The sequence below is a fragment of the Streptomyces sp. NPDC031466 genome, assembly GCF_055581265.1.
Genome location: NZ_JBVIJT010000003.1, coordinates 465,938 through 523,478, shown reverse-complemented (window position 1 = coordinate 523,478; position 57,541 = coordinate 465,938). Strand labels below are relative to the sequence as shown.

General features: G+C 71.9%; 47 protein-coding genes (2 of these 47 cut by a window edge). 12 read left to right on the top strand and 35 right to left on the bottom strand.

Features of this window, described 5'->3' with window-relative positions; all coding sequences use genetic code 11:
* Window positions 1–66, top strand: the end of a protein-coding gene (locus tag ACZ5GP_RS08285) for a transketolase family protein (RefSeq protein ID WP_468750023.1). The gene continues 858 nt to the left of window position 1, outside the view; only the last 66 of its 924 coding nucleotides appear in the window; its start codon lies beyond the left edge, outside the window; the stop codon is at window positions 64–66.
* Window positions 67–101: 35 nt separating this feature from the next.
* Here the strand turns inward: ACZ5GP_RS08285 and ACZ5GP_RS08280 are convergent, their stop codons facing one another.
* From ACZ5GP_RS08280 to ACZ5GP_RS08265, 4 genes are all read right to left on the bottom strand, one after another.
* Complete coding sequence (locus ACZ5GP_RS08280) at window positions 102–497, bottom strand: MmcQ/YjbR family DNA-binding protein (protein WP_468750022.1); 396 nt, start codon at window positions 495–497, stop codon at window positions 102–104.
* Between the two features lie 77 nt (window positions 498–574).
* The gene (locus tag ACZ5GP_RS08275; protein WP_468750021.1) at window positions 575–1,117 is read right to left on the bottom strand and encodes a GNAT family N-acetyltransferase; all 543 of its coding nucleotides are present in this window, start codon (window positions 1,115–1,117) and stop codon (window positions 575–577) included.
* Complete coding sequence (locus tag ACZ5GP_RS08270) at window positions 1,114–1,677, bottom strand: helix-turn-helix domain-containing protein (protein ID WP_468750020.1); 564 nt, start codon at window positions 1,675–1,677, stop codon at window positions 1,114–1,116. The genes ACZ5GP_RS08275 and ACZ5GP_RS08270 overlap by 4 nt, the downstream gene beginning before the upstream one ends.
* 72 nt (window positions 1,678–1,749) lie before the next feature.
* Window positions 1,750–2,649 (bottom strand): LysR family transcriptional regulator, encoded by a 900-nt coding sequence (locus tag ACZ5GP_RS08265; protein ID WP_468750019.1) that lies wholly within the window; start codon window positions 2,647–2,649, stop codon window positions 1,750–1,752.
* 276 nt (window positions 2,650–2,925) lie between these two features.
* Between ACZ5GP_RS08265 and ACZ5GP_RS08260 the strand changes: the two genes are divergently transcribed.
* Window positions 2,926–3,807, top strand: coding sequence for an aminoglycoside phosphotransferase family protein (locus ACZ5GP_RS08260; RefSeq protein WP_468750018.1), 882 nt, complete (start codon window positions 2,926–2,928; stop codon window positions 3,805–3,807).
* Between the two features lie 82 nt (window positions 3,808–3,889).
* On the opposite strand, the gene ACZ5GP_RS08255 is transcribed toward ACZ5GP_RS08260, so the two are convergent.
* Together ACZ5GP_RS08255 and tdh are read right to left on the bottom strand one after the other, a co-directional pair.
* Window positions 3,890–5,086 (bottom strand): glycine C-acetyltransferase, encoded by a 1,197-nt coding sequence (locus ACZ5GP_RS08255; protein WP_468750017.1) that lies wholly within the window; start codon window positions 5,084–5,086, stop codon window positions 3,890–3,892.
* 32 nt (window positions 5,087–5,118) lie between these two features.
* A complete protein-coding gene (gene tdh, locus ACZ5GP_RS08250) occupies window positions 5,119–6,147 on the bottom strand; it encodes an L-threonine 3-dehydrogenase (RefSeq protein ID WP_361082630.1) in 1,029 nt (342 codons plus the stop codon).
* 441 nt (window positions 6,148–6,588) lie between these two features.
* On the opposite strand from tdh, the gene ACZ5GP_RS08245 reads away from it, so the two are divergent.
* Both ACZ5GP_RS08245 and ACZ5GP_RS08240 read left to right on the top strand, forming a co-directional pair.
* Window positions 6,589–9,072, top strand: a complete 2,484-nt coding sequence (locus ACZ5GP_RS08245; protein ID WP_468750016.1) for a polysaccharide lyase 8 family protein — start codon at window positions 6,589–6,591, stop codon at window positions 9,070–9,072.
* Window positions 9,073–10,953 (top strand): DUF2264 domain-containing protein, encoded by a 1,881-nt coding sequence (locus ACZ5GP_RS08240; RefSeq protein ID WP_468750015.1) that lies wholly within the window; start codon window positions 9,073–9,075, stop codon window positions 10,951–10,953.
* Window positions 10,954–10,960: 7 nt separating this feature from the next.
* On the opposite strand, the gene ACZ5GP_RS08235 is transcribed toward ACZ5GP_RS08240, so the two are convergent.
* From ACZ5GP_RS08235 to ACZ5GP_RS08215, 5 genes are all read right to left on the bottom strand, one after another.
* Entirely contained in the window at window positions 10,961–11,488 is a 528-nt protein-coding gene (locus ACZ5GP_RS08235; protein ID WP_468750014.1) for a GAF domain-containing protein, read from the bottom strand.
* Window positions 11,485–12,096 (bottom strand): GTP-binding protein, encoded by a 612-nt coding sequence (locus tag ACZ5GP_RS08230; RefSeq protein ID WP_468750013.1) that lies wholly within the window; start codon window positions 12,094–12,096, stop codon window positions 11,485–11,487. The genes ACZ5GP_RS08235 and ACZ5GP_RS08230 overlap by 4 nt, the downstream gene beginning before the upstream one ends.
* The gene (locus ACZ5GP_RS08225; RefSeq protein ID WP_468750012.1) at window positions 12,074–12,445 is read right to left on the bottom strand and encodes a DUF742 domain-containing protein; all 372 of its coding nucleotides are present in this window, start codon (window positions 12,443–12,445) and stop codon (window positions 12,074–12,076) included. The genes ACZ5GP_RS08230 and ACZ5GP_RS08225 overlap by 23 nt, the downstream gene beginning before the upstream one ends.
* A 2-nt stretch (window positions 12,446–12,447) precedes the next feature.
* Window positions 12,448–12,882 carry a roadblock/LC7 domain-containing protein gene (locus tag ACZ5GP_RS08220; RefSeq protein WP_358577531.1) on the bottom strand — a complete coding sequence of 145 codons (435 nt, stop codon included), beginning with the start codon at window positions 12,880–12,882 and terminating at the stop codon, window positions 12,448–12,450.
* A gap of 71 nt (window positions 12,883–12,953) precedes the next feature.
* A complete protein-coding gene (locus ACZ5GP_RS08215; RefSeq protein ID WP_468750011.1) occupies window positions 12,954–14,870 on the bottom strand; it encodes a sensor histidine kinase in 1,917 nt (638 codons plus the stop codon).
* A 651-nt stretch (window positions 14,871–15,521) separates the two neighbouring features.
* Between ACZ5GP_RS08215 and ACZ5GP_RS08210 the strand changes: the two genes are divergently transcribed.
* Window positions 15,522–23,201 (top strand): SDR family NAD(P)-dependent oxidoreductase, encoded by a 7,680-nt coding sequence (locus ACZ5GP_RS08210; RefSeq protein WP_468750010.1) that lies wholly within the window; start codon window positions 15,522–15,524, stop codon window positions 23,199–23,201.
* Between the two features lie 94 nt (window positions 23,202–23,295).
* Here ACZ5GP_RS08210 and ACZ5GP_RS08205 read toward each other — a convergent pair whose 3' ends face one another.
* Entirely contained in the window at window positions 23,296–25,515 is a 2,220-nt protein-coding gene (locus ACZ5GP_RS08205) for an MMPL family transporter (RefSeq protein ID WP_468750009.1), read from the bottom strand.
* 329 nt (window positions 25,516–25,844) lie between these two features.
* On the opposite strand from ACZ5GP_RS08205, the gene ACZ5GP_RS08200 reads away from it, so the two are divergent.
* Window positions 25,845–26,441 (top strand): hypothetical protein, encoded by a 597-nt coding sequence (locus ACZ5GP_RS08200; RefSeq protein ID WP_468750008.1) that lies wholly within the window; start codon window positions 25,845–25,847, stop codon window positions 26,439–26,441.
* A gap of 56 nt (window positions 26,442–26,497) precedes the next feature.
* On the opposite strand, the gene ACZ5GP_RS08195 is transcribed toward ACZ5GP_RS08200, so the two are convergent.
* The 4 genes from ACZ5GP_RS08195 to ACZ5GP_RS08180 form a co-directional block, all read right to left on the bottom strand.
* Window positions 26,498–26,947, bottom strand: a complete 450-nt coding sequence (locus ACZ5GP_RS08195) for a cupin domain-containing protein (RefSeq protein ID WP_468750007.1) — start codon at window positions 26,945–26,947, stop codon at window positions 26,498–26,500.
* A gap of 73 nt (window positions 26,948–27,020) precedes the next feature.
* Window positions 27,021–28,784 (bottom strand): biosynthetic-type acetolactate synthase large subunit, encoded by a 1,764-nt coding sequence (gene ilvB / locus ACZ5GP_RS08190; protein WP_468750006.1) that lies wholly within the window; start codon window positions 28,782–28,784, stop codon window positions 27,021–27,023.
* A gap of 398 nt (window positions 28,785–29,182) precedes the next feature.
* Complete coding sequence (locus ACZ5GP_RS08185) at window positions 29,183–29,566, bottom strand: hypothetical protein (RefSeq protein ID WP_468750005.1); 384 nt, start codon at window positions 29,564–29,566, stop codon at window positions 29,183–29,185.
* A gap of 252 nt (window positions 29,567–29,818) precedes the next feature.
* A complete protein-coding gene (locus tag ACZ5GP_RS08180) occupies window positions 29,819–31,009 on the bottom strand; it encodes an MBL fold metallo-hydrolase (protein WP_468750004.1) in 1,191 nt (396 codons plus the stop codon).
* Between the two features lie 204 nt (window positions 31,010–31,213).
* Between ACZ5GP_RS08180 and ACZ5GP_RS08175 the strand changes: the two genes are divergently transcribed.
* Complete coding sequence (locus ACZ5GP_RS08175) at window positions 31,214–31,792, top strand: carboxymuconolactone decarboxylase family protein (protein ID WP_468750003.1); 579 nt, start codon at window positions 31,214–31,216, stop codon at window positions 31,790–31,792.
* A gap of 106 nt (window positions 31,793–31,898) precedes the next feature.
* Window positions 31,899–32,492 (top strand): TetR/AcrR family transcriptional regulator, encoded by a 594-nt coding sequence (locus ACZ5GP_RS08170; protein WP_468750170.1) that lies wholly within the window; start codon window positions 31,899–31,901, stop codon window positions 32,490–32,492.
* Between the two features lie 337 nt (window positions 32,493–32,829).
* On the opposite strand, the gene ACZ5GP_RS08165 is transcribed toward ACZ5GP_RS08170, so the two are convergent.
* Window positions 32,830–33,636, bottom strand: a complete 807-nt coding sequence (locus ACZ5GP_RS08165) for an SGNH/GDSL hydrolase family protein (RefSeq protein WP_468750002.1) — start codon at window positions 33,634–33,636, stop codon at window positions 32,830–32,832.
* A 393-nt stretch (window positions 33,637–34,029) separates the two neighbouring features.
* On the opposite strand from ACZ5GP_RS08165, the gene ACZ5GP_RS08160 reads away from it, so the two are divergent.
* Complete coding sequence (locus ACZ5GP_RS08160) at window positions 34,030–34,851, top strand: tyrosine-protein phosphatase (RefSeq protein ID WP_468750001.1); 822 nt, start codon at window positions 34,030–34,032, stop codon at window positions 34,849–34,851.
* Window positions 34,852–34,862: 11 nt separating this feature from the next.
* Here the strand turns inward: ACZ5GP_RS08160 and ACZ5GP_RS08155 are convergent, their stop codons facing one another.
* From ACZ5GP_RS08155 to ACZ5GP_RS08070, 18 genes are all read right to left on the bottom strand, one after another.
* Window positions 34,863–34,979 carry a DUF6126 family protein gene (locus ACZ5GP_RS08155; RefSeq protein WP_358577691.1) on the bottom strand — a complete coding sequence of 39 codons (117 nt, stop codon included), beginning with the start codon at window positions 34,977–34,979 and terminating at the stop codon, window positions 34,863–34,865.
* A gap of 53 nt (window positions 34,980–35,032) precedes the next feature.
* Window positions 35,033–35,677 carry a helix-turn-helix domain-containing protein gene (locus tag ACZ5GP_RS08150; protein ID WP_468750000.1) on the bottom strand — a complete coding sequence of 215 codons (645 nt, stop codon included), beginning with the start codon at window positions 35,675–35,677 and terminating at the stop codon, window positions 35,033–35,035.
* A 73-nt stretch (window positions 35,678–35,750) separates the two neighbouring features.
* A complete protein-coding gene (locus ACZ5GP_RS08145; RefSeq protein WP_468749999.1) occupies window positions 35,751–37,172 on the bottom strand; it encodes an aspartate aminotransferase family protein in 1,422 nt (473 codons plus the stop codon).
* Window positions 37,169–39,079, bottom strand: a complete 1,911-nt coding sequence (gene dxs, locus ACZ5GP_RS08140) for a 1-deoxy-D-xylulose-5-phosphate synthase (RefSeq protein ID WP_468749998.1) — start codon at window positions 39,077–39,079, stop codon at window positions 37,169–37,171. The genes ACZ5GP_RS08145 and dxs overlap by 4 nt, the downstream gene beginning before the upstream one ends.
* A 26-nt stretch (window positions 39,080–39,105) precedes the next feature.
* The gene (gene hpnH, locus ACZ5GP_RS08135; protein WP_468749997.1) at window positions 39,106–40,128 is read right to left on the bottom strand and encodes an adenosyl-hopene transferase HpnH; all 1,023 of its coding nucleotides are present in this window, start codon (window positions 40,126–40,128) and stop codon (window positions 39,106–39,108) included.
* Window positions 40,129–40,133: 5 nt separating this feature from the next.
* Entirely contained in the window at window positions 40,134–40,787 is a 654-nt protein-coding gene (locus ACZ5GP_RS08130) for a phosphorylase family protein (RefSeq protein ID WP_468749996.1), read from the bottom strand.
* Window positions 40,787–42,790 carry a squalene--hopene cyclase gene (gene shc, locus ACZ5GP_RS08125; RefSeq protein WP_468749995.1) on the bottom strand — a complete coding sequence of 668 codons (2,004 nt, stop codon included), beginning with the start codon at window positions 42,788–42,790 and terminating at the stop codon, window positions 40,787–40,789. Before shc ends, ACZ5GP_RS08130 begins: the two co-directional genes overlap by 1 nt.
* Window positions 42,791–42,889: 99 nt before the next feature.
* Complete coding sequence (locus ACZ5GP_RS08120) at window positions 42,890–44,020, bottom strand: polyprenyl synthetase family protein (RefSeq protein ID WP_468749994.1); 1,131 nt, start codon at window positions 44,018–44,020, stop codon at window positions 42,890–42,892.
* Window positions 44,017–45,426, bottom strand: a complete 1,410-nt coding sequence (gene hpnE / locus ACZ5GP_RS08115) for a hydroxysqualene dehydroxylase HpnE (protein ID WP_468750169.1) — start codon at window positions 45,424–45,426, stop codon at window positions 44,017–44,019. Before hpnE ends, ACZ5GP_RS08120 begins: the two co-directional genes overlap by 4 nt.
* Window positions 45,427–45,550: 124 nt before the next feature.
* On the bottom strand, window positions 45,551–46,501 hold the full coding sequence (gene hpnD / locus ACZ5GP_RS08110) for a presqualene diphosphate synthase HpnD (protein ID WP_468749993.1): 951 nt from the start codon (window positions 46,499–46,501) through the stop codon (window positions 45,551–45,553).
* Window positions 46,498–47,394 (bottom strand): squalene synthase HpnC, encoded by an 897-nt coding sequence (gene hpnC / locus ACZ5GP_RS08105; RefSeq protein ID WP_468749992.1) that lies wholly within the window; start codon window positions 47,392–47,394, stop codon window positions 46,498–46,500. Before hpnC ends, hpnD begins: the two co-directional genes overlap by 4 nt.
* A gap of 346 nt (window positions 47,395–47,740) precedes the next feature.
* Entirely contained in the window at window positions 47,741–48,550 is an 810-nt protein-coding gene (locus ACZ5GP_RS08100) for an ABC transporter ATP-binding protein (protein WP_468749991.1), read from the bottom strand.
* Complete coding sequence (locus ACZ5GP_RS08095) at window positions 48,543–49,481, bottom strand: ABC transporter permease (RefSeq protein ID WP_468749990.1); 939 nt, start codon at window positions 49,479–49,481, stop codon at window positions 48,543–48,545. Before ACZ5GP_RS08095 ends, ACZ5GP_RS08100 begins: the two co-directional genes overlap by 8 nt.
* Before the next feature lie 95 nt (window positions 49,482–49,576).
* Window positions 49,577–50,449 carry a glycosyltransferase family 2 protein gene (locus ACZ5GP_RS08090; protein WP_468750168.1) on the bottom strand — a complete coding sequence of 291 codons (873 nt, stop codon included), beginning with the start codon at window positions 50,447–50,449 and terminating at the stop codon, window positions 49,577–49,579.
* A gap of 17 nt (window positions 50,450–50,466) precedes the next feature.
* Complete coding sequence (locus tag ACZ5GP_RS08085; protein WP_223778111.1) at window positions 50,467–51,246, bottom strand: CDP-alcohol phosphatidyltransferase family protein; 780 nt, start codon at window positions 51,244–51,246, stop codon at window positions 50,467–50,469.
* On the bottom strand, window positions 51,224–52,288 hold the full coding sequence (locus ACZ5GP_RS08080; RefSeq protein ID WP_358577480.1) for an iron-containing alcohol dehydrogenase family protein: 1,065 nt from the start codon (window positions 52,286–52,288) through the stop codon (window positions 51,224–51,226). The genes ACZ5GP_RS08085 and ACZ5GP_RS08080 overlap by 23 nt, the downstream gene beginning before the upstream one ends.
* On the bottom strand, window positions 52,276–53,013 hold the full coding sequence (locus ACZ5GP_RS08075) for a phosphocholine cytidylyltransferase family protein (RefSeq protein ID WP_358577478.1): 738 nt from the start codon (window positions 53,011–53,013) through the stop codon (window positions 52,276–52,278). Before ACZ5GP_RS08075 ends, ACZ5GP_RS08080 begins: the two co-directional genes overlap by 13 nt.
* Window positions 53,010–54,809, bottom strand: coding sequence for a DUF5941 domain-containing protein (locus tag ACZ5GP_RS08070; RefSeq protein ID WP_468750167.1), 1,800 nt, complete (start codon window positions 54,807–54,809; stop codon window positions 53,010–53,012). The genes ACZ5GP_RS08075 and ACZ5GP_RS08070 overlap by 4 nt, the downstream gene beginning before the upstream one ends.
* Before the next feature lie 290 nt (window positions 54,810–55,099).
* Between ACZ5GP_RS08070 and galE the strand changes: the two genes are divergently transcribed.
* The 3 genes from galE to ACZ5GP_RS08055 all read left to right on the top strand — a co-directional run.
* Window positions 55,100–56,083 carry a UDP-glucose 4-epimerase GalE gene (gene galE / locus ACZ5GP_RS08065; RefSeq protein ID WP_468749989.1) on the top strand — a complete coding sequence of 328 codons (984 nt, stop codon included), beginning with the start codon at window positions 55,100–55,102 and terminating at the stop codon, window positions 56,081–56,083.
* Window positions 56,084–56,261: 178 nt separating this feature from the next.
* On the top strand, window positions 56,262–57,200 hold the full coding sequence (locus ACZ5GP_RS08060; RefSeq protein WP_468749988.1) for a cation diffusion facilitator family transporter: 939 nt from the start codon (window positions 56,262–56,264) through the stop codon (window positions 57,198–57,200).
* Window positions 57,201–57,384: 184 nt separating this feature from the next.
* On the top strand, window positions 57,385–57,541 hold the beginning of the coding sequence (locus tag ACZ5GP_RS08055; RefSeq protein ID WP_468749987.1) for a bifunctional class I SAM-dependent methyltransferase/N-acetyltransferase. Its footprint extends 1,100 nt past the window's final position; only the first 157 of its 1,257 coding nucleotides appear in the window; it begins with the start codon at window positions 57,385–57,387; its stop codon lies off the right edge, out of view.

Sequence of the window (57,541 nt, the reverse complement as noted above, 5' to 3'; positions counted from 1 at the left end):
GCGGGGTCGCTGCGCGAGCGGATCGGCGGCTTCCTGGGCGAGCGTGCCCGCGTACGTACGTCGTAGGGCCCGCGCCCCTCGGCTGCTGCGGGGTGATGCCCCTATGCCCTGGGTATGTCCTCGGGGGTGAGGACCCCCAACTCGGGGTGTTCCTCCAGGAGTCGGGGCGGCGCGGCCTGGCGCCAGGAGTCCGCCAGGATGTCGGTCAGCTCCTGGGCGTCCAGCGCCGCCAGGCGGACCCGCACCCACGCCGAGGACGCCTCGTGCGCGGCGACCCAGAACTTGTCCGGCTCGGCGAGGACCAGCTCGTCCCGCTCGATTTTCGGGCACCGCACCGCGATGGACGTCTCGTCGTCCGGGACCGTCAGGAACATCTTTCCGGAGACACGGAACGTGGGCATGCTCCAGGCGATCTTCTCCACCGTCTCCGGCAGGGCGAGGGCGATGCGGCGCACGTCGTCGGAGGTGACGCGGGCCCGGGATCTGGACTTCGACATGCCGGAACCGTAACCAACGCCACTGACACTCGCCGGGCCCGCCCCGGCATGGCCGGGCCTCATGCGGGGCCGTTCGTTCAGGTGGCCGGGTTCTCGCCGAGGCGCTTGTAGAACAGGGTCGTCGCCCGGAGGGTGCCGGCCGGGTCCGTCGCGTAGTCGGGGATGGTCCCGGCCGGTGTCCAACCGGCCTTCGCGTAGAGGGTCTCGGCGGGGCTGCCGGTCTCGGTGTCCAGGACCATGAGGGTCACCCCCTCCCGCGCCGCCGCGTCCTCGGCGGCGGTCAGCAGGGCGCGGGCGAGTCCTTGACCGCGCGCGGACGGGTGAACCATCAGTTTGGCGATCTCGGCGCGGTGACGGCCGTTGGGCTTGTCGGTGAACGCGACGGAGACCGTCCCGACGACCCGCTCGGCGTCGTGCGCGGCCCAGACGGCGAGGCGCCCCTCCTCGATCGCGGGAGCCAGCCCGCGCCACCACGCGGCCGCGCTCGCGCGGTCCAGGTCCGCGAGGAAACCGAGCGAGGCACCGCCCCGCACGGTGTCGGCCAGGAGGCGGCCCAGATCGTCCGCGCACTCCAGGAGCCGGGCGGCGTCGAGGCGCGCCAGGGACGTGGCGACGGTCATGACTTCACCACCACGAGGGCGTACCGCACCGCCTGCTCCCCCAGGCAGCGGAAGCGCGACGCGCCCCACAAGCGGTAGCGCAGGCAGTCACCGGTGCGCAGGGTGTGCGGTTCCCCCTGGACCGTCACTTCCAGGGACCCTTCGAGGACCCAGATGTGCTGCTCTAGGCCGGGCACGGGCGGCCGGTCGTACGCGATGTCGGCGCCCGGCTGCAATCGGCCCTCGACCAGTTCGCCGCGCATCCCGATGTACGGCGGCGAGACCTGCCAGCGCATGAACCCCGCGTCGTCGTCGGCCCAGACGGCCTGGTCGACGGCGCGCACCAGTTGTGCGGGCTCCGCCTCCACCTCGCTCAGGAGCTGGGACATGGTCCGTTCGTAGACGGCGCAGAGGCGGTTCAGGAGGGCCGCGGTGGGGCTGATCTCCGCGCGCTCGGCCCGGGAGAGGGTGGAGCGGCTGATGCCGCTCAGTTCCGCCAGCTCGCCCAGGGACCAGCCGCGTTCGGCGCGCAGCTCGGACAGTCGGGCGGCCAGGCGCGCGTCGACTCCTTCGTGTTCCATATTCGGCACGTTATCCCGCATGTGGGACCCGGACAAGGGTCATCTCGCCCTCCGGACGGCCTCCGTCCGCTCTCAGCCCGCCGCCTCCCCGAGCGCCGTCAGGATCGGGCGGATGAGCGGATGTCCCTCCGCCCCGCACCGCACCGCCGCGAACACCCTGCGGGTGGGCGCCGCGCCCTCCACCGGGCACACCACGACACCCGAGACGTCCATGCCCCGCAGCGCCGAACGCGGTACGAGGGCCACGCCGGCGCCGGCCGAGGCGAGCGCCACCACCGCGCGGAAGTCGTCCGACCAGTGCTCCGGCGTCGGCTGGAAACCGGCCTGCTCGCAGGCGAGGACGACCACGTCGTGGCACGGGTTGCCCGCGAAGGGGCCTATCCAGGCGTCCTTGGCCAGTTCGGCCAGCGGTACCCGTTCGGCGCCGGCCAGCCGGTGGCCGAGCGGGAGCACCGCGTCGAAGGGCTCCGCGTAGAGCGGGACCCGGGTCAGCCGGGGGTCGTCCGCGCCCGGCGCGCCCCGGTACTCGACGGCCACCGCGACATCGACCTGCCGGTCCAGGACCATCGGCAGGCTCGCGTCGCCCTCCGCGTCCTGGACCCGGACCCTGATTCCGGGCGCGGAGACGGCGAGGCGGGCCAGGGCGGGGGCGACGACCAGGCCGATGCCGGTGGCGAAGGAGGCGACGGTGACGGTACCCGCCTCGCCGGAGCTGTACGCGGCCAGCTCGGCCTCGGCCCGCTCCAGCTGGGCCAGCACCGCGTTGGTGTGCGCCAGCAGGATCTCGCCGGCGGCGGTCAGCCGTACGCCGCGCGCCGAGCGGTCGACCAGGCGGTGCCCCGTCTCCTGCTCCAGGGCGGTGAGCTGCTGGGAGACGGCGGACGGGGTGAGGTACAGGGCGGCCGCGGCGGCCGTGACCGTGCGGTGGTCGGCCACCGCACGCAGGATGTGCAGCCGCCGTGCTTCGATCATGCGGCGATTCTCCCAAATCGGGAGCCTCCACCGCACCACCGGCCTCGCCGGACGCCCACAGGACACCGCACCGGAGCGCGCGCTGTCCCGCCGTACGCGCCCCGATGGTCCGGGATCTTCGGAAAACCGTTCGACAGGCGAGGCCTCGACGCACTGTGATGGGCGACGGACCACCGCCCGCCGCGCGGAGCGGACCGACCGGGCTGACCGGGACCGGCCCAGGTCCGACCGGGCCGATCTCAAGGAGCCACTCCTCTTGGCCGCAAGGACCTTTGCATGGTGACCGCCCGCCCGCCGATCGACGTGGCACTGGCCAGACGGCTGGTCGACGCCCGGTTCCCGCAGTGGGCCGCGTTGCCGCTCGACCTGGTCGACCCGGCCGGCTCCGACCATGTGATCTACCGGCTCGGCGAGGGGCTGTCCGTCCGTCTGCCCCGCCATGACGGGGCCGTCGAGCAGGCGGGAAAGGAGTACGAGTGGCTGCCGCGGCTCGCCCCGCACCTGCCGCTGGCCGTGCCCGAGCCGGTGGCGGTGGGCGAGCCGGGGTTCGGTTATCCCTGGCCGTGGGCGGTGTCCCGCTGGCTGGACGGAGAGGTGGCGACCGCCGAAGAACTGGGCGACTCGGTCGGGGCCGCGGTGGAGCTGGCGGAGTTCCTCACCGCGTTGCAGGCGATCGCGCCGGGGGACTTTCCGGCCGGACAGGCCTTCGACCACGCACCCGATTCCTTGTCCGCCCGGGACCGCGACACGCGGGCAGCGATCGCCGAGGTCGCCGGGGTGTTCGACGCGGAGGCGATGACCGCGCTGTGGGACGCCGCCCTGGGCGCGCCCGGCTGGGACCGCCCCGCGGTCTGGTTCCACGGCGACTTCCACACCGGCAATCTGCTGACCGTCGGGGGCCGCCTCAGCGCGGTCATCGACTTCGGCGAACTGGGCGTCGGCGACCCGGCGTGCGACCTGACCATCGCCTTCACCCTGCTGTCCGCCGAGAGCCGGGCCGCGTTCCGGGCCGCGCTCGGCGTGGACGACGCCACCTGGACCCGGGGCCGCGGCTGGGCGCTGGCCACCGGGCTGAACGCCTACACCTCGTACGCCGCGGTCGACGCGCGGGTCGCCGCGCAGACGACACGCCAGATCAACGAGGCGCTGGTCGGCTGAGCCGGGGGCGGCCCCTGTCGGCTGCCCGCGGCGAGGGGCGCCGCCCGCACAGGGTGGCGCCCCTCGCCGCGCGTGGGATCCGTCAGGCCCCGCCCCGCTCCCCCAGCTCCGCGCGCGCCGCCACGAACGCGTCCACCGCCCGGTTCACGTCCTGCGTGGAGTGCGCCGCCGAGAGCTGGACGCGGATGCGGGCCGCGCCCTGCGGGACCACGGGGTACGAGAAGCCGATCACGTACACGCCGCGCTCCAGGAGCAGCTCGGCCATGCGTCCCGCGACGGCCGCGTCACCGATCATGACCGGGGCGATGGCGTGGTCGCCGGGCAGGATGTCGAAGCCCTCCTCGGTCATCCGCGAGCGGAACAGGGCGGTGTTGGCGGCGAGGCGTTCGCGCAGGTCGCCCGCCGTCTCCAGCAGGTCAAGGACCTTCAGGGAGGCCGCCGCGATCACCGGCGCCAGCGTGTTGGAGAAGAGGTACGGGCGCGAGCGCTGGCGCAACAGCGCGACGATCTCGGCACGGGCGGCGACGTAACCGCCGGAGGCGCCGCCGAGGGCCTTGCCCAACGTGCCGGTGATGATGTCGACGCGGTCCATGACGCCGTGCAGCTCGGGGGTGCCGCGGCCGCCGGGGCCGACGAAGCCGACGGCGTGCGAGTCGTCCACCATGACCATCGCGTCGTACCGGTCGGCGAGGTCGCAGATCTCCGCGAGCGGCGCGACGTAGCCGTCCATGGAGAAGACGCCGTCGGTGACGATCAGCCGGCGGCGCGCCCCGGACGCCTCCTTGAGCTGCTGCTCCAGGTCGGCGAGGTCACGGTTCGCGTACCGGAAGCGGCGCGCCTTGGACAGGCGGATGCCGTCGATGATCGAGGCGTGGTTGAGCGCGTCGGAGATGACGGCGTCCTCCGGGCCGAGCAGGGTCTCGAAGACACCGCCGTTGGCGTCGAAGCAGGAGGAGTACAGGATCGTGTCCTCCTGGCCGAGGAAGGCCGACAGCCGCGCCTCCAGCTCCTTGTGGACCTCCTGCGTGCCGCAGATGAAACGGACGGAGGCCATGCCGTAGCCCCAGCGTTCGAGGGCCGCGTGGGCGGCGGCCACGACCTCGGGGTGGTCGGCGAGGCCGAGGTAGTTGTTGGCGCAGAAGTTGAGGACCTCGCCCCCCGAGCTGACGGCGACCGTCGCGGACTGCGGGGTGCTGATGACCCGCTCGGGCTTGTGCAGCCCGGCGGCCTGGATCTCGTCGAGCGTGGCCTGGAGGTCTTCGCGTACGGAGTCGAACATGCGTGTATTCCTTCGGGGTGGGCCGGGGAGGGTCAGGAGGTCCAGTCGAGGATGACCTTGCCGCCGCGGCCGCTCGCCGCGTCGTCGAAGGCGGCCTCGAAGTCGCGGTGGCCGTAGCGGCCCGTGATGACGGGGGCCAGGTCGAGGCCGCCTTCGAGCAGCACGGACATCGCGTACCAGGTCTCGAACATCTCGCGGCCGTAGATGCCCTTGATGGTGATCATCGAGGTGACGATCCGCGCCCAGTCGACGGCGAACTCCTCCGACGGCAGGCCGAGCATCGCGATCTTGCCGCCGTGGGTCATGTTGGCGACCATGTCGCGCATCGCGCGCGGGTTGCCGGACATCTCCAGGCCGACGTCGAAGCCCTCGCGCAGCCCGAGCGCGCGCTGGCCGTCGGTGATCGTGGACTCCGCCACGTTCAGGGCGAGGCTGACGCCGACCTTGCGGGCCAGTTCCAGGCGCTCCTCGCTGACGTCGGTGATCACGACGTTGCGGGCGCCGGCGTGGCGGGCGACGGCGGCCGCCATGAGGCCGATCGGCCCGGCCCCGGTGATCAGCACGTCCTCGCCGACCAGCGGGAAGGACAGGGCGGTGTGCACGGCGTTGCCGAAGGGGTCGAAGATCGCGGCCACGTCGAGGTCGACGGGCACGCGGTGCACCCAGACGTTGCCGGCGGGCAGCGCGACGTACTCCGCGAAGGCGCCGTCCCGGCCGACGCCGAGACCGACGGTGGCGCGGCACAGGTGACGCCGCCCGGCCAGGCAGTTGCGGCACTTGCCGCAGACCAGGTGGCCCTCGCCGCTGACGAGGTCGCCGACCTCGACGTCGGCGACATCGCGGCCGGTCTCCACGACCTCGCCGACGAACTCGTGCCCGACGACCAGGGGTGCGGTGATCGTCTGCCGCGCCCAGCCGTCCCAGGCCCGGATGTGCAGATCGGTGCCGCAGATCCCGGTGCGGAGCACCTTGATGAGGACGTCGCCGTGGCCGATGACCGGCTCCGGCACGTCCATCAGCCGGAGACCCGGCTCCGCTTTCTCCTTGACCAGCGCCTTCAACGCCACGGCTCCTGTCCTACGTCGATGTTTCCCCCGACGGCACAGGAATCTTCCGTACCGGGGCGCTCGGGTCCATCGAGGATTTCTTAAGCGGCGCCGCAGGTTTCCTTCAGACCTGGGGGTCAGCGGGTCTGACCACGCTCGAAACAGGCGGTCGGCTCGGCGTACAGGGCGGACGCCTGTCAACCGCGCCGCGACGGACTCATTCCTCACCTTGGGGCGGCACCGCAGTAATCGCTTACAGGCTGACCCGGACCGCTCCTTACTCCCAACGCCCCCGCGTGCCCAAGACATCTGGACAGAAAGGAAAACAGAAAGAGCCGAGCCTCTTGCGTCCTGTAGCAACCGCTTACATGCTGTCGCGCAATCGCCGTCACCCCCTGTGCCCCCTGCGCCCTTGACGCCCCTCCGCCCCGACACCTCCGGCCTCCGGGAGTTCGCATGCCCCTGCCCCTCTCCGGCCCCACCGGGCCCAGCCGTCGCACCCTGCTCGCGGCCGGGGCGGCATCCGGCGTCATACCGTCGGCCGGGGGCGCCGCGGCGTGGGCCGCCGACCGCGAAAGCGCCTATGACACCCTCCTCGAACGCGCCGCGGTCCAGCTCACCGGCGGCGCGTTCGACGCCGGTGATCCCGACTTCGCCGCGGCGCTCACGACTCTGGACGCCCAAGCGGCCACCTGGTGGCGGCAGTTGGACCGCTCGGCGGGCAGGACCGCGCTGTGGCCGGATCTCTCCCCCGCGTCGGAGCCCGGCAACTTCGGCCAGAGCTACACCCGTCTGCGCACCCTCGCCACGGCCTGGGCCACCCCCGGCACGTCCCTCAGCGACCCGCCCGGCACCGCGTCCGGAGGCGGTACGAGCGCGGACGTCGCCGAGACGCTCCTCGACGCACTGCGTTTCCTGCACGCCACCGCCTACCACCCGGGTCGCCCGGAGTCCGGCAACTGGTGGTTCTGGGAGATCGGGGCACCAGGCGCCCTGATGGACACCTGCGTCCTGCTGCGCGAGCGGATGCCGGTGCAGGACGTGGCCGCCTACACGGCGACGGTCGCGCGGTTCTGCCCGGACCCCGACCGCCGCGCCAACGCGCCCTCGCTCCCGGAGACCGGCGCCAACCGCGCCGACAAGGCCGTGATCGTGGCCCTGCGCGGCCTGCTCGCCCGGGACCCGGCCACGGTGGCGCTCGCGCGTGACGGCCTGTCCGATGTCCGGGACGGCGGCCGGAACAGCCTCTTCAGGTACGTCACTTCGGGCGACGGCTTCTATGCGGACGGCTCGTTCGTCCAGCACGGCTCCGTCGCGTACACCGGCACGTACGGCAGTGTCCTGCTCGGCGCCGCCGGCCGGCTGATCGCGCTGCTCGCGGGCTCCGCGTGGGCGGTCGAGGACCCGAGTACGTCCGTGCTGTACGACGCGGTGGACCGGACGTTCGCCCCGGTGATCTTCGACGGGCTGATGACGGACGCCCTGCGCGGCCGTGCGGTGTCGCGGGAGAGGGCGCGGGACCACCACGACGGCGCGGCGGCCGTCTCCCACATCCTCCACCTGGGCACGGGCGCCCCCGACACCTGTGCGCGGCGCTGGCGCTCGCTGGCCAAGGGGTGGATCCGCCGCAACACCACCACCCCCTACGGGGGCCTGGTCGGCATCCCCGCGCTGGCACGCGCCAAGGCCGTCCTCGACGACCCGTCGATCCCCGCCGCCGAACGGCGCACCGGCCACCATGTGTTCGCCGACATGGACCGGGTGGTGCACCGGCGGCCCGGCTGGGCCCTGACGCTGTCGCTCTCCTCCCGGCGGATCGCTGCGTACGAGGCGGGCAACGGCGAGAACCTGCACGGCTGGTACACCGGTGACGGCATGACCTACCTGTACCACGGCGACGATCCCGGGCAGTTCGGTGACGGCTTCTGGGCGACCGTGGACCCGTACCGCCTGCCGGGCACGACCGTGGACACCCGCGCCCGCGCCGACATCGGCTCCGGAGCGGGCACCGGCACCTACCGTCCGAAGAACGCCGTGGCGGGCGGCGCGGCCCTGGACGGCCGCTACGGCGCCGCTGCCATGGAGCTGCTCGCCGACGGCAGCACCCTGCGCGCCCGCAAGGCGTGGTTCTGCCTGGACAACGTCGTCCTCGCGCTCGGCGCGGGCATCAGCGCGCGCGACGGCCGCACGATCGAGACGGTCGTCGAGAACCGCCGCCTCCACGTACAAAGCCGCGAACTCCCCGCCCCCGGGGCCACCGGGACCCTGACCGTGGACGGCCGCCCGCAGCCCGGCCACCAGGGCTGGTCCGCGCGGCTGGACGACGCGCGGTGGGCGCACCTGGAAGGCACCGGCGGCTACGTCTTCCCAGACTTCCCCGGCCGGGCCGACGCCCTCGGCCTGCGCGCGCTGCGCGAAGAACGCACCGGCAGATGGCGCGACATCAACACGGGGGCGGACACGGCGGGCGGCACGACGCCGCTCAGGCGGCGCTATCTCACGCTCTGGCTCGACCATGGCACCTCCCCCTCCGACGCGTCGTACGCCTACGTCCTGCTGCCGGGCGCGAGCCCCGCCGCGACCGAGGCCTGGGCGCGGGCCCGTTCGGTGCGGATCGTCGCCAACGACACCACCGCCCAGGCCGTCGAGGCACGCCGCGCCGGCCTGCTCGCCGCGCACTTCTGGCGGCCGGGTCGCGCCGCCGGGCTCGCCTCGTCCGGGCCGGGCACGGTCCTCGTCCGGCGCGGTGCGCAGGGCGCGTCGGTGGCCGTCGCCGATCCCGGCCGCACAGAGACGATCTTCAGCGTGGAACTCCCCTTTCCCGTACGGAAGGTGCTCCGCGCGGACGACACCGTGACACTCGTCCCGGGGCGGCGCCCTGTCGTCACCGTCCGGGTCGGCGGCTCCCGAGGCCGTACACACACCGCGGAGGTCGTCTGAATGCCCGCGCCGCACAGCCGGCTGCCGCCCGCCGACCGCGCCCTGTCCCCGCTGACCGGCTGGACGAGGGCGCACTGGGAGGCGCTCGCCGACCGGCAGTTGGAGGCGCTGGTGCCCTACGCGACGCCGGGCTTCGCGCAGTACCGCCTGCCGGGGCGCCAGAGCTGCTCGGGGGTGGTGTCGGACGGTCTGGAAGGCTACGCGCGCTCATTCCTGCTGGCCTCCTTCCGGATCGCCGGGGCGGGCGGCGAGGTGGACCCCCGCCTGACGGAACGCTACGCGCGGGGTCTGACAACGGGCACCGACCCTGCCGGTGCCGAGGCGTGGCCGCAACTCACCGACTGCTCCCAGCAGATGGTGGAGGCCGCCTCCATCGCGATCGGGCTGCACGAGACCCGCCCCTGGATCTGGGACACGCTCGACACCCGGGTCCAGGAGCGGGTCGTCGACTGGTTCTCGGGGTTCATCGGGGCCAGGACCTGGGAAAACAACTGGCGTCTCTTCCAGGTGGTGACCGAACAGTTCCTCGCCTCGGTCGGCGCGCCCCACAGCCGGTCGGACATCGAGGGCGGGCTGGACCGCATCGAGGACTGGTACCGCGGCGACGGCTGGTACAGCGACGGTGACGGGCGCAACTTCGACCACTACATCGGCTGGGCCATGCACCTGTATCCGCTGCTGTGGGCCCGGGTGGCCGGTGAGGAGGACGGTGGCCGCGGCGCGCTCTACCGCGAGCGCCTGGCCCGGTTCCTCACCGTCCACCCGCACTTCTTCGGCGCCGACGGCGCCCCCGTCCACCAGGGGCGCTCCCTGACCTACCGCTTCGCGGCCGCCGTGCCCGTCTGGATGGGCGCGCTCGCGCGCTGCACGCCCCTGGCGCCCGGCCTGACCCGGCGGCTCGCCTCCGGCGCGGTGCGGCACTTCGTGGAACGCGGCGTCCCCGACGAGCGGGGGCTGCTGCCGCTCGGCTGGTACGGCACGTTCCCGCCCGCCACCCAGCCCTACTCGGGCCCGGCGTCACCGTACTGGTCGAGCAAGGCCTTCCTCGGTCTGCTGCTGCCCGCCGACCACCCGGTGTGGACGGAGCGCGAACTGCCGCTCCCCGTCGAGGAGTGCGACCAGTACACGGCGCTCCCCCGGCCGGGCTGGCTCCTGCACGGCACCCGGCACGACGGCATCGTGCGGCTGATCAACCACGGCAGCGACCACAACCCCCTTGCCGGCCCCGCCCAGGACGACCCGCACTACGCCAAGTTCGGCTACTCCACGGCGAACGCCCCCGAGACCGCCCCGCGCGCGTGGGAGCGCCGCGTCGACGGTCACCTCGCCCTGCTCGCCCCGGACGGCACGCCCTCGCGGCGCCTGCGCATCCACCCCCTGCGCTGCGGGGGACGGCTCGCCGCCTCCCACCACGACGCCCGGCTCCCGGGCCACGACGGCACGTTCCCCGTCGTGACGACGAGCGCCCTGCACGGCCCCTGGGAGATCCGCGCGCACCGGCTGCGGGCCCCGGCGGGCGCGACGGTGCGCGAGGGCGGCTACGCGGTCGCGGACGCGGCACGGCCGCACGTCGAACGCGGCCCCAGCTGGGCCCTCACCCGCACGGCGACGGGCCTCACCAGCGCCCTGGTGGCCCTGCACGGCTGGCAGGACGAGACGGGCGTCGCCCGCGAGGTCGCGGCCAACGCCTACGGGCCGCACTCCGCGACGCCCTTCCTCACCTCCCCGGACCACCCGGGCGGGCACAGCGTCCATGTCACGCTGGTCGCCCTGGCACGGGACACGATCGACGCGCGGGCACTGCGCGAGGCCATCACTTGTGCCGTGGACGAGGACGGCGTACGGGTCCGGTTCCCCGACGGGACGGAGCTGGAGCTGTGAACGGGGGTCAGATGAGGCCGTCCTCCCGCCGGTGGATCTGCTCCACCAGTTCCGCCGCCATCGCCTTGATCGTGTCGAGGCCCGGCCGCCCCCAGCGGCGCGGCTCGACGTCGACCACACAGACCGTGCCGAGCACGATGCCCGTACGGTCGACGAGGGGGGCGCCCAGGTAGGAGCGGATGCCGGTCTCGTCCACCACGGGGTTGCCCGCGAACCGCGGGAAGTCGCGGACGTCCTCCAGGACGAGGGCCTTGCGGCGCACCACCACGTGCGGGCAGTACCCGTGGTCGCGGGCCATGTAGCGGCCCACGGAGCTGCCCGGAGGGTGCAGGCCGGCGAAGAACTGGCGGTTCTCGTCGATGAAGTTGACCATCGCGTACGGTGCGCCGGTCAGCTCCGCGAGACGGCTCGCGAAGTGGTCGAAGGCCGGCTCGACGCGGTCCCCGATACCCAGTCCGCGCAGCCGCCGCACCCGCGCGGGGGCCTCCTTGTCGACGGGGGTGAGCAGCAGGTGACCGGCCGGGTCGTACCTCACGTGTGGGCTCCGTAACTGGGCTCCGGCGCGTGGTTCAGGAGATGTTTGACGAGGATGAGGAGCGTCTGGATGCCCGAGCTGGAGATCCGCGCGTCGCAGCGGACCACGGGCACCCGCGGGTCGAGGTCGAGGGCGGACCGCACCTCCTCGGGCTCGTAGCGGTGGGCGCCGTCGAATTCGTTGATCGCGACGATGAAGCCCATGCCGCGCTGCTCGAAGAAGTCCACGGCCGCGAAGCAGTCCTCCAGGCGGCGGGTGTCGACGAGCACCACCGCGCCGAGGGCGCCCTCGGACAGCTCGTCCCACATGAACCAGAACCGCTCCTGGCCGGGCGTGCCGAACAGGTACAGCACGTGTTCGGGGTCGAGCGTGATGCGTCCGAAGTCCATGGCGACGGTCGTCGTGGTCTTGTTCTCCACGCCCGACAGGTCGTCGGTGGCCTCGCTGACCGTGGTGAGCAGTTCCTCCGTGCTCAGCGGAGCGATCTCGCTGACCGCGCCCACGAAGGTCGTCTTGCCCACCCCGAAACCGCCGGCCACCAGGATTTTCAGCGCGGTGGGAAAGGGGTCGGAGGTGAGGAAGGGGTCAGAGCTGTCGTCGTAATCCATCGAGCACTGCCTCCAACAGGGACCGGTCGGTCGGGTTGTGGTAGAAGTCCGGGGCCTTCGTGGTGAGGGCCCCGGAGTCGAGGAGATCGCAGAGGATCACTTTGGCCACGACGGCGGGCAGCTTCAGCTGCGCCGCGATCTCGGCGACGGACGTCGGGGCGCCGCACAGGCCGAGGGCCGCGGAGTGCTCGGGCCCGAGGTAGCCGAGGGGGGTCGCCCCGGTGGCCATCACCTGGGAGAGCAGGTCGAGTTGGGTGGTCGGTCTGGTCCGTCCGTTGCTGACGGTGTAGGGACGGACGAGCCGTCCGGCGGCGTCGTCGAGCCAGGGCCCGTCGTGCGGGGCCGCCACGCTCAGCGCCTCATCGACGCGGGTTCCCCGGCGGGCTGCCGGGGCGCGGTGATCAGGTACGGGCGCACGCTCTTGACCAGCATCGCCATCTCGTAGCCGAGGATGGCCGCGTCCGCCTCGCGGCCCGCGAGGACGGCGAGACAGGTGCCGGAGCCCGCGGTGGAGACGAACAGGAGGGTGGAGTCCAGCTCCACGACGACCTGCCGGACGTCCCCGCCGTCGCCGAAGCGGATGCCGGCGCTGCGTCCCAGCGAGTAGAGGCCCGAGGCGAGGGCCGCCATGTGGTCGGCGCTGTCCGGGTCGAGGCCGTGCACCGACTTCACGAGCCCGTCGGAGGAGAGCAGGACGGCACTGCGGGTGTGCGGCACGCGCTGCACGAGGCCGCTCATCAGCCAGTCGAGATCGGATACATGGCCGGTCGGCGCATCGCTCGCCATGGTGGATCGACTCCTTGGGGTACGACGTACGAGGGTCAGCGGGTGCGGGGACGGTGGGCGGTGGCGGGGCGTCATGGTGTCGGCCGGCCGCCTTGCTCGCGCCCGTCCCCGGGGAGGCCGCCGCCTCGTGGGGTGGGGTCGCGCGCGTCCTGTGCCTGGGCCAGGCCGATGCCGCGCTGGAACGCGGCCATGAGTCCGGGGTCGTGGCCGACGAGGTGCTCGCTGTCGGGGCGCGGCGCCGGGGCGTCCCGCAGTTGGGGGGCGAGGTGTTCCTGCGCCCGGCGTTTGGGGAGCTGGGGCCGGTCGACGCGGTCCGCCGCCGCGCCGCCCAGCGGCGTGAGCGGTGCCGCGGCGTGCTCGGCGGCGGCCTGCCGGTCCTCGGGCCGGATGCCGGGGACGGCGTCGGCGGGCGTCGGCCGGTCCTGGCGGGCGCCGCGCACGGGCAGGGGCGCGGGCCCGGTGCCCCTCGCGTGAGCGGCGCCCCCTGCGCCCCCGCCCTGGCCTGGCCGCACGTCTCCGGCGGGCGGCACGTCCTGTACCGGCGATACAGCTTGTACAGACGGCACGTCTTGTACGCCTGACACACCTGACACACCTGACACACCTGACGCGCCTGGTACGCCCGGTACGACCGACGCAGTCGACGACACGGCCGACCCCATCGGCGCGGTCGGCACATCTTCTGGTGCGGGCGATACGTTCCGCCCGTCGCCCGAGGCGCCCCGCGCCGCCGCCTCGGCTGCCGGACGGCGGCGCACGCCGGCGGCGGGCTCCGCCTGCGGCTCGGCGCCCAACAGGACCTGCGGCAGGATCAGCACGGCCTGCACACCGCCGTAGATGTTGCTCTGGAGGCGGACCGCGACGCCGTGCCTGCGGGCGAGGGCGGAGACGACGAAGAGGCCGATCCGCCCGTCCTGGAGCAGGCTCGCGACATTCACCTGGTCGGGGTCGGCGAGCAGGCGGTTCATCTTGTCCTGCTCGGCGAGGGGCATACCGAGGCCCCGGTCCTCGACCTCGACGGCGAGCCCGGCGGTCACGAGGTGGGCGCGCAGCAGGACTTGGGTGTGCGGGGCGGAGAACACGGTGGCGTTCTCGACGAGTTCCGCGAGCAGGTGGATGACGTCGGCGACGGCGTGCCCGCGCAGGGTGCCGTCGATGGGCGGCACCAGTTTGACGCGGGAGTACTGCTCGACCTCGGCGATGGCGGAGCGCATCACCTCCGTCATCGAGACGGGGTTGCTCCACTGGCGGCGCGACACGGCGCCGCCGAGCACGGCGAGGTTCTCCGCGTGCCTGCGGATGCGGGTCGCCAGGTGGTCCACGTGGAAGAGGCCCTTGAGCAGTTCGGGGTCCTCCACCTCGTTCTCCAGCTCGTCGAGCAGCGAGATCTCGCGGTGTACCAGTGACTGCAGGCGCCGGGCGAGGTTGACGAAGACCTCGACCTTCTGTTCGCTGCCCGCGTGCCCGGAGAGCTGCGCGGCCTGTACGACGGCGTCGACGGCGACGCCCTGGGCCCGGGTCAGTTCGTCGGCGAGCTGGTCGAACTCGTCCCCGCCGGGTCTGGGTCCGGGCGGTGTGCCGCGCGCGGGCGGCTGATCGCCGCGGCGCAGCTGTTCCACGACGCCGCGCAGCTCGGACTGGCCGCGCACGGCGGTGCGCCGCAGGGCGCCGAGCCGGTCGTGCACGGACCTGGCGGCGCGGTCGGCGGCCACGGCGGCGATCACGATGCCGGTGAGACCGACGAGGACCGCGGCGGTGAGGACGGCGAACAGCGCGGGTCCGGGCCGGGCGCCGGTGGACCTCAGGGTGAACAGCACGGCCGCGCAGGCGCTCAGAGCGACGGCGACGGCGGGCAGCACGGCGATCCGCAGGAGCTGGGGTCGTATGTGCGTCTCGGGCAGGGCCAGGGCGGCCCGGCTGCCGGGCCTGCCGTGCCGTCCGCCCTCACGGCGGTCTGCGCGGGCGGCCGGTGCGCGTAGGTGCGACATCTGCGTCCTCGGTACGTTGCGAGAGGGCTTCGGCGGGTGGCCCGACTCCTGTGGGTGCGGCATGTTTTCGGCAGCGCCGTGCCGGCCGGCAGGTCGCGATGGCATGCCTGCTCTCGTGATCGCTGCGTCGCCCGACGGCCACTCACGGTAGTCGGCGCGGCATCGTGTGCGGTGGGCAGTTGACAAAGTCCGCGGGGGTGCGTCCCGCTCTGGTATGACGCCTCGTACGGGCGTCCGATTCACGCCGTATGCGCGTTCGTGGAGAACGCACCGCGAGCGGAAGGGCTGCGGGTTGCCGGGGATCAGGCGACGGGTGCCGCTTCCGTATCGCCGACCGCTCCGGGGAGCCCTGGGGGCACCCGCCCTCCGTCGAGACGTCCCCGCCGCGCACCCGCGGTGCGGCGGGGACGGCCCGCGCGGCGCGCCGCGGGCGAACGCGCCCTCACGGATCACCGGATCGCCCGTGCCCGTATGCCCCTTGACCCGGCCCTTGATGTCGTGGAGCTCCCGTGCCACACCCCGCCATGGGGAGCACAAGAGATTCCCCTACGGCCTAATGACGGTTTGTCATCGCGCAGTCACTACCCGTTAGATGACGTCTCCTGCTTGTTGATCGACGGGCCATCCAACTCCGAAGAAAGCTGGCTGTGCATGTGGGACGAGGCGAAATCAACGGATCGGGCCATCGCGGTAGTGGGGGCGGCATGCCGCCTTCCCGGCGGCATCGGTGACCTGGACCAGTTCTGGGCCGCGCTTCGGCAGGGCCGTGACCTCGTCGGCGAGGTGCCCGACGACCGGTTCGAGGCATCCCGGTTCGTCGACACCTCGATGCCGCGCCCCGGCAAGAGTTACACCGCCGCGGGCGGCTTCCTCGACGACATCACCGCCTTCGACGCCGCCTACTTCGGCATCTCGCCGAAGGAAGCGTCCCGGATGGATCCTCAGCACCGGTTGCTGCTGGAACTCGCCGTCGAGGCGCTGGACGACGCCGGGATCCCTTCGGAGCGCCTGTCGGGCACCGACACGGCCGTGTACGTCGGGGTGTCGGACACCTCGTACGGCGGACTGCAGATGATGCTGCCGCAGACGGTCAACGCCTACACCATGTCGGGTGCCGCTTCTTCGATCACCGCCAATCGCCTGTCCCACTTCTTCGACCTGCGCGGGCCGAGCATGGCGGTGGACACCGCCTGCTCCTCGTCCCTGGTGGCGCTGGACCGCGCCTGTCGCACCCTGCTCGACGGCAGCAGCCGCGTGGTGCTCTCCGCGGGAGTGAACGTGCTGCTCAGCCCGTACCACTACGTGGGGTTCTCCCAGGCGGCCATGCTGTCACCCAGTGGCAGATGCGCTTCGTTCTCCTCGGCTGCCGACGGGTTCGTACGCGCCGAGGGAGGCGGTCTGGTCGTCCTGAAGAAACTGACGGACGCCATGGCGGACGGTGACCGGATCCACGGGGTCATCCTCGCCAGCGCATCCAACAGCGACGGCAGGACGATGGGACTGGCACTGCCGAGCGCCGAGGCGCAGGAGGACCTGCTGCGTTCGGTGTACGAGCAGGCCGACGTCTCGCCGGACGAACTGGTCTACCTCGAAGCACACGGTACGGGAACCCTGGTCGGTGACCCGCTGGAGTGCCGGGCCATCGGCCGGGCCCTGGGCCGCCGTCGCACCGCCGGGGTACTGCCGATCGGTTCCGTCAAGACCAACATCGGGCATCTGGAGCCGGCTTCCGGAATGGCCGGGCTGCTCAAGGCGCTGCTCGTACTGCGGCACCGGGTGATCCCGCCCTCGTTGCACGCTTCCCCGCCCAATCCGGACATCGATTTCGCGGGGCTGAACCTGGCGACCGCCGACAGCACGTTGTCGCTGGACACGGCCGGGCGTCCCGTCGTCGGGGTGAACTCCTTCGGCTTCGGCGGCTCCAACGCCCACGTCGTCCTCACCTCCCCGCCCACCGCGCCACCCGCCCCGCGCCAGGAACCCGGCAGCCGCGCGGGCACGGGCGGCGAGCGAGCGCTTCCCGTGCTGGTCTCGGCGCGTACCCCCAAGGCGCTGGCCGAGGCAGCGGCGCGAATGGCGGACCGGCTCGCCGGGGCCACCACGCGGGAGTTCTACGACATCGCCCACACCTCCTGCCTGCGCCGGGGAAGGCATCCGCACCGTGCGGTGGTGCTGGCCGGACCGCAGGCCGCCGCGCAGCAGCTGCGGGCGGTCGCAGGCACGCCGGCGTCCGTCGAGGCGCCCGCGGCCGAGGAGCCGGCGCCGAGTTCCGGTGGCGCGGTGACGCAGGGGGCGCCGGGTACCCGTGGGCCGGGGCAGTCACCGTTCGTCCCCTCCTCCCGTGACGGGCAGGAGGCCCGCTCCGCCACCACCGCCTTCCGGGCCGTGTCCCGGGGGCGCGTCACGTTCGTCTTTTCCGGCAACGGCTCGCAGTGGCAGGGCATGGCCGCCGACCTGCTGGAGCACAGCGCGGTCTTTCGCGCCGCCGTCACGCAGGTGGACGCTGCCGTGGCTCCTCTGCTCGGCTGGTCGCCGGCCGAGGAGCTGGCAGCGCCGGCGGATCGGTCGCGTCTCGCGCTGACGGAAGTGGCACAGCCGCTCCTGTTCGCCGTGCAGGTCGGTCTGGTGCGGATGCTGGGGGCACAGGGCATCACGCCGCACAGCGTGCTCGGCCACAGTGTCGGCGAGGTCGCCGCCGCCCATGTCGCGGGTGCGTTGGACCTGGAGCAGGCCGCACAGGTCATCGTCGGCCGGAGCCGAACCCAGGCGGCCACCGCCGGGACGGGCCGGATGGCGGCCGTGGCGCTCCCCGTGGACGAGGCGGTCAAGGAACTGGCCGCCTGGCCCGGAGTGGAAGTGGCAGCGGTCAACAGTGCGCGGGATGTGACCGTGGCGGGCCCGGCAGCCGTTGTGCGGGCGCTCCTGGCCGAGTTGACGCACAAGGGAATCGCCTGCACGGAGCTGGACCTGGACTACGCCTTCCACAGCGCGGCGATGGACCCGATCAACGGGCCCCTGAGCCAGGAGCTGGACGGACTGCGGCCCGGGGCGTCCGGGGTGACGATGTTCTCCTCCGTGACCGGTGAGCGGATCGAGGGCGAATGCCTGGACGGTGCCTACTGGTGGCGCAACGTGCGCGAGCCAGTACTGTTCGCCGCCGCTGCGGAGAAGGCCTTGGAAGACGGCACCGACATCTTCCTGGAGATCGGCCCGCATCCGGTGCTCCGCTCCTACCTGCACCGCGTCGCCCGCTCCCGCACCCGTGACACGGTCGCGGTGACAGCGACCCTGCGACGCGGCGCCGACGGCCCCGGGGCGCTGCACGAGGCGGTGACCGCGCTCATGGCGCAGGGCGCCGAGCTCGACTGGAGCGCGCACTTCCCGCGCCGGGGGCGGGTGGTGGACCTCCCCGCGTACCCCTGGCAGCGCGAGCACCACTGGAACGGGACCCCGCAGACCTGGTTGCGCACCAGCGGCTCCGGACAACTGGACCATCCACTGCTCGGTGAGCGGCTGCCCTCGCCCGTGCCGACCTGGGAAGGGGCGGTCGAGCCGGCGTTGGCGCCGTGGCTGGCCGACCACCGGCTGGCGGGTTCGGTGGTGGTGCCGGCGACGGCCTACGTGGAGATGGCGATGGCCGCGGGACGCCTCATCCTGGACGGTCCGGCGGAGGTCGACTGCCTGGAGATCGCCCGCCCCTTGGTCGTACCGTGGGCGGACGCCGGCAGTGTCCGGGTCCAGCTGGCCGTCACACCGGACGACGGGCTGGTCAGCATCACCAGCACCGAGGCACGGACCGCACTGCCGCGTGCGCACGTACGGGCGAGGGTGCGGGCCCTGCTCGGGCACGCACCCGCCGACGTGGACCTCGACGCCGCCAAGGGGCGCTGCGGGCGCGTGGTGAACGCCAGGGAGCACTACGACGCGGTCGGGCGCGCCGGTCTGCAGTACGGTCCCGCCTTCCAGGTGCTGCGCGAACTACGCGTGGGGGACGGGGAGGTGGTGGCGGCCTACCGGCACGAGGCGCCCAGCGAGGAGTACCAGGCCCACCCGGCCCTGCTGGACGGCGCCCTGCAGGCGGGTGCGCCGCTGATCGGCTCAGCCGTGGAGGACGGCACGGTCTACCTTCCCGCCGCGATCGGGTCCGCCCGGGTGTGGCGCGCACCCGCCTCCTCGGGGTGGATCCACGTGCGCCGGCGGTCCTCCTTGGAGGCCGAGGAGTGCTGGGACATCGTCGTGACCGACGAGGACGGACGCGTCACTGTCGAGCTGCTCCGCTGCCGCCTCCGGCGCCTGACGGGCGCCCACCGGAGCGCCCTGACGGTGTATCACACCACGATGCGGGCTGCGTCCGACCCGCTGCCATGGGCCGGCGACGGACCGACGGTCACGCCCCACCAGATCGCCGCGGGCGCCGCCGACCACATCGCCGCCTGCCGCGCCGACTGGCACGACGCCGACTACGAGCGCTTCGAAACCCTCCTCAAGAGCGCTGCCGCACACCGGTACGCCGAGGCCCTCGCCGCTCTCCTGCCCGACCGCGGCGCGCCCTTCGTCATCGAGGACCTCGTCACCGCCGGAATGGACCCGCGGTGCGTGCCGTTCGTCGAGGCGGTGCTCCCCGAACTGGTCCGCCACGGCCTGGTGCGGGAGGAGGACAGCAATGGTCTGCGGCTGACCCGCCCGACGTTCGAGGGCGAGGAACTCCTGCGCGCGCTGGTCCTGGACCTCCCCCGGTACTCCACCGAGAACCGGCTGGCCATCAGCCGGACCCGGGACGTCCTGGGCCGCGACGACGACGCCCGCGCGGAACTCACGGCGGGCGGCGGCAGTCTCACGGATGTCGAACAGCTCTACGACACCGCCCTCACGTCCCGCTTCCACAACCGCCTCGCGCAGGCACTCCTTCGCGAGACGGTACGGACATGGCCGCAGGACCGGCCCCTGCGGGTCCTGGAGGTGGGGGCCGGTACCGGCGGCACGGCGGCGGCCCTGCTGCCCCTCCTGCCCGCCGAGCGCACCCACTACGTCTACAGCGACGTCTCCGCCGCGTTCCTCGCCCGCGCCCAACGGCGCTTCGCCGCCTATGACTTCCTCACCTACCGCACCTTCGACCTGAACGAGGACCCGGGCGGCCAGGGGCTGCCCGAGGCGGGCTTCGACCTCGTGATCGCCGCCAACGCGCTGCACACTGCCACCGACCTCGAAGCCGCGGTGCGGCGCGTGGCCACCCTTCTCGCCCCCGGCGGCCTCCTGCTCGCCGTCGAGAGCCACGACACACACGTACTGACCCCCTTCTTCGGGTCCCTGGAGACGTTCTGGACCCGTAGCGACCACGCACTGCGACCCAGCTCCCCCCTGCTGCCCGGGGACCGCTGGCCGGAGCTGCTCACCAGGTGCGGCTTCACCGACGTCGTGCGCACCGGCGACGACGCCACGGTCTGCCGCGACGACTTCTCCGTACTGCTGACCGCGGCCCCCCGGGATGCCGTGGCGGCGCCTGCCCTGCCGGCGCCCGCGACAGCACGTCACAGGATCGTCGCCGCCGAGACGGCCGAGGAACTCCCCCTGGCCGAAGCCATCGCCGAACACCTGCCCCCGGACGCGGACGGAGCCCCTGCCTCGGTGCGGGTGGCGGACGAGGATGCCGCCGGCTGGGCCCGCCTCCTCGGGGAGGAAGGCACCCAGGTGTGCGTGCTTCTCGGCGAAGCATCCGGTGACGACCCGGCCGAGGCCGTGGCACTCACCACCCGGCGCGCGGCGCTCATGCGTTCCATCGCCCGGGCCGCCGCGGCCGCCACCGGCGGCGCACAGACCTCGCTCACCGTGGTGACGCGGCCCAGCGGCGCACTTCCCCTGCCGGAGCGGGCAGTGGCGACCCTCGACGCGGCGGTGTGGGGAATCGCCCGGTCCCTCGCCAACGAGGAGCCCCGGCTGTCGCTGCGTACCGTCTCACTGGACCGTTCGGGTACCGCCGCGACCGACGCCTACCGGGTGGCCCACGAACTACTGACGGACGACACCGAGCCCGAGGTGGTGGTCACCGCCTGCGGTGGGCGATTCGTTCCACGGGAACGGGCGCTGCCCGCCGACCACACCGAGGTGACGGCTGTGGCGGCGGAGCCCTTCACGCTGGAGGTGTGCTCCCCCGGCCTGTCCTACCGGCTTGCGTGGGTCGCGAACACGCCTCTCCGCCCGGGGCCCGGGCAGGTCGCCGTCGCCGTACGAGCCGCCGCCCTGAACTACCGCGACATGATGCAGGCGGTCGGTCTCCTGCCGGCCGAGGCGATCGAAGGAACCTACACCGAGGTCGGCCTCGGCTTGGAATGCGCCGGGGTCGTGACAGCCGTCGGACCCGACGTGACCGGTTTCCGGCCGGGCGACCGGGTCTACGGCCTGGCGCCGGCGTCCCTGGCCTCCCACACCCTGACCGCCGCCCAGGCGCTCGGCCACATCCCCGACGCCATGGGCTTCGCGGAAGCCGCCACCCTGCCCGTCGTCTTCTCCACCGTGCATTACAGCCTCGACCACCTGGCGCGCCTGCGGGCCGGGGAGACGGTCCTGGTCCACGGCGGCGCCGGCGGCATCGGGCTCGGCGTGCTCCAGTACGCCCGCCTGTGCGGTGCCCGGGTGATCGCCACCGCGGGCACACCCGCCAAGCGGGAACTCCTGCACACCCTCGGAGTCGACCACGTCCTGGACTCCCGCAACCTGGACTTCGCCGTCCAGGTCATGGAGGTCACCGAGGGGCGCGGCGTCGATGTCGTGGTCAACTCCCTGGCCGGAGAAGCGATCACCCGCAGTCTGGAACTGCTGCGCCCGGGCGGCAGGTTCATCGAGCTGGGCAAGCGGGACATCTACGAGAACAAGCCGCTGCTGCTGCGGCCCTTCCGCAACAACATCAGCTTCTTCGGGGTGGATCTCACCACCCTGGCCTTCGACCCCGACCGAGGAGCGGCACTCTTCGCCGATGTCGCCGAGCGCGTGAGCAACGGTTCGTACCGTCCGTTGCCGCACAGCGTGTATCCCGCGGCCCGGGTGGCCGAGGCGTTCCAGCTCATGCAGCATTCCCGCCATGTCGGCAAAGTCGTCGTCACGCTGGACCCCCTGGACGAACCGGTGCGCGTGGAGCGGCGGACGCAGGCGCCCGCCCTGGACTCGCAGGCCACCTATCTGGTGACGGGGGGTCTGGGCGGATTCGGCGCCGCGACCGCCGCGTGGCTGGCGGACCGGGGCGCACGCCACCTGGCTCTGGTGAGCCGACGCGGCGACGCGTCCCCGGAGGCCGAAGAGGTGCTGGCCGGCCTCACCGAACGGGGCGTGCGGGCCATCGCCTACGCCGCCGACGTCACCGACGCGTCCGCCATGCGAGAGGTCCTCGCCCGTATCGACGCGGGCGGGCACCCGCTCCGCGGGGTCGTCCACTGTGCGATGCAGTTGGAGGACGACCTGCTGGTCGCACTCTCCGACGAACGGTTCGCCGCCGCCCTGGCCCCGAAAATGGCCGGCGCGATGGTGCTCGACCGTCTGCTGGGCGACCGCGAGCTGGACCTGTTCCTGCTGTACTCCTCCGGTACCACCTTCCTGGGCAACATCCGCCAGACCAACTACGTGGCGGCCAACCTCTGGCTGGAGGCACTGGCGCGGCGCCGGCGGCGGTCGGGGGCCGCCGGCCAGGCAGTCGCCTGGGGTGCCATCGGGGAGACCGGATACGTCGCCCGCAACGAGCTGACCGAGACGCTCGCCTCGATGGGCATGGAGCCCGTGCCGTTGCGTGAGGCGTTCACCGCCCTGGAGTCACCGGCCGTACAGCGTGCGGAGGTGGCGGGCGTGGGGCGCTACAACTGGGCACGGTTGCGCGGCCTCCTGCCGACCCTGGCCACGCCGCGCTGTTCCACGCTGCTCCCCGAGCGCATGGACGAGGCCGACCACACGCGCGAGGAGATCGTGGCGGCACTGGCGGCCATGTCGCCGGCGGACGCCGCCCGTGCCGTCGCCGGGACTCTCGCGCATCTGCTGGCCGGCGTGCTGCACATGAACGAGCAGGAACTCGACCACGACCGCCGACTCGACGAGTACGGGCTCGATTCGTTGATGCTCGCCGAGATGCTGGTGTCCCTGCGCAACCGGTTCGACATCGAGATCCCGCCGCTGGAGCTGCTGCGAAGCGGCGGGACCGTCACCGACATCTCACATCTGGTGCTGCTGCGCCTGGGCCTGTCGAGCAGCCCGCAGACACCGGCCGAGAGCGAAGGGCCGTCCGGAAAGGGTGCGCCCCTGGACAACGGTCCGGCCCCGGCCGACGAGGTGGCCGCGCCCTCCAGGGTGTGACTCCCTCTTCGCCCCGGTCCGGAACCGCCCGGACCGGGGCGTCCCCGTGCGGGGCGACAGGCGTCGGGTACGGGTGTGACGCGCCGAGGCGGAATCAGCAGACCGGATCCGAGGTCTGTTCGGCGCGGGCGCCCGGCACGTTCCCCGTGGTGCGGGGCAGCGACTCGCCGCACCAGCGGTCCAGGCCGAGTCGGCGGTGGACGGCGGCGAGCGGGCGGGGCGCCCACCAGTTGGCGTGCCCGGTCAGCCTCATGAACGCGGGGACGAGCACGCCGCGTACGACCGTGGCGTCGAGCAGGACGGCCAGTGCGAGACCGCAGCCGATGAGCTTGAGGAGGGTGATGTCCGAGGTCACCAGCGGGAACAGCGCCGCCGCGAAGATGGCGGCCGCGATGGTGATCATGCGTCCGGTGCGGGCGAGACCGCCGTACACCGCCGCGCGGTGGTCACCTGTGGCCCGGTACTCCTCCTGGATGCGGGAGATGAGGAAGAGCTCGTAGTCGACCGAGAGCGCGAAGGCTGCTCCGAACACCAGGACCGGCATGGAGGTCTCCAGCTCTCCGGTCACCGTGAAGTCGCCCAACAGGTGCCGCAGATGCCCGTCCTGGAACACGTACACCATGGCGCCGAAACTGGCGCTCAGGCTCAACGCGCCCATGACGACGGCCTTGACGGGGATCAGTACGGAGCCGGTGAACAGGAACAGCAGCAGCAGGGTGCTGCCGACGACGATGCCCGCCGCCCACGGCAGGGTCCGCAGCACGGCGGCTTTGGTGTCGAGCACGCGCGCGGGGCGGCCCGAGACGTCGTGGCGGCCCGGGGACGGCAGGGCGCGCAGTTCTCGTACCAGATCCTCGTCCCGCTGCGGCGGCCCGTCGGCGGCCACGGAGAGCCAGGTGGCGCCTTGGGCGATGTACATGAGCGAGTCCGTCGAAGGGCCGGAGTCGAGGCGGCCGTCCTTGTAGGTGCCCAGGGCCGTGCCGGTCTCACCCACGCCCGGCAGGGCGGAAACCTCGCGGGCGTAGCGGTCCAACTCCTCTCCCTGGTCGATCACGTCCGTGTCGGGCAGCAGTACGGTCAGGGTTCGCGTCCAGGGCAGGGCGAACTCCTGCTCGATCCGGGTGGCGGTGGCGTGGGACTCGGCCTCTGCAGGCAGGACACGTTGGTCGGCGACACCGAAGCGTACGTGGGCGAAAGGAGCGGCGAGCGTGAGCAGAACGAGCACGGCGCTGCCCCCCGCCAGCACCGGCCGGGTGGTGGCCTGGCGCGCCACTCGCAACCACAGGGGCGTCCGTCGCGCGGTGATCCCGCGCAGGGGGGCGAAAAGGTCTCCACGGTCGATACGGGTCCCGATGACGACGAGCAGAGCGGGCAGCACCAGATGGGTGGTCGCCGCGGCGAGCACCACCACGCTGATGCCCGCGAGGGCGAGGGACCGCAGGAAGCCCAACGGGAACAGGAGGAGTGCGCCGAGGCAGACGACGACCGTGGCCGCCGAGTACAGCACGGTGCGCCCGACCGTGCGCATGGTGGTCTCGACCGCCTCGGAAGGTGGCGCTCCGGCCGCCAGTTCCTCGCGATAGCGGGTGACGAGGAAGAGGCCGTAGTCGACGGCCAGGCCGAGACCGAGGGCGGTGGTGATGTTGGCTGCGAACGCCGACAGCGGCATGACGTTCATGAGGATCCGCAGCACGGCGAAGGTGCCGGCCACCGCGAGGCCACCGACCACGGCGGGCAGGAGCGCGGCGGTCAGTGACCCGAACGCGAAGAGCAGGATCAGCATCGCCGCCGGTACACCGATGAGTTCGGACTGCCACAGCTCCTGGCGACTGAGCTGGGTGGCCTGGGCCATCACCCAGGCGGGCCCGGTCGCCGACACCCGAAGACTTCCGTGCCCGGCCTGTCCGCTGTACTCCGTGGTCAGTTGCGGGACCAGGGTGGCGGCCAGCCGCGCGGCCTCGTCCTCGTTCCCGCGCAGGTCGACCGTGACCAGGGCGGCCCGCCCGTCCTTGCTGCGGAGCCGGTTGTCCCCCACCGTCCAATACGAGAGGGCCTCGCCCACTCCGGGACGCCGCCCGACCTCCCGCGTGAAAGCGCGCCCCGCGCGGGCGACCGCGGGGTCATCGACGGGCGCGTCCGCCGTCACATGGAGCACCAGGTCGGGAATGCCCGCACCGAAGCGCTGATGGAGCTGAGTCTCGGCACGCGCGGCCTCGGTTCCCTCCGCGATGTAACCACCGTTGGAGAGCCGTACGGGGGCCACGATCGCGGCAAGCGCCAGCGTCAGGCCGATCGCCAGCGCTGCCGAAAGCACCCACCAGGGATGACGCACGCCCCACCGCATTCGAGCCGGCGGCGATGCCCCGCTCGCAGGACCTGCGGGGAACCGCCGGGCGTGAGGCCATCGCATGTCAGGTCCTTTCTCTCAACCAGGGCAACCCTGGCGACACGGACATGAAATGGTCAAACACTTCTTGATCCATACGAGTGATGAAATACCAGTACCCGTACGGAACGAGCTACCTTGCCGTGCGTATCCACATCGCCGGAGCACCGCACGACCACCCTGCACCGCCCGGCGTGGATGCACCTACGGCACGAGAACTCCGTCCGGCACGAAACATCAGCAAGGAGAACGCCCCCATGCGCAGGACTTCTCTCTTCCGCACCGCCACGGTCGCCGCGGCGACCCTCCTCACGCTGCTCACCTCCAGCACCGGGAGCGAAGCCGAATCGCGGGCGCACGCCGCCGCAACCGGCACGCGGCCGCACAACACCCTCTCCTGCACGCTCAAAACGGGCCCGGGCGAACGCATTTCCTTCTCACCCGCGGTCTCCAGCACTCCCCGCTCCATCTCGGCCCACGGCAGCGCGCAGTTGAACAACTGCTCCTCGCCGAACGGGCGTCAGAGCCGTATCCGGTCCGGCAAACTGACCCTGCGCGGTACCGGCCGGGCGAGCTGCGCCCGGGCCACCCGGATCCACGGCAGCGGCACCATCACCTGGTATTCCGCTCCCGGCCGCAGTGGGCGGGTCGTGGGTAGCTCCACGCTGAAGCCCGCCGGCCACGGCTCGCGCGGGTACACGCCGGTGGACTCCTTCCTTTCAGGCACCATCGTCTCGGGCCTGATGAAGGGCCACCCGTTTACGGGCGTCGCGGTGCCGACCAATGACGTGCGGCGGTGCTTCGGCAGCGGCGTCCACTACGTGCAGGGCCGCGGCCGCCTCTCCGTCGGCTGACCCAATCGGCCCTGCCCTCCCCTCAGCGGCAGGCAGGGCCGTCTCCCTGGTGGGGGTCATGGTGCGCGCCGCTGCGGCTCGACCGGTGGCGGTACCTGTACGGCCAGGGGACTTTCCGGTCCGGGCTGGAAGTAGACCGCGTGCATGACGAGCGGAGTGTCACCGAGGTTGGTGCCGATGTGGGCGTGCTCAGGGCCGCGCGCCTCGACGACGCAGCTGCCGGCGGTGATGGTCTCCACGTCGAGGTCGGCGTAGGTACGGGTGAGTACTCCCTGGTCGACGACGATGAGCAGGCGCCCGGGGTGGTAGTGCCACTCCGTGGTGCCGCCGGGTGGCAGGACGATCTTACGCACCGTGACGTACGTGACATCCTTGCCCAGGTCGGGCAGTACGTCACGGAGTAGTCCGCGGGCCAGGGGTACCTGGTGGGCAGCCGGAGCCTGGTCGGGCGGGAAGGCCGCGCGGAGCGCGTCCTCGCTGGGGCGCGGGTCGTGTGCTTCGGCCATGGTTCCGTTCCATTCCATGAGTGCCGTGGGCCGGGGGCTCGGTGTCCCCGAAAACCGGTGGTCAGTGTCGCGTTCAGAAGTGAGGGCGCAGACCGCGTGCGATCTCGATCCTGTCGTTGGGGACGCCAGGGGGGACCATGGGCCACACCATCGCGCTCTTCGACACCACGAATTCGACGACCGCTGGACGATCACGGATCGCGGAGGCAGCCAGCACGGCACGATCCACCTCTTCGGGGCGGTCGCAGCGATGAACAGCGCAACCGTAGGCCCGCGCCAGTGCGGTGATGTCCGGACTGGTCGGCATGGCCGGCGAATCGAGGTCCGTCTCCACGAAGTCCTGCTCGTGAAAAAGGTCCTGCCACTGGCGCACCATTCCCAGTGAGGCGTTGTTGAGCACGGCGACCTTCACCGGCAGATCGGCGTGGACACAGGTGGCCAATTCCTGGCAGGTCATCGCGAAGGACCCGTCCCCGTCGATGGCCCACACCTCGGCGTCGGGAAGAGCCGCCTGGACACCCAGCGCCGCCGGCAAGGCGTACCCCATGGTGCCGGCTCCCCCCGAATTGACAAAGGCACGCGGGTAGTTGTGCCGGATGAACTGCGAGGCCCACATCTGATGCTGGCCGACACCGGTGGTGTAGACGGTGCCAGGGCCCGCGGTCAGGACTCCCAGGCGCTCGATGACGTACTGAGGCATGAGTCCGTCATTCTGGTTCTGGTAGCCCTGTGGATAGCGTGAGCGCCAACTGTCCAGCCGCTCCCACCAGTCCTCCAGTCCTCGGCGGGTTCTCTGGGCGCGCATCGACCGGTGTACCTGGTCGGTGAGGGCGGTCAAGGCCGCGTGACAGCCGGCGTGCAGAGCCACGTCGGCGCGCCGTTTGCGGTTCAGTTCGCCGCTGTCGATGTCGATGTGGACGACGGCCGCGTGCGGGGCGAAGGAATCGAGCTTTCCGGTGACGCGGTCGTCGAAGCGCGCACCTGCGGCGATGATGAGGTCGGCCGCTTGGAGAGCGGCGACCGCCGCCACCGTTCCGTGCATGCCCGGCATGCCCAGGTGTTGGCGGTGGGTGTCCGGGAAGGCGCCGCGTGCCATCAGCGTCGTGACGACGGGCAGGTCCAGCGTCTCGGCGAGCTCGCGCAGGGGCGCTGCGGCATCGGCCTTGATCACGCCGCCACCGACGTACAGAACCGGACGTTCGGCGGCCAGCAGGAGTTCGGCGGCCCGCTCGATCAGCGCCGGGGCCGGCTGGGGCGGCTCGGCGGGATACGGATCGGGCCAGGAAGCCGGAACGAACTGGCCCGTGCCCGCCAGCGCGTCCTTGGTGATGGACACCAGGACCGGGCCGGGGCGGCCGCTGAGGGCGCACCGGATGGCTTCACCGACGGCATCGGCGACATCGGTGGCCCTGGTGACCTCGACGGCGTACTTGGTGACAGGTGCCACGATGGAGCAGATGTCGGCCTCCTGGAAGGCCGCCGTGCCCAGTTGTGAGCTATCGACCTGGCCGGTAATAGCGAGCACGGGGACCGAGTCCATGTGGGCGTCCATCAGCGCAGTCACCAGATTGGTCGCACCGGGCCCGGACGTGGCCAGGCACACGCCGAGGGTGCCGGTGGCCTGAGCTTGGCCGGATGCCGCGTGTCCTGCTCCCTGTTCGTGCCGGGTCAGTATGTGCCGCAGTCCGGGGAATTCACTGAGTGTCTGGTAAAGCGGAAGATTTGCCCCACCCGGTATCCCGAACAACAATTTCACCCCGGCTCGCTGCAGCATCGATAGCGTGGCTGCCGCACCGGACATCCGGCGGGGTGAGCGACTTTCGGCCAATACATCCATGAAGCATCCTTTCCACCGTTCCCGTCCCTCTCCCAGTAAGACAGCTGGCCCTTGACAACGCCAGAATGGTACGCGGGGATTCTGCGCGCTTTTCTCGCGGCCCCGATAGACGGATAGCCTGGTTCTGTAAAAGGTACGTCGGGACCTGTGGCGTTATACGGGCAAGATGATCCCTCCGGCGCCCCGACTCTCGACTGTCTGTACCATGCACTCCGCGAGGACAGGGAATGATGAAGCCTCTGCGGGGACCTCAAATGTAGCTTTTCAGTCATCTCTCTCACGCATGCAAGCTTGTCTCTCCTGCATTTAGAGATTCCCCTGGAAGAAGCTGAATTGTGAGGAGTACCGCTTGAGCCCCATGGAGCCGTACCGCATCAAGGCGGTCGAAGCGCTGCCTTTCACGGACCGGGAGCATCGAGAGCTGAGCTCGCGGGAGGCCGGCTACAACCTTTTCCGGGTCTCCGCTGGTCGTTCAGACCGACGCGCAGGGCGGGGGCGACCCACCGGCCGAGCGCGAAGGACAACCCGAGGTGCAGGGCACCGAGGACAGGGGTGACCTCGGCGGCCGTGAACGTGGTTCCGCTCAGCCGACGGATCTCCATCACGTGCGTCATGACGTAGACGTCGGCCTGGCCCACGTCGGAGAAGACGGTCTTGTGGTCGGGGCGGATGTTCGGCGGCGTGATCTTCCATCCGTCCACCTCGTGCACGCTGCGCCCGGCGGGCGCCAGTAGCGGTACTCCGTCGCGGCACGGGCTGCCAGGTGTGCGCTGCCGTGCCATCGGGGCAGGTTGCACCAGTGGAAGACGACACGGTCGAGCGGAGCGGTGGGGTCTCCGTACGGAGTGCCGTTGGACCAGCCGCTCACAGCGCCCCTGGATACCGGCAGTTCGATGCCGAGATCAGGCAGACTCAGCTCGGTCTTGTCCGTAGAGGAGAGGTCATGGCCCGGATGGTCCGGCCATCGAGCCGTCGTAGAGGGTGAGATCGACTCCCCTGGCGGACCATCTCGCGAAGCTCGTTCCCGACCGACGTCACCGCTCATCCGCGAGGTCGAGATCACCCCGGCTCGTCGCGGCCACACCCTCAGCACCTAGGGAACGGCGCCACGGACGGGCGACCGGGCCGGACACCGCCCGCCACCACGCCTCCACCGGCAGCTTCCCCGTCGGCTCGAACGGCTCGCCCGGCCGCGGGAACGCCACCGCCTGGCCGGCCTCCTCGGCTGCGTCCTTCGTCCACTCCCCCGGCTCCCCCCACGCGTGCAGCGCCAGGTTGAACGTCCCCCAGTGGATCGGCAGCATCACGCCGCGCGCCTGGCCGCCCTGGAGGTCCAGGTGGGCCCGCATCCCCTCTTCCGGGGTCATGTGGATGTCCGGCCAGAAATCGGAGTAGGCGCCGATCTGGATCATCGTGACGTCGAACGGTCCGTGCTCGGCGCCGATCTCGCGGAAGCCCGGGAAGTAACCCGTGTCCCCGCTGTGGAAGACACGGTGCTCGGGCCCGGCGACCACCCAGGACGCCCACAGCGTGTGCTGCTGGTTGCGCAGGCCCCTGCCGCAGAAGTGCCGCGCGGGCGTCGCCGTCAGGGTCAGGCCCGCGACCTGCGTCGACTCCTGCCAGTCCAGCTCGCGGAGCCGGTCGGCGGGTACGCCCCAGTGTTCCAGGTGGGCGCCGACGCCGAGCGGCACCACGAACACGGTGCCGGTACCGGCCAGCGCCTTGATGGTGGGCATGTCCAGATGGTCGTAGTGGTCGTGCGAGATGACCACGGCGTCGACCGGCCCGAGGGCCGCGAGCGGCACCGGCACGGGGTGCAGCCGCTTGGGCCCGGCGAAGGAGAACGGCGAGCACCGCTGGCCCCACACCGGGTCGAAGAGCACGCGCCGCCCGTCGAGCTCGGCGAGGACACTGGAATGCCCCATCCAGGTGATGCGCAGTCCGTCGGCCGGCGGCTTCGCGAGGTCCGCGAGGGTCGTGGCGTGCACGGGGACCGTCCCGGCGGGGCCCCGGCGCGCGCGCTCCTCCTTGCGGAAGTAGACCTTCGCGAATTCCTTCCTGGAACCCGACGGCCTGATGCGCGCCCCCACGGGGTTGCGGAAGGAGCCGTCGGCCACGGAGAAGTTCGGCGACCTGCGGATCCGCGCCAGCCGCGCGCCCGCCGGATCCGCGCCGAAGGCGGGGGTCCGCAGGGTGCGGAGCCCGGGAATCAGGGACCGGGACACGGAACCTCCTGAAAGGGGTGGACAGGCCTCCCATTATGTCCACCGCCCGTGATGCCACATTCCCGCGGGGCCCGATGTCGGGCACCCGGCGGCCGCGATGTCACGTTCCGGGGGCCGTGCTCCGTCGTGTCAGTGCTCCGGTGACCGGCACCGGAGGACGACGTCCGGCGAGCACCGCCGGAGGACGACATCGGAGGTGGCCCCATGGCCCGCATTTCGCTCACCCCGCGCCGCACCTTCTTCTTCCGCCTCATGGAGTGGTACTCCGAGCGCACCTACGGCAAGGTCCTCGACCCCGGCAGGGCCCTGGCCCACCACCCGCGCGCGCTGTGGTCCTACCTCCGCTTCGAGCAGGGCGTGGCCAAGTGGAACAAGCTGGACGCCGACCTCAAGGAGCTTGCCGTGCTGGCGTCGGCCGCCTCGATCGGCTGCGCGTGGTGCATGGACTTCGGCTACTGGGAATCGCACCGGCGGGGCATGGACCCCCGGAAGCTGCGGGACATCCCGGCCTGGCGGGACAGTGAGGGGTACACCCCGCTGGAGCGCGACGTCATGGCGTACGCGGAGGCGATGACCGCGAACCCGCCGACCGTCGGGGACGAACTCGCCGAGCGACTGCGCACCCGCCTCGGTGAGCCCGCCTTCGTCGAGCTGACCGCGATGATCGCCGTGGAGAACTACCGCTCCCGCTTCAACTCCGCCCTCGGCCTGACCAGTCAGGGCTTCAAGGACTCCTGTGACCTGCGGGACCTGCGGGACCTGCCGGATACGGCGGCCCGGTGAGGTTGCGAGCGGGCGCCGCGCGCGCCGCTCGGTGTCGGCCGGCTCGTTCGGGGGGCGTACGCGGGGCGTGGGTAGGGTGCACGGCGTGAAAGGCGTGCGGTTGAAGGTGTCGGAGCGGCGGGCGGAGATGCTGGCCGCCACCGTCGAGCAGATCGAGGCGCGGGGCGTCGCCGCCGTGCGGATCGCCGATGTCGCGGCGGCCCTCGGGGTGAGCAACGCGCTGGTGCTCTACCACTTCTCGTCCAAGGAGAAGCTCGTCGCCGCGGCCTTCGAGCACGCCGCCCGGCGCGATCTGACCCGGCTCCGCAAGCTCCTGGGCCGCCGCACGTCGGCGGTCCGCCGGCTGCGCGCGGCCGTACGGTGGTATGCGCCGACCGGGCAGGCCAAGGGCTGGCGGCTGTGGATCGAGGGCTGGTCGGCGGCCCTGCGCGAGCCGACGCTACGCGCGGTGACCGGGGAGCTGGACCGGCAGTGGAAGGCGGCGCTGGCCGAGGTCATCGCGGAGGGCGCCGCCCGGGGTGAGTTCCGGTGCGCGGACCCCATGGGAGCGGCGCTGCGGCTCACCGCCCTCCTCGACGGGCTCGCCGTGCAGATGACGGCGTATGAGGGGGCCCTCTCCCGCGCCCGGGCCCGCGACTGGGCGGACGAGGCGCTCGCCCGCGAACTGGGCCTGGACCGCGAGGAGTTGACTGCCGCGTAGCCCGGACTCCGGCGTCCGCCGCGCGCGGCGCCGGGGCCTGGGCAGCAGAGTGCCGGGCCGGGGCGGCAGAGCATCAGGCGCCGGCAGCAGAGCATCGAGCCAGAGCACAGACGCCGACAGCGGAGCGCCGGGCAGCAGAGCGCCAGGCGGCGGCTGACCGCCGCGTAACCCGGCGCCCGTGCCCGCCGCATGAAGCACCGGGCGCCTGGACAGCAGAGCGCCGGGCCTGGACGGCAGGGCGCGCTGGAGCGGCTGAGCGCGCCGGAACGGCGAGCGGGGGCGGCAGCCCCCGGCGCCGGAACGGCGAGCGGGGGCGGCAGCCCCCGGCGCCGCAACGCTACAGCGGCAGCAGGTCCGGACGCTTGGCCAGCACACGGTCCCCCGAACTCTCGCCCCGGATGCGTCGGCCGATCCACGGCACCAGGTACTCCCGCGCCCAGTGGACGTCGTCGCGCCGCAGATCCAGCGTGCCGCGCGGCGGCAGCGGCGGCCACGCCTGGTCGGGGTCCGCGGGCACCTCAAGGCCGAGGACCTGGCCGGCGCGCAGGGCCACGCGCGTGTGCCCCTCGGCCGAGAGGTGCAGCCGGTCGCCGTCCCACGCGCGACGGTCCTGGACGGTCTTGAGGGACCACAGGTCGAGCACGGGGCAGCCGTAGCGGTCCGCGATCGCCCGGACATGCATGTTGTACGTGGCGATCTTGCCGCGCAGGTGCTTGAGGACCGCGACGCCACGCGTGTCGAACCCGGTGGTCACCATGACCGTGCCGACCGCGGGCGTCAGGTCCGCGACGGCCCGCTCGAAGCGCTCCGCCAGCTCGTCGGGGTCGGTGCCGGGGCGGATGATGTCGTTGCCGCCCGCGCAGAAGGTCACGAGGTCGGGGGCCAGCTCCTTGGCCCGCGGCACCTGGTCCGCGACGATCTGGTCGAGCAGCTTGCCGCGCACGGCGAGGTTGGCATAACGGAAGGTGTGCTCGGGTACCCGGTCCGCCAGCAGGACGGCGAGGCGGTCCGCCCACCCGACGAACGTACCGTCGGGGCCCGGGTCACCCACGCCTTCGGTGAAGCTGTCGCCGACCGCTGCGTAGGAGCTGAATACGCCGTTGTTGATGGGGTGATTGATGAAGGTTGTCGACTCTGCGCTCACGGAGTCATATCTTTCACCTCCCTAAGTGTCCTACGCCACCGTAGGGAGGGGTTGACGGAGGGTGAGATAAGCCACCGGTCAAGATTCATTCAAAGGCGGAATAAGCACCACTCCCCCTCGACGGTCCTGACCGCCGCCCCCGTCGCACTCGTAGCACCCGCCGCCCCGCCGCATCCGTCGCATCCCTCGCAGCCGGACCACACCAGCGTTCATCGGACCCCGCAGCGGCGCATCCCGACCCGCACAAGTACGCCCGCCGACGCGCATCTTCGTCGGCCGGCGGCCCCTCGGGCAACGCCCGCGCAGGGGGTGATCGGCCAGGAGGCGGTGTCGTATCGTCGAAGGCGCATCCACCGGCGAGCCGCGCCGGCAGCCGAGCCCCGAGGAGAGCCCGTGACGCAGCAGGTCCCGCCGCCAGAGCTGTCAGAGCCCGAGCTGTCGGAGCCCCAGCTCGCCGGAGTGCGCAACTTCCGCGATGTCGGCGGGCTGCCCACCGCGGACGGCCGCCGCGTCCGCCCCGGGGTGCTCTTCCGCAGCGGCCACCTGGCGCACGCCACCGAGGCGGACGCCGCGTTCCTCGGCTCGCTGGGCCTGCACACGATCTTCGACTTCCGCAACGCGGCCGACCAGCGCCTCGAGGGCCCGGACATCGCCCTGCCCGGCGTGCGCAACGTGAACCTGCCGCTGACCGACCCGGCCGACGGTGCCGAGTTCTGGAAGATGGTCCGCGACGGCGACCTCGACCAGCTGCGCTCGATCCTGTCCGACGGCAAGGGTGCCGAGCGGATGTCGGCCTCCTACCGCGCGATCATCAAGGGTCGCACGGCCGAGCACAGCCGGGTGCTGCACGCGCTCGCCGAGGACAGCGTGCCCGCGCTGATGCACTGCGCGGCGGGCAAGGACCGCGCCGGTCTGTCGATAGCGGTCACGCTGCTGGCCGTCGGCGTCGAGCGCGACGCCATCGAGGCGGACTACCTGGAGTCGAACGCGGCCCACCGCCGCTACAAGGTGCGCCGCACCAGCGACTCCCCGAACGCGATGTCGCCCGAGGTCATGGAGCTGCTCAACCCGCTCTTCGACGCCCGCGCCGAGTATCTGGCGGCGGCCTTCGAGACGATCGAGCAGACCTGGGGCGGCACCGATGCCTACCTCTCCGAGGGCCTCGGGGTGAGCGCCGGGACCCGCGAGCGGCTGCGCGAGCGCCTCCTCGACTGAGGCGGCCCGCGCTACTGGTTCTGGGCGCCCAGCTCGAACAGCAGATAGACGAAGGCCGCGAAGATGTGGCCGACCGCCACGTAGATGATCAGCCGGATCCAGAGCGCCCGCGGGAACTTCTCCTCCATCGTGTTCTCGGCGGGCCGCTCCGGTCGGGCGGGTCCCTGCGGCTCGGGTTCGGTCATGTCGGTTCTCCCTGGGTGGGGCCGCCGAGGCACAGCGCCGTGGCGGGGCTCTGCAGCAAGGTGTGGACGAAGAGGAGATCGGTGCCGCTTCTGTCGGCGGCGGCGATCCGGTGCGGGGTCAGCGAGTCGAAGTGCGCGCTGTCGCCCGGCGCGAGGGTGTGCGCGGTGTCGCCGAGGCGCAGCCGCAGCCGTCCCTCGAGAACGTACAGCCACTCCTCCCCGGGGTGGACGCGCACGATGTCGCCCTGCGCCCCGTACGGCACGTGCACGCGCAGGGCCTGCATGCCGCGGCCCGGGGCGCCCGCCGGCCAGTACGTCCAGCCGCCCGCCGCGGTGGGCTCCATGTCCGCGGCGCGGACGACGGCGTCCCGGTCGGTGACCGTCTCGCCGAGCAGCTCGGAGACCGTCGTACCGTAGACGCGTGCGAGTGCGAGCAGCATCGGCAGCGAGGGCTGGCGCTGTCCCGTCTCCAGGCGGGACAGGTGAGCGGGCGAGAGCCCCGCGGTGCGGGCCGCGGCCTCCAGCGTGAGGGAGGCCCGGCGGCGCAGCTCGCGCAGCTGGGGCGCGACGGCGGGCAGGGTGTCGGCGGTCGCCGCCTGGGGCGGCTCGGACGGCGGCTCGACGGCCTCGGCGGGGCTCATACGCCGATTCAGCCAGAGCTTTGCCCCTGAGGCAACTTTCTTGCCTCAGGGGCAAAAAGCCCCCGCCCGGGGCTCAGCGGTTGGTGACCGCCTGCTTCACCAGCGTCCTGCCGAAGTCCCACATCAGTCCGCCCCCGCTGTGCGCCTCGTCCATGACGGCGGTGAAGGCCGTGACGAAGCGCTCCACCTCGCGCTCCCCCACCGTCAGCGGCGGGATCAGCTTGATGACCTCCAGGTGGTCGCCGGAGACCTGGGTGAGGATGCGGTGCTTCTGCAGCAGCGGTACGACGACCATCTGCGCGAAGAGGCCCTTGCGGGCCGCCTGGAGCATCGACCAACGCCCGCGCAGCTTCAGCGACTTGGGCCGCCCGAACTCGATGCCGACCATCAGGCCGCGGCCGCGCACCTCGCTCAGCAGCTCGTAGCGGTCCACGAGCGCGGCGAGCCGGGACTTGAGCAGTTCCCCCGTCGCCCGGGCGTTCTCGACGATCTTCTCGTCGTCCATGACGGCGAGGACGGCGAGGCCCGCCGCCATGGCCTGCGCGTTGGAGCCGAAGCTCGCGGAGTGGACGAGGACCCGGTCCATCGACGAGTAGACCTTCTTGAAGATCCAGTCCTTGCCGAGGGTGGCGCCGACCGGCACATAGCCGCCGGACAGCGCCTTGGCGACGCAGACCAGGTCCGGCTCGACACCCGGCTCGTACTGGTAGGCGTAGAAGTCGCCGGTCCGGCCGAGCCCGGTCTGCACCTCGTCGGCGATCAGCAGCGCCTTGTGCCGGTGCAGCAGCTCCTGGGCGGCTCGCAGATAGCCGGGCGGCGTCTCGTGCACGCCCTTGCCCTGGATCGGCTCCACGATGAGCCCGGCGACGTCCCCCTTCCGCAACTCCGCGGCCAGGGCGTCCAGATCGCCGAGCGGCACGGCCGTGTCGGGCAGCAGCGGCGCGAAGCCGTCCCGGAAGCCGCTCTCGCCGTTGACGGAGAGCGACCCGGTGGTCAGCCCGTGGAAGGCGTGCGCGCAGTAGAGGATCCTGGGTCTGCCCGTCGCGTACCGGGCGAACTTCAGCGCGGTCTCCACGGCCTCCGTGCCGCTGTTGCCGAAGAACACCCGGTCCAGGTGCGGGCTGTACGCCAGCAGGCGCTCGGCGAGCAGGCCGGGCAGCGGCTGGCAGTCGAAGCGGGTGAGGTCGGCGAGGGAGGCGTCCAGGACGTCGTGCAGGGCCTTGCGGACGACGGGGTGGTGCCGGCCGAGGCCCATCACGCCGAAGCCCGCCAGCATGTCGAGGTAGTCGTCGCCCTCCGCGTCCCAGAAGTACGCGCCCTCGGCACGCTCGTAGACCTTGTCGAAGCCGATGGTGCGCAGCATGCGCGGGAGTTGGTGGTTGAGGTGCCGGGCGTGCAGTTCGTACCGCTCGGCGCCCCGCTCGGCGAGGAGCCGGCCGAGGTCGAACTCCTTGGCCCCACCGGGCCCCGCGCCGGGGCCGAGGTCCTTGGTCATACGCTGTGCTCCTTGCCCGAACCCTGTTCGCCCGCGCCCTCCTTGGCCGCGAGCGTGGCGCTGATCCGTCCCGCGATCTCGACGGGCGTCAGACCGATGTCCGCGAGGACCTCGCCGCGTTTGGCGTGTTCCAGGAACTGCTCGGGAATGCCGAACCTCCGTACTGGTACGTCCACTTCGGCGTCCCCGAGTGCGAGCGCGACGGCGGAGCCGACACCGGCGGCGCGGCTGTTGTCCTCGACGACGGCGACGACGCGGTGCCGCGCGGCGAGCCCGGGCAGTGCGGCGTCGACCGGTTTCACCCAGCGCGGGTCCACGACGGTGCAGCGCAGGCCGCGCGCCCGGAGCAGTTCCGCGGCCCGCAGGCACACGGGTGCCATCACCCCGACTGCGACGAACAGGACATCGGGGTCCGCTTCCCGGTGGAGCACGTCCATGCCGCCGATCCGGTCCAGGGCGGGGATCGCGGGGCCCACCGACTCCTTGGGGAAGCGGATGAGCGTCGGCGCGTCGTCGACCGCGACGGCCTCCCGCAGCTGCGCCCGCAGCTGATCGGCGTCGCGTGGCGCGGCGATCCGCAGACCGGGCACGACCTGGAGGATGGACAGGTCCCACATGCCGTTGTGCGAGGCGCCGTCCACGCCGGTGACCCCGGCGCGGTCGAGGACGAACGTCACTCCGCAGCGGTGCAGGGCGACGTCCATGAGGAGCTGGTCGAAGGCGCGGTTGAGGAAGGTGGCGTAGACGGCGACGACGGGGTGGAGGCCGCCGGTGGCGAGTCCGGCGGCCGAGACGACGGCGTGCTGTTCGGCGATGCCGACGTCCCAGACCCGGTCGGGGTAGGCGGCGGCGAACGCGGTCAGGCCGACCGGCCCCAGCATGGCGGCGGTGACGGCGACGACGTCCTCGCGCTCGGAGCCGATGCGGACGATCTCGTCCCCGAACACCGAGGTCCACGAGGGCCCGCCGGTGGGCGTCAGGGGCTCACAGGTGAGCGGGTCCATGACGCCGACCGTGTGGAAGCGCTCGGCGTCGTCGGCCAGCGCGGGTGCGCAGCCGCGCCCCTTCTCGGTGAGGCAGTGGACGAGGACGGGGCCGTGGAAGCGCTTCGCGCGGCGGAGCGCCGACTCGACGGCCCCCGTGTCGTGTCCGTCGATCGGCCCGACGTACTTGAGCCCAAGGTCCTCGAACATGCCCTGCGGCGCGAAGGCGTCCTTGAAGCCCTTCTTGGCGCCGTGCAGGGACTCGTAGAGCGGCTGTCCGACGACGGGGGTGCGCTGGAGCACGTCCTTGCCCCAGGCGAGGAACCGTTCGTAGCCGTCCGTGGTGCGCAGGGTCGCGAGGTGGTCGGCGAGGCCTCCGATGGTCGGTGCGTAGGAGCGTTCGTTGTCGTTGACGACGATGATCAGGGGCCGGTCCTTGGCGGCGGCGATGTTGTTCAGCGCCTCCCAGGCCATGCCCCCGGTGAGCGCGCCGTCGCCGATGACGGCGACGACATGGCCCCGCTCGCCGCGCGCCTGGCGCGCCTTGGCGAGCCCGTCGGCCCAGCCGAGCGCGGTCGAGGCGTGGCTGTTCTCGACGATGTCGTGCTCGGACTCCTCGCGGGAGGGGTAGCCGGAGAGGCCGCCCTTGGAGCGCAGTTTGGAGAAGTCCTGCCGCCCGGTGAGCAGCTTGTGGACGTAGCTCTGGTGGCCGGTGTCCCACACGATGCGGTCGACGGGCGAGTCGAAGACCCGGTGGAGGGCGACGGAGAGTTCCACCACGCCCAGGTTGGGCCCGAGGTGACCGCCTGTCCTGGCGACGGCGCGCACCAGGAACCGGCGGATCTCCTCGGACAGTTCACCGAGTTCGGACGCAGTCAGCGCCTTCAGCTCGCGCGGCCCCCGGATGGTTTCGAGAAGGGTCATGCTCGGGCCCCCTAGGTGGTTGTCCGTCAGCCGCGGCTTCCGGCGACTGTCTCGCGGGCGGCGCGCAGGGACTCCTTGAGGGAGCCCATGGTGGCGAGGACGGCGGTGGGTTCGTAACCGCAGTGGGCCATGCAGTTGGCGCAGCGCGCGTCCTTGCCCCGGCCGTACTTGCTCCAGTCGGTCTCCTCGATGAGCTGGCGGTACGTGGGGACGTAGCCGTCGCTCATCAGGTAGCAGGGGCGCTGCCAGCCGAAGAGCGAGTAGTTGGGGATCGCCCAGGCGGTGCAGGGGAAGTCCGCCTTGCCCTCCAGGAAGTCCAGGAAGAGCGGGGAGTGGTTCAGCCGCCAGCGCCGCCGGTTGCCGCCGGCGAAGGCCTTCTTGAACAGCTCGCGGGTCTGCTCGACCCCGAGGAAGTGCTCCTGGTCGGGGGCCTTCTCATAGGCGTAGGCGGGCGACAGCATCATTTCGTCGACCTTGAGGTCGTCATTGAGGAAGTTGAGGACCTCGATGATGGTCTGCGGGGTGTCCGTGTTGAAGAACGTCGAATTGGTGGTGACCCGGAAGCCGCGCTTCTTGGCCTCCTTGATGGCCGCCACCGCCTCGTCGAACACGCCCTCCTTCGCGACGGACTCGTCGTGCCGCTCCCGCATGCCGTCGATGTGCACGGCGAACGCGAAGTACGGCGAGGGCTGGAACTTGTCCAACTTCTTGCGCAGCAGCATGGCGTTGGTGCAGAGGAAGACGTACTTCTTCCTCGCCACCAACTGCCTTACGATCTCATCGATCTGTGGGTGCATCAGCGGCTCGCCGCCGGCGATGGACACCATCGGCGCACCGGATTCGAGCACGGCGCCCACGGCCTGCGCCACCGGCATGCGCTGTTTGAGCACGCCGGCCGGGTGCTGGATCTTTCCGCAGCCCTCGCAGGCGAGATTGCAGGCGTAGAGCGGTTCCAACTCGACGATCAACGGGAACTTCTCACGCTTGCGGAGCTTCTGTTCAAAGAGATACGTAGCGACCTTGATGGACTGGCGCAGCGGCATGGCCATCTGGCTCACCTCCGGGGGAGCAAAGAAGAACGGTGCCATTCGAAGAAAGCGGGGAGCACGGCACGGAGAACGCGGAACGCTGATATTCCACCGCGCACCGTGCCGATGCGGACCAGTTCGTACTGCGGGGCGTCCACGACCACCCGGACGGCGGCAACGGGCCGCCGGCCGGCGCGGACGGCGCGGCGCAGCGTCGCGGCGGACTCCATGTCCACGGCGATCGCGCCGGTGGCCAGCAGGGCGCCGCGCTCGGAGCCCCGCACGACGTGGTCGGAGCCGGTGAGCGGGCCGGTGTGGACGGTGCGGCCGGGCAGCGTCCGCACCAGCTCCTCGACCAGCAGTCCGGTGTCCGTGCACGTGGTGCTGCCGCGCTCGTCCCTGGTCTCCTCGGCGACGACGAGGTCACCGGGGTGCATGCCAGGGGCCAGACCCGCGCAGAAGCCGGTGGCCAGGACGGACGCGCCGCGCAGGGGTGCGGTGCCGAGCGCCCGGCCGACGGCGCGCTCGGCGTTGACCGGACCCATGCCGGTGCGCAGGACGGTCATGGCCGCCGGGGCGCCGTCGCGGTCGCCCGTGCGCAGGGCGAGGCGCTCGATGCCGAGCGCGCAGGCGATCAGCAGCGGTGCGGAGCCCGGCCTGGCGGCCGGGGCCTCGGTCATCAACCGGCCTTGGCGGGGCGATCGGGGCCACCCGCGAACGGCTCGCCGTTGACGTACCTGCCGAGCGCGGTGAGGGGGAACACCTGGCGGTAGAGGTGGTAGTTGATGGAGAAGTCCCAGGGGAAGCCGGTGCCGGTGAAGTACGGCTCGTCCCACGATCCGTCCTCGGTCTGCGTCCGGACGAGCCAGTCGATTCCCCGCCGCACGGACGGGGTCTCGCGCCCGCCCGCCGAGAGCAGGGCGAGCAACGCCCAGGCGGTCTGCGAGGCGCTCGAGGTGCCGTGTCCGGCAAAGCCGCGGTCGCGGTAGGAGCGCAGGTCCTCGCCCCAGCCGCCGTCGTCGTTCTGCACCGACTCCAGCCAGCGCACGGCACGGCGGATCGCGCCGTGCGAGGCGGGCAGGCCGGCCGTGATCAGCGCGGGCACCACCGACCCCGTGCCGTACACGTAGTTGACGCCCCAGCGGCCGAACCAGGCGCCGTCGGGCTCCTGTTCGGCCAGCAGCCAGGCGAGGGCGCGCCGGGTGCGCGGGTCGTGGGACATGCCCTCGACGGCGAGCATCTCCACGACGTGCCCGGTGACGTCGGCGGACGGCGGGTCGATGACCTCACCGAAGTCGCAGAACGGCAGCCGGTTGGGGAAGGGGCTGGTGTTGTCGACGTCGAAGGCGGCCCAGGCTCCGTTCTTCGACTGCATGCCGAGGGTCCAGCGCACCCCGCGCTCGATGGCGTTCTCCACGCGCTCCTTGTCGGGGTGCGCGATCCGGCGCAGCGCGAGCGCGACCTCGGCGGTGTCGTCGATGTCGGGGTAGTTGTCGTTGTGGAACTCGAACGCCCAGCCGCCGGGGGTGAGTTCGGGTCTGCGCACCGACCAGTCGCCGGGCCGTACGACCTGCTCGCCCAGCATCCAGTCGGCGGCCTTGATCAACTGGGGGTGGTCGGCGGGCAGTCCGGCGTCGGCGAGCGCGATGGCGGCGAGGCAGGTGTCCCACACGGGCGACTGACAGGCCTCGATCATCCGCGCGCCGTCCTCGCGCCACACCGCGAACCGGTCGAGCGAGTCGAGTCCGGCCTTCAGGACCGGGTGGTCGAGGTCGTAGCCGAGCAGGTGCAGGGCGATGACCGAGTAGACGGCGGGCGGCTGGATCCCGCCCCAGCAGCCGTCGTTCTCCTGGCGCTCGATGATCCAGCGTGCCGCGCTGTTCATCGCGGCCCTGCGCAGCCGGCGTGGCGCGACCTTGTGGTAGACGTGCAGCGCCTTGTCCAGGCGCTGGAAGACGCCGTCCCAACTTCTCGCCGGAGCAAGGGGTTTGGCCGGATTCGGGTCGCTCGGGTCGGTGTGCAGCTCGTCGAGCGCGAAGGGGGCCGGGCGCACGGGCCGCTTCGCGGAGACGACGGTGAGAGGCACTATGGTCTGCCGGGCCCAGCAGCCGAAGTCGTAGATGTTGAGCGGGAGCCACTTGGGGAAGTAGATGAGTTCCGGCGGGAGTTCGGGCAGGTCGTCCCACTTCCACCAGCCGAACAGCGCGAGCCAGATGCGGGTGAAGACGCGGCTCGCCGCGATGCCGCCGCGCTCGCGGATCCAGGCGGAGGCCCGCGCCATGTGCGGTTCGTCGGGCCGGTCACCGGCCAGCCGCAGCGCGACGTAGGCCTCGATGGTGGCGGACAGTTCGCCGGGACCGCCGAAGAACGTGGCCCAGGTGCCGTCGTCGCGCTGCTCGCCGCGGATGAAGAGCGCCGCGGCGCGCGTGGTGTGCTCGTCCCTGATGCCGAGGAACTGCCGCAGGAGCAGGTCCTCGGCGTCCATGGTCACATTGGTTTCCAGGTCGCCCTTCCACCAGCCCGCGGCGTCCTGCCGGGAGAGCAGGAAGTCGATCGAGCGCTGTATGGCGCGCGCGGCGGCCTCCCGTGCTCCCGCTGTCGCGTCACTCGCGTGGACGGGTGGGCCGGCCGAGGCCACGCGGGGCGTCACCGCTCCGGTGCTTCCGTCGGTCGTCGCTGTCATGGCTTCCCCTTCGTGCAGTCGTTTCCTCTGCTGTGGGTCCGCCGTCGGCCGACGCGAAGCGCCGGCCGGCGACTGCGAGTCATATACGGGCGATGGTGATCATCTCTTTCGTACGACGACGAAGTCGGCGAGCGCGACGAACTGCGCCCGTACCCGGTCGGGCATCTGGACGGTGTCCAGCGCCTCGATGGCGATGGTGTGCTGGCGCCGGGCCTCCTCGGCGGTCCAGGCGCGCCCGCCGGCCTCCTCGATCAGGGCGGCGCGCGCGGCGAACTCCTCCTCGGAGAAGCTCTCGAAGTCGTTGCTCTTGGCGTCGGCGGCGAGCAGTTCGCCGAGGCGCTCGGAGGCGGGGCCGCCCGCGGCGAGCGCGGCGACGACGGGCAGGGACTTCTTGCGCTGGCGCAGATCGCTCCACGTCTGCTTCCCGGTGGCCTCCGGGTCGCCCCAGATGCCGAGCAGGTCGTCGACGGCCTGGAAGGCGAGGCCGAGGTGGTAGCCGTACTTCTCCAGGACGTCGGCTGCGTGGTCGTCGGCGCCGCCGAGGACGGCGCCGATGGAGGCGGCGCAGGCGAGCAGGGCGCCGGTCTTGTTGCCCTCCATCTCCAGGCACTCCTCGACGGTGACCCGCTCGCGGTGCTCGTAGGAGATGTCCTGCGCCTGACCGTCGATGAGGGCGCGGGTGGCGGTGGTGAGGCGGCGCGTGGCGCGGCCCGCCTCGACGGTGCCCAGTTCCAGGAGGATCTCGTTGGCGAGCGCGAAGAGCGCGTCGCCGACGAGGATGGCCTGCGCGGGGCCGTGCACCTTCCACACGGTGTCGCGGTGGCGGCGCTGCTCGTCGCCGTCCATCAGGTCGTCGTGCAGCAACGAGAAGTTGTGCACGAGTTCGACGGCGACCGCGCCGGGGACGCCGACCTCGGGGGCGGCGCCCGCGGCCTCGGCGGAGAGCAGGGCGAGCGCGGGGCGCACCGCCTTGCCGCCGTCGCCGTCGGACGGGTTGCCCGCGGCGTCGATCCATCCGAAGTGGTAGGCGGCGACGGTGTCCATGGGCGGCGCGAGGCGGTCCACGGCGGCCCGCAGCACCGGGGTGGCCAGCGCCCTTCCGCGCTCGAGCAGTGAGGTCACGTCCACCGTGTCGGCAGCCGTTTCGGCCGAGGGCACAGTCGGCACAGTTTCTCCTCTTGTTCCGGTGCTGTTTCTCTGGGGACCTGACCCCAGAAGGTCGAGCTTCACGCCGTCGCCTCCTCGTATGCGAAGAGGTGATCACGGGGGCGGTCGAGGGTGGAGAGGGCGGCGCTCGCCGCGCCGATGCCGCTGCGCACGGCGCTCTCCATGGTCGCGGGCCAGCCGGTGGCCGTCCACGCGCCCGCGAGGTAGAGGCCGCGGGCCTTGGTGCGGGCCCCGGGCCTGAGCCTGCCGACGCCGGGGGTGGGGGCGAAGGTCGCCGTGCGCTCGCGGGTGACGAAGAAGTCCCGCACCTCGGCGCCGTGCGCGGCGGGCAGCAGCCGCTCCAGTTCGGGCAGATAGCGTTCGCGCAGCGCGGCGACGGGCGCGTCGATCTCGTCCTGCGCGGCGGACTGCGACAGCGCGAGGTACTGCCCTTCGGTGAGGCCGGACGCCTCGGTCCGGTCGAAGACCCACTGGACGGGGGTGCCGAGCGCGGCGAAGAAGGGCTGCTTCAGCACCTTCCTGTCGTACACGACGTGGACGTTGAGGATCGGCGCGTTGTCGATGTCGAGGAGCCGGTCGGGCTGGTCGAGGGCGCCGTCGGGCAGCAGGTCGTGCGCCTCGTGCTGCGGCACCGCGAGCACGACGGTGTCCGCCTCGACGGCCTCACCGGGCAGCTCCACGCGCCAACCGCCGTTGCCCGTACGGGAGACGGCGGTGACGCGGGTCCTCAGTTCGGTGCGCACCCCGGCGGCGTCGAGCGCCTTGCGGGCGAGCTTGTCGTGCAGGTCGCCGAGGGGCACCCGGGACCAGCCGATGTCGGCGGCGCCCGGGTCGGAGAGCAGGCCCGTCTTGAACACCATCGCGGCGAGACCGAGCGAGGCGTCGCCCGCGACGGCGTTGAGCGTGGCGACGCCCACGAGGTCCCACAGGGCCTCGATGGCGCGCGGCGACTGGCCGTGGGCGGCCAGCCAGCTGCCGAAGTCCTGGCCGTCCAGGGCGGGGTCGGCCGGGTCGAGCCCCTTGAGGGCGAGCGCCGCGCGCCCCACCTTGGCCCGCTCGGCGAGCGAGAGATGCGGATACGTGGCGAGGCTGGCCGCCAGATGGAGCGGCACGGGCAGCTCGGCGCGGCGCAGCCGCCCGAGCCGGTTGCGGTCGGCGTCGAGCACGGGCACGTCGAGACGTTCCTGCACGGGGGCCAGGTGCGCACCCCCGACGCGGTCGAGGAACCACCGGTAGGCCGTGCAGCAGCGCAGATAGACGTGCTGGCCGTTGTCGACGGTCAGCTCGCCGCGCCGGAAGGAGAACGCGAGGCCGCCGAGGCGCGGGCGTCCTTCGAGCAGGGTCACGCGCAGCCCGGCGTCGGCCAGCGAGAGCGCGGCGGTGATGCCGGCGAGGCCGCCGCCGATCACTACGGCGGCCGCCCCACCGGGGCGGCCTGCGCTGTCCGCGGTCGGCCGCTCGGGCCGCATGTCCTTGCTGTTCACACGCTCTCCGTTTCGGCTGTCGCAGTCTGGGACGCGACCTTGGAGCGCAGGGTTGCCCACTGATCGGCTCTGGCCGCCCCGGGCGCCCCGGGGCCACCGCGCACGCGCTTCACACGCGCCTCCTGACACTCCGGCGTGAGACGTTGCGCGCGTCGAGGCCGGACAGGCCGCGCACGGCGACGTACGCCTTCTCGTGGCCCGGCAGCGAGACGCGGCCGCGCAGGACGGCCTCGGGCTCGCGCTCGATGCGGTCCAGCAGGCGGCGGTAGATGCCGGCCATGGCCGCGACGCAGGCGCCGCTGCGCCGGTCCAGCATGGGGAGCAGCCGGTAGCCCTCGGCGAACAGGGCGCGGGCGCGGCGCACCTCGAAGTGGACGAGGCCTGCGAAGTCGGAGCCGGCGGGCGGCACGGCGCCCGAGAAGCCCGCGGCGCACCCGAACTTCGCGAGGTCCTCGGCGGGCAGGTAGGTCCGTCCGCCCTCCGCGTCCTCGCGAACGTCCCTGAGGATATTGGTCAGTTGGAGTGCGAGACCGAGCGTGTCGGCATACTCCGGCGCGCGCTCGGCATCGAGCGCCCCCTGTTCGGTGCCGAACACGCCGAGGGAGAGCCGGCCGATCGCCCCGGCGACACAGCGGCAGTAGGCCTTCAGGTCCTCCCAGGTCTCGTACGTCTCACCGCGTACGTCCATCTGGACGCCGTCGATGAGTTCGTCCAGGCCCTCCATCGGGATGGGGAAGTGCGCCGCGGCGTGGGCGAGGGCGACGGCCACCGGGTCGGTGTCGTCCTCCTGCACGCGACCCGCCCGGATGCGCTCGACGAGCTGCCGGGTCTCGTCCAGCCGGTCCGCCTTGACGTCCGGCGCCAGCGCGCCGTCGCCGATGTCGTCCACGCGCCGCGAGAGGGCGTAGAGGGCGGACATGGCGCGCCGCTTGGGGGTCGGCAGCAGCCTGATGCCGTAGGCGAAGTTGCGCGCCTGCTGTCCGGTGACGGTCTCGCAGTAGCTGTACGCGGCGAGTACCGGCGCGGACAGCTGCGGATCTGACTCCACGGCCCGGCTCACCCCTCTCCTCGCAGAACCGCCCCGGCCTCGCGCAGCAGGCGGGGCCCGGTGGGCTTGGGCGGTCCGGGAAGCACGTCGTACCCGGCGTCCGCGATCGCCCGGACCGCCGCCCTCCCCCCGGCCACGAACCCGGCCAGCAGCAGCTTCAGCCTGCCGTGGACGCTACCCACCAGGGGGGTGCCTTCATTCAGGAGGTGGCGGGCGCGTTCTGCTTCGAATGCGACCAGCGCGCGCGCCGATGCGCCTGCTGTGGGTGCGGCCAGGTCGGCCTCGCTGACGTGGAAGCGCAACATGTCCTCGATGGGCAGGTAGATGCGGTCGCGCCGCAGGTCCTCGGCGACGTCCTGGAGGTGTTCGACGATCTGCAGGCCGGTGCAGACGGCGTCCGACAGGCGCAGGCGCTCGGGGGTGGCGGTGCCGGTGATGGCGAGGACGAGGCGGCCGACGGGGTTCGCGGAGAGTGCGCAGTACGCCACGAGGTCGTCGTACGTCTCGTAGCGCGTGACGTGCTGGTCCTGGCGGTTGGCCGCGATCAGGCCGAGGAAGGGGTCGACCGTCACGGCCCCGCGTTCGGCGGCGGGCCGCAGCGCCCCCACCAGCGGGTGGCCGGCCTCGCCGCCGCCGAAGAGCGCGTGCAGGTCGGCTTCGACCGCGTCGAGCAGGCGCAGCGGGTCGGCGTCCGCCGGGTCGAGGCCCAGGTGGCGGGCGTGCGCCGCCTCGGGCGCCAGGTCGCTGTCGCCGATGTCGTCGATGAGCCGTACGACGCCGTAGACGGCCATGATGTCCTGGCGCCAGGCCCGGGGCAGGAAGAAGGGGGCCACGGGGAAGTTCTCGGCCGCGGCCTTGTCCAGGACGGCGGATGCATCGCGGAACCGGAGATCGTCCGTAGCCATTGCCGTCACATCTCCCGTTCTACACTGCCGACCCAATACATCCCATTTCGGACACGCCGCCCGGCCCTGTCCGAGATGGACCGCGCCCCCGGCCAGGGAACCGCGCGATATCGCCCCACTTGCGGCGAATCAGCACCGGTACAGCTTACGTTGTACAACCCCACACGTACCGTCGGGGTGTTCGGCACGTCACAACACCACACCGATTGACGTCAACCTTCCGTGCGCGACGGCGAGTTGACGTGCCGCGAGGGGCTCGCGGGGCCTCGGACACGGCAGGGCCCCGCGGGGAAGATCCCTGCGGGGCCCTGCCGCCGGACGGGTGGTCCGCGATGGCGCGAACGGGCTACTTGCCCGTGAACTTCTCGTACTCCTTGATGACCTCGTCGGTCGGTCCGTCCATGCGCAGCTCGCCGCGCTCCAGCCACAGCACACGGTCGCAGGTGTCGCGGATGGACTTGTTGTTGTGGCTGACGAGGAAGACCGTGCCGGCCTCCTTGCGCAGCTCGCGGATGCGGGCCTCGGAGCGCTTTTGGAACTTGCGGTCGCCGGTCGCCAGGGCCTCGTCGATCATCAGGACGTCGTGGTCCTTGGCGGCCGCGATGGAGAACCGCAGACGGGCCGCCATGCCGGAGGAGTAGGTGCGCATCGGCAGGGTGATGAAGTCGCCCTTCTCGTTGATCCCGGAGAAGTCGACGATGTCCTGGTAGCGCTCCCTGATCTGCTCGCGGGACATGCCCATCGCGAGGCCGCCGAGGATGACGTTGCGCTCACCCGTCAGGTCGTTCATCAGCGCCGCGTTGACGCCGAGCAGCGAGGGCTGGCCGTCGGTGTAGACCTTGCCCTTCTCGGCGGGCAGCAGGCCCGCGATGGCGCGCAACAGGGTGGACTTGCCCGAGCCGTTCGAACCGATCAGGCCGATGGCCTCGCCGCGGTAGGCGGTGAAGCTGACGCCGCGCACCGCGTGCACCTTGCGTACGCCACGCTCCTCGCCGCGCCTGAGGATGCGGCTCAGCGCGGAGGTGGCACTGCCCTTGCCCGTCCTCGCGCCGTTGACGCGGTAGACGATGTGCAGCTCGTCGGCGATGACGGTGGGGATGTGCCCCTTGCCGGCGTTCTTGCCGAGGCTGACCTCGGCGCTCTTGTCATCAGCCACGGCCGTACCGCTCCTCAGCCTTCCAGAAGTACACGAACCCGCCGGCGGCGAGCAGGACGGCCCAGCCCAGCGCGACGGCCCAGACGTGCGGCGGCAGGTTCTGTGAGCCGTAGCCGTCGATGAGCGCGAACCGCATCAGGTCCATGTAGATGGCGGCCGGATTCCACTGGAGCACGTCCGCGATCCAGGCCGGATGCTCCTTGAGCATGACGGGGATGGAGAACATCACGCCGGACGCGTACATCCACGTACGCATCACGAAGGGCATCAGCTGTGCGAGGTCGGGGGTCTTGCTGCCCAGCCTCGCCATGATCATCGCGAGGCCGGTGTTGAAGAGGAACTGCAGCACCAGGACCGGCACGATCAAGAGCCAGGAGAGCTTCGGGTAGCTGCCGAAGCCGATCATGATGATGAACAGCACGATCATCGAGAACAGCAGTTGCTGGAGCTGCTGGAGCGAGAAGGAGATCGGCAGCGAGGCGCGCGGGAAGTGCAGCGCGCGCACCAGGCCGAGGTTGCCCGCGATCGCCCGGACGCCCGCCATCACCGAGGACTGCGTGAAGGTGAAGACGAAGACGCCGGTGACCAGGAAGGGCACGTAGACCTCACGGGGCATGCCCCGGTCGGCGCCCAGGATCAGGCCGAAGATCAGGAAGTAGACGAGCGCGTTGAGGAGCGGCGTCGCCACCTGCCACAGCTGGCCGAGCTTGGCCTGGCTGTACTGGGCGGTGAGCTTTGCCTGGGAGAAGGCGAGGATGAAGTGACGCCGTCCCCAGAGCTGGCGGACGTACTCGAAAAGTCCGGGCCGGGCGCCGCTGACGGTCAGACCGTACTTGGCGGCGAGATCGGCCCGGGAGAGCCCGTCATCGGGCGGCGGTGTCGACGGGGACGCTGTCACCGCGACTCCGCCGTCATGCGTTGTCTCACTCACGAGTGGAAACTTTCGTCTTCAGATGCGCAGCCGGTCGGGCGTAGGCCTGGGCCAGGGACCGGGGTATGGCCCAGATGCTCTCAGATCCGAGCTTGTCAGATGACAGGAGGTCGGCCCAGTCGCGTCAGCCGCCACACCGTACGCCACTTCATGGGAGCGCGCGGTCCGCACGGTGTGCTCCAGCCCTCCTTGAAGCCTCCGAACCAGGCCTTCAGCGCGGGTCCCGAGGGCCGCCGGGCGAGGGTGAGCAGCAGCCAGACGCCGAGGTAGACGGGGACCAGCGGCGCGGGGAGGTTGCGGCGGGCCAGCCAGACGCGGTTGCGGGCGACCATCCGGTGGTAGACCGCGTGCCGGGAGGGCGCGGTCGTGGGGTGCAGGAGCACCATGTCGGACCGGTAGTCGATCATCCAGCCGGCGTTCAGGGCGCGCCAGGCGAGGTCGGTCTCCTCGTGGGCGTAGAAGAACTCGCCGGGGAGCGGGCCGACCTCGGCGATGACCTTCGTACGGACGGCGTTGGCGCCGCCGAGGAAGGTCGTCACGCGCGAGGAGCGCATCGGGTCGGAGGCCCGCAGCCGCGGTACGTGGCGCCGCTGGGTCTCGCCGGTGTCCGGGTCGGCGATGCGGAAGCTGATGATGCCGAGCTGCGGGTCGGCGGCGAAGGCCTCGCGGCACAACCGCGCCGTGTCCGTGTGGGCGAGCAGGCCGTCGTCGTCCAGGAAGAGCAGGATGTCGACGTCGGTGCCGCCGGGCCCGAAGGCCTCGATGCCGACGTTGCGGCCGCCGGGGATGCCGAGGTTCTCGGGGAGTTCGACCGTGCGGACGCCGTCGGGCACGTCCGGCACGGGGGCGCCGTTGCCGACCACGACCACCTCGACCGGGTCGCCGTCCTGCTTGGCGACCGAGTCGAGGAGGGCGCGCAGCTCCTGCGGCCGGTTGCCCATCGTGATGATGACGGCGCCGACCTTCAGCTCATGTGCCGGGGTGTTCACTTCAACCTGCTCGATACGAGGATGGACACGAGGTGGAGCAGGGTCTGGAGCATCGCGATGCCCGCGAGGACCGCGACGCCCACGCGCGAGAAGAACAGGTCGCCCCGTGCCTGGTCCACGATCGCGAGGACCAGGATCAGCAAGGACGCCTCGACGCCGAGGATCAGCCGGTGGAACTTCAGCGCGGCGGCCGCCTTACGGGCCAGCGCCATGCCGGAGGAGCGCGGCTCGGACGCCGACTCCTTGACCGGCTCCTTGCCCGTCTGGTGGCGGGCGACGCCGACGAGGTCGGTCTCGGCCTTGATCAGGATCGCGCCGAGGGCGGCCAGGGTGCCGAGGAAGGCCCACAGCCAATCGATGCGCCCCGAGCCCCACAGGTCGGCGGCGCGCAGCCCGAAGCCGACCAGGACCGCGGCGTCGCACAGGTAGGCGGCGACCCGGTCGAGGTAGACGCCGGCCATCGAGTACTGCTTCTTCCAGCGGGCGATCTCGCCGTCGACGCAGTCGAGCAGCAGGTAGAGCTGGACCGCGAGCACGCCGAGCACGGCGCCCGTGATCCCCGGCACCAGCAGGGCCGGGGCGGCGAGGGCGCCGGCGACGGTCATCACGTAGGTCAGCTGGTTGGGCGTGACCCGCGTGTTCACCAGGTGCCGGTCGATGCGCAGGGACACCTCGCGCATGTAGAGCCGGCCGGCCCAGTGTTCGCCGCTGCGCCGGTCCTTCACCCCCGGGGGGTGGACGACCGGGCGGAGCTCAGCTACCGATGGTTTTTGCATAGTCGGCGTATGCGTCCCTGATCTGGTCGGTGGACAGGTCGAGGTGTTCCAGGATGGTGTAGCGGCCCGGGCGGGTCTGCGGAGCGAACTCCACGACCTTCACGAACTCCGCCACGGTGAAGCCGATCTCCTCCGGCAGCACGGGCAGGCCGTGGCGGCGCAGCACCGAGGCCATGTACGCCGACTCCTCGCGGGCACCGCGCAGGTGCATCGCGAAGGCCGCGCCGAGGCCGCACTGCTCGCCGTGGCTGGCGGCACGCTTGGGGTAGAGGAGGTCGAAGGCGTGGTTGATCTCGTGGCAGGCGCCGGACGCCGGGCGGGAGTCGCCCGAGACGGACATCGCGATGCCGGTGAGAACCAGGCCTTCGGCGAGGACCTGGAGGAAGGCGTCGTCGCCGACCCCGCCGGGGTGGCGCAGGACGGCCTCGCCTGCTTGGCGGGCCATGGCGGCCGCCAGGCCGTCTATGTCCTCGCCGCGCTCACGGGCGGCCAGCTCCCAGTCCGCGATCGCGGAGATGTTGGAGAGGGCGTCGCCGATGCCGGAGCGGACGAAGCGGACGGGCGCCTCCCGGATCACATCGAGGTCGATGACGACCGCGATGGGGTTCGGCACGCCGTACGAGCCGCGACCGGCGTCGTTGTCGAGGGTCGCGACGGGCGAGCACAGGCCGTCGTGCGACAGGTTCGTCGCGACGGCGACCAGCGGCAGGCCGACGCGCGCCGCGGCGAACTTGGCGCAGTCGATGATCTTGCCGCCGCCGAGGCCCACGACCGCGTCGTAGCGGCCCTTCTTCATGGCGTCGGCGAGCTTGATGGCGTCATCGAGGGTGCCGCCGCCCACCTCGAACCACTCCGCGCCGGGCAGCGACGGCATGAGGCGGTCGCGCAGGACCGCACCGGAGCCACCGCTGATGGCGATGGCGAGCTTGCCGGTCGACGAGCAGATCCGCTGGTCGGCGAGGACACCGGCCAGGTCGTTGAGCGCCCCCGGCCGGATGTCGACGACGACCGGCGAGGGGATGAGCCTCGTCAGTACTGGCACGCGATCTCCCGGCCCTTGGTGAGGTCGTCGTGGTTGTCGATCTCGACCCACTTGACGTCACCGATCGGGGCCACGTCCACCTTGAAGCCGCGGTTGACCAGCTCCTGGTAGCCGTCCTCGTAGTAGAGGTCGGGGTCGCGCTCGAAGGTGGTCTTCAGGGCGTCGGCCAGCTCGTCGGCGGCGGAGCCCTCGATGAGGGTGACGCCGATGTACTCGCCGGTGGCCTCGGAGGGGTCCATCAGCTTGGTGATGCGCTGGACGCCCTTGGCGTCGTCGACGATGACCTTCATCTCCTCGTCGGCGAGCTGCTTCACCGTGTCGAGGGCGAGGATGATCTTCTGGCCGTTGCCGCGGGCGGCGAGCAGCGTCTTCTCGACGGAGACGGGGTGCACGGTGTCGCCGTTGGCGAGGATCACGTCGTGCTTGATGGCGTCACGGCCGCACCACAGGGAGTAGGCGTTGTTCCACTCCTCGGCCTTGTCGTTGTCGATCAGGGTGAGCTTGAGGCCGTACTTCGCCTCCAGGGCCGCCTTGCGCTCGTAGACGGCCTCCTTCTTGTAGCCGACGATGATCGCGACCTCGGTCAGGCCGATCTCGGCGAAGTTGCCGAGCGTCAGGTCGAGGATCGTGGTGTCGCCGTCGACGGGCACCAGGGCCTTGGGCAGGGTGTCCGTGTAAGGGCGAAGACGCCGTCCGGCGCCGGCCGCCAGCACGAGGCCGATCATGCGGGTTCTCCTTCATCGTGTACGGCGGGTGCGCCCTGTTTCTCTGCGGCGACCCAGAAGCGGATGCTCTCGACGAGCACCACGAGTGCCACGGCCACGGCGAGTGCCGTGAGCGCGACGGGGAAATCTGCGGCGGGCAGCACAGCCGCCGCCAGCGCGACCACGAGGGTCCTGCCCTCCTGGCCGCCGATCGCGCGCACCAGCCAGGCCGGTGGCGCGCCGGTGCCGCCCTTGATGCGGTACACCGTGTCGTAGTGATGGTAGGCGACCGCGGCCACCAGTCCGAAAGCCGCCGGAAGCGCCCCGTTCACATCGGCTTTGGCCGCCAGGACAAGGATCGTGGCGTATTCGGCGGCGCGGAAGAACGGCGGGACGAGCCAGTCGAGGGCGGCCTTGAGGGGTCGCGCGAGCGCCAGACCGGACAGGGCGACGTAGAGCACCGCGCCGACGACCACCCACGGGCTGCCGTACGTCGTGAAGGCGGCCGGGCCCACGAGCGCCGCTCCCCCGAGGAAGGCGAGCGCGGGGGCGGGCCGCAGCCAGGCGGGGAGCTTGAGCGCGGCGAACGCCGAGGCCTGGGGCCCGTTGTCGGCGAGGTCGGCCAGCGCCGTGGCGGCGCGGTCGGTGCGGGTGGCCTTGCGGGTCAGCGAGCGCAGGACGCGGCCGGCGGTGGTGTAGCAGGCGGCGAGCGCGCAGCCGATGAGCAGCACGACGAGGGTGATGCGCGGGGTGGTGACCGCGGTGAGCACGGCGATCATCGCCCAGCGCTCACCGATGGGCAGCACGATCATCCGACGCACCCAGACCGTCCACCCAACGCTGTCGAGCTTGTCGGAGAGGGCCGCGGTGGGGCTGGTGTTGGCCGTCGCGTCGTGGTTCGCCTCGTTGAAGGAGAAGTCCACGACGTGCCGGCAGGTCTGGAGCACCATCGCGCCGAGCGCCAGCGCCCATACGTCGTCTCCGCCGCGGGCGGCGCCGAGCGCGAGGCCTGCGTAGTAGGCGTACTCCTTGGCACGGTCGAACGTGGCGTCGAGCCAGGCGCCGAGCGTCGAGTACCGCAGGGAGTAGCGGGCGAGCTGCCCGTCCGTGCAGTCCAGGACGAAGGAGAGGATCAGCAGCAGGCCGGCGGCGACGAAGCCGCCGCGCGTCCCGGTCGCCGCGCAGCCCGCCGCGATCAGGGCGGTGAGCAGCGAGGCGGTGGTGACCTGATTCGGGGTCAGGCCGCGGCGTGCGCACCAGCGGGCGATGTAGCGGGAGTACGGGCTGATGGCGTACGTCGTGAAGAAGCCGTCCCGCGACTTGACCGCGGTGCGCAGGCGTACGGCCTCGTCGTCGACGGCGGCGACGGCCTGCCGCGCCTCGTTGCGGGTCTGGGGGTCGGGGGGCACGGTGGCGACGAGGGTGCCGAGTTCGGGCCGGTGCACGTCCGTCGCCTCTGCCTCCATGGCGGCGGCGAGGGAGTCCGGGAGCACGTCCGAGTCCGGAACGCCGCCGGTGGCGGCGCTCGCGCGCAGCGCGTGCGTCAGGGCCTTGCGGGCCTGTGGCCCGGCGGTGACGGCGCCGGGCACCGCCGCGGCGGCGAAGCGGGGGTCGGTGAGACCGAGGCGCAGCGCGTGGACGTGTCCCACGAAGCGGGCGTCGACGACGGCGACCCGCTTCTCACCCGGGACGGCGGCGAGCAGCGTCTCGGCGTCCGCAGCGTCGCGGGCGACCCGCACGTCGAAGCCCAGGGACCGCAGATCGCCTTCGAGCGGCGACCCGGGGACCGGCTGACCGGTGACGATGGCGGTCGACAGACGAACTCACTCCTTGATTCCCGGCACGGCTGGCGCCGGGCACGTGCGTAAGGGGGGCGCCCCTGGCCTGGGCGGCCGGGCGGCACGTCGGCAGAGGCTATCGGATGATGGGAAGCGGGCGTTCACCACCCGTTCACGCCCCGATCAGGGCGGCCTGCCAGGGCCTGGGCCCGCACGATCATCATGGTGGATGGGGGCCCGCCCCTCCAAACCGCGCCCGTCCGGTGCCCGGCTTGCCCGCATAGGGCTCGCTTAGGGACGGGTGACCCGGCCCCTTAGGGTGGGCGCCCATGACATGGCTGATCACCGGCGGAGCCGGATATATCGGGGCACACGTGGCGCGGGTCATGACCGGCGCCGGCGAGGACGTCGTCGTACTGGACGACATCTCCTCGGGGGTGCCGCAGCGGCTCCCCGCGGGTCTGCCCCTCATCAAGGGCTCCTCGCTGGACGGCGATCTGCTGCGCCGCGTCCTCGCCGAGCACGGCGTGACGGGCGTGGTCCACCTCGCGGCCCGCAAGCAGGTCGGTGAGTCGGTGGAGCAGCCGCTGCGCTACTACCGGGAGAACGTGGGCGGCCTGGTGACGCTGCTCGACGCGGTGGCCGAGGCGGGGGTGCGGCGGTTCGTGTTCTCCTCGTCGGCGGCGGTGTACGGCAATCCGCCGGAGGTGGAGCTGATCGGCGAGGACACCCCGTGCGCCCCGGTCAGCCCCTACGGCGAGACGAAGCTCGCCGGGGAGTGGCTGGTGCGCGCGGCCGGGCGGGCGCACGGCATCGCGACGGTGTGCCTGCGGTACTTCAACGTGGCGGGCGCCGCCACCCCCGAGCTCGCGGACACCGGTGTCTTCAACGTGATCCCGATGGTCTTCGACCGCCTCACCCGCGACGAGGCGCCCCGCGTCTTCGGCGACACCCATCCCACTCCCGACGGCACCTGCGTACGCGACTACGTCCACGTCTCCGATCTCGCCGAGGCCCACCTGGCGGCGGCCCGGCGGCTCACGGAGGGGGCCAAGGGCGATCTCACGGTGAACATCGGCCGGGGCGAGGGTGTTTCCGTCCGTGAACTGATCGACCTCATCGGCGAGGTGAGCGACGACCGGCGACCGCCGCTCGTCGAGCCGGCGCGGGCCGGTGACGCGCCGCGAGCCGTGGCCGACGCGCGGCTGGCCGCGCGGGAGCTGGGCTGGACGGCCCGGCTCGGGGTGCGCGAGATGGTCGAGTCGGCGTGGGCGGGATGGTGTCTGCACCACCCCGAAGCGCGCCGCTCCTGATCGTCGCGGAGCCCTGACCTGCACCCCTTCGCTTGACGGCAATCGTTGCCATTTTCGCAGGTCAGGGCAGATGACAACGGTGTTCAGTGCCGCGTTGCCAGATACCCCCCACCCGTAGTTGACTGTGTCGCGCGACGACCGGACAGCAGACCGAGGACCGATGCGGGAGGCGGGCTCCATGGGGGCTGGGCACGATCACGGACATACGCACGGCGCACCGACGACGGGCACGGCGGCCCATGCCCACAAGGGCCGGCTGCGGGCGGCGCTCGCCATCACCGTCACGGTGATGTTCGCCCAGATCGTGGGTGGCCTCATGGCGGATTCGCTCGCGCTCATCGCGGACGCGACGCATATGGCGACCGACGCCCTGGGCCTCGGCATGGCCCTGCTCGCCATCCACTTCGCGAACAGAGCGCCCACGCAGAACCGCACCTTCGGTTACGCCCGCGCCGAGATACTCGCCGCGCTCGCCAACTGCCTGCTGCTGCTCGGCGTGGGCGGCTATGTGCTGTACGAGGCGGTCGAGCGGTTCATCACCCCGGCCCAGACGCAGGGCACCCTGACCGTCTTCTTCGGCGCCTTCGGCCTGGTCGCGAACATGGTCTCGCTGGCGCTGCTGATGCGCGGCCAGAAGGACAGCCTCAATGTGCGCGGCGCCTTCCTGGAGGTGGTGGCGGACACCCTCGGCTCGGTCACGGTCATCGTCTCGGCGACCGTGATCATGCTCACCGGCTGGCAGGCGGCGGACCCGATCGCCTCGCTCGTCATCGGCGTCATGATCGTCCCGCGTACGGTCAAGCTCCTGAAGGAGACCTTGAACGTTCTGCTGGAGTCGGCGCCCCCGGGCGTCGACATGGCCGAGGTGCGGGCCCACATCCTCGACCTGCCCGGCGTCGAGGACGTCCACGACCTGCACGCCTGGACGATCACCTCGGGCATGCCCGTGCTCAGCGCACATGTCGTCGTCGGCTCCGACACCCTGGACTCGATCGGCCACGAGAAGATGCTGCACGAGTTGCAGGGCTGCCTGGGCGACCACTTCGACGTGGAGCACTGCACGTTCCAGCTGGAGCCGAGCGGCCACGCCGAGCACGAGCTGAAGCTCTGCCACTGACCGCACGGGCCCCCGTGTTCCCCGGTGTTATAGTCGCCGGAGATCTTGAGTCACCTGGGAGGTGGGTCGATGACTGTCGCGGCCGACGCTGCCGAGCGCGGCGACACGTGCATCCCCACCATCCGGGCCCGCGCCTGACGTTCCTCACGACGCCGCGGGCCCCTCACCCAATGGGTTTCCCACGTTGACCGACCCCTCTTCCCTCACCGCCGCCTTCTTCGCCCTGCACCACGGTCTTCCCCGGCAGGGCCCCGGCTCCGACGACACCACCCGCCGGCTGCTCGCGCCGGCGGGCGCCCTGCCCGAGCGGCCGCGCGTCCTCGACCTGGGCTGCGGGCCCG

What these genes read in the sequence shown, in the direction of transcription:
- ACZ5GP_RS08280 (WP_468750022.1), bottom strand. Translation starts at nt 497, where the DNA reads ATGTCGAAGTCCAGATCCCGGGCCCGCGTCACCTCCGACGACGTGCGC.
- ACZ5GP_RS08275 (WP_468750021.1), bottom strand. Translation starts at nt 1,117, where the DNA reads ATGACCGTCGCCACGTCCCTGGCGCGCCTCGACGCCGCCCGGCTCCTG.
- ACZ5GP_RS08270 (WP_468750020.1), bottom strand. Translation starts at nt 1,677, where the DNA reads ATGGAACACGAAGGAGTCGACGCGCGCCTGGCCGCCCGACTGTCCGAG.
- ACZ5GP_RS08265 (WP_468750019.1), bottom strand. Translation starts at nt 2,649, where the DNA reads ATGATCGAAGCACGGCGGCTGCACATCCTGCGTGCGGTGGCCGACCAC.
- ACZ5GP_RS08260 (WP_468750018.1), top strand. Translation starts at nt 2,926, where the DNA reads ATGGTGACCGCCCGCCCGCCGATCGACGTGGCACTGGCCAGACGGCTG.
- ACZ5GP_RS08255 (WP_468750017.1), bottom strand. Translation starts at nt 5,086, where the DNA reads ATGTTCGACTCCGTACGCGAAGACCTCCAGGCCACGCTCGACGAGATC.
- ACZ5GP_RS08245 (WP_468750016.1), top strand. Translation starts at nt 6,589, where the DNA reads ATGCCCCTGCCCCTCTCCGGCCCCACCGGGCCCAGCCGTCGCACCCTG.
- ACZ5GP_RS08240 (WP_468750015.1), top strand. Translation starts at nt 9,073, where the DNA reads ATGCCCGCGCCGCACAGCCGGCTGCCGCCCGCCGACCGCGCCCTGTCC.
- ACZ5GP_RS08230 (WP_468750013.1), bottom strand. Translation starts at nt 12,096, where the DNA reads ATGGATTACGACGACAGCTCTGACCCCTTCCTCACCTCCGACCCCTTT.
- ACZ5GP_RS08220 (WP_358577531.1), bottom strand. Translation starts at nt 12,882, where the DNA reads ATGGCGAGCGATGCGCCGACCGGCCATGTATCCGATCTCGACTGGCTG.
- ACZ5GP_RS08215 (WP_468750011.1), bottom strand. Translation starts at nt 14,870, where the DNA reads ATGTCGCACCTACGCGCACCGGCCGCCCGCGCAGACCGCCGTGAGGGC.
- ACZ5GP_RS08210 (WP_468750010.1), top strand. Translation starts at nt 15,522, where the DNA reads ATGTGGGACGAGGCGAAATCAACGGATCGGGCCATCGCGGTAGTGGGG.
- ACZ5GP_RS08200 (WP_468750008.1), top strand. Translation starts at nt 25,845, where the DNA reads ATGCGCAGGACTTCTCTCTTCCGCACCGCCACGGTCGCCGCGGCGACC.
- ACZ5GP_RS08195 (WP_468750007.1), bottom strand. Translation starts at nt 26,947, where the DNA reads ATGGCCGAAGCACACGACCCGCGCCCCAGCGAGGACGCGCTCCGCGCG.
- ilvB (WP_468750006.1), bottom strand. Translation starts at nt 28,784, where the DNA reads ATGGATGTATTGGCCGAAAGTCGCTCACCCCGCCGGATGTCCGGTGCG.
- ACZ5GP_RS08185 (WP_468750005.1), bottom strand. Translation starts at nt 29,566, where the DNA reads ATGGCACGGCAGCGCACACCTGGCAGCCCGTGCCGCGACGGAGTACCG.
- ACZ5GP_RS08175 (WP_468750003.1), top strand. Translation starts at nt 31,214, where the DNA reads ATGGCCCGCATTTCGCTCACCCCGCGCCGCACCTTCTTCTTCCGCCTC.
- ACZ5GP_RS08155 (WP_358577691.1), bottom strand. Translation starts at nt 34,979, where the DNA reads ATGGAGGAGAAGTTCCCGCGGGCGCTCTGGATCCGGCTGATCATCTAC.
- ACZ5GP_RS08150 (WP_468750000.1), bottom strand. Translation starts at nt 35,677, where the DNA reads ATGAGCCCCGCCGAGGCCGTCGAGCCGCCGTCCGAGCCGCCCCAGGCG.
- ACZ5GP_RS08145 (WP_468749999.1), bottom strand. Translation starts at nt 37,172, where the DNA reads ATGACCAAGGACCTCGGCCCCGGCGCGGGGCCCGGTGGGGCCAAGGAG.
- dxs (WP_468749998.1), bottom strand. Translation starts at nt 39,079, where the DNA reads ATGACCCTTCTCGAAACCATCCGGGGGCCGCGCGAGCTGAAGGCGCTG.
- hpnH (WP_468749997.1), bottom strand. Translation starts at nt 40,128, where the DNA reads ATGGCCATGCCGCTGCGCCAGTCCATCAAGGTCGCTACGTATCTCTTT.
- ACZ5GP_RS08130 (WP_468749996.1), bottom strand. Translation starts at nt 40,787, where the DNA reads ATGACCGAGGCCCCGGCCGCCAGGCCGGGCTCCGCACCGCTGCTGATC.
- shc (WP_468749995.1), bottom strand. Translation starts at nt 42,790, where the DNA reads ATGACAGCGACGACCGACGGAAGCACCGGAGCGGTGACGCCCCGCGTG.
- hpnE (WP_468750169.1), bottom strand. Translation starts at nt 45,426, where the DNA reads ATGCGGCCCGAGCGGCCGACCGCGGACAGCGCAGGCCGCCCCGGTGGG.
- hpnC (WP_468749992.1), bottom strand. Translation starts at nt 47,394, where the DNA reads ATGGCTACGGACGATCTCCGGTTCCGCGATGCATCCGCCGTCCTGGAC.
- ACZ5GP_RS08085 (WP_223778111.1), bottom strand. Translation starts at nt 51,246, where the DNA reads ATGCAAAAACCATCGGTAGCTGAGCTCCGCCCGGTCGTCCACCCCCCG.
- ACZ5GP_RS08075 (WP_358577478.1), bottom strand. Translation starts at nt 53,013, where the DNA reads ATGATCGGCCTCGTGCTGGCGGCCGGCGCCGGACGGCGTCTTCGCCCT.
- galE (WP_468749989.1), top strand. Translation starts at nt 55,100, where the DNA reads ATGACATGGCTGATCACCGGCGGAGCCGGATATATCGGGGCACACGTG.
- ACZ5GP_RS08060 (WP_468749988.1), top strand. Translation starts at nt 56,262, where the DNA reads ATGGGGGCTGGGCACGATCACGGACATACGCACGGCGCACCGACGACG.